The sequence below is a fragment of the Nitrosopumilus sp. S6 genome (genome assembly GCF_054515815.1).
In genome coordinates this window covers 57,672-112,744 of record NZ_JBTNRI010000003.1, presented here as the reverse complement: position 1 = coordinate 112,744, position 55,073 = coordinate 57,672, and the positions used below count along the sequence as shown (strand labels likewise).

Here is a 55,073-nt window from a genome sequence, read left to right as displayed (position 1 = left end):
CAATCATCATAATTGTCGGACCAGAATCATCACATGCAAGTAATGCTTTTCCAACATCAGAATCCAAATCACCTTTCCAAATTTGAGGAATTCTGTACTTTACAGCATCCTTAGGAGCAGGATGATGTTTTACAACCATTCCAAGTACTGCATCAGCTAGAGGTGCTTTTTCAACTAGGTCATCAACCTTTTCATTTTGATAAGCATCAATAACATCTTTGAATGTAATTCCTCGTTCTTTCATTAAATCAACATTGATTGCCCATCTGTCTTTTGCAGAACCAAATGTTACACTTGCATCCTGAATAGAGACTTTCCATTTTTCTTTGTATTCAGGTTCAGCATAAGTATCAATTAATTGGTTAAAGTTAGAGACTACTTCTGCAAGTTGTGCTTGCATTTTTTCAGGGGTTAAACGGAGTTCTTTGATGAGTCTATCTACTTTATTGATAAACAATACAGGTTTTACTCTCTCTTCAAGTGCCATTCTAGTGACAGTTTCAGTCTGAGTCATGATACCTTCAACTGCATCACAAACAACTACTGCACCATCAATTGCTCTAAGACTACGAATTACCCTTCCACTAAAGTCTACGTGTCCAGGAGTATCAATCATGTTAATGACATATTCTTTGTCTTTTTGTTGAAAGAGTAGAGTAACATTTGCTTGATAAATTGTAATTCCTCTTTGTTGTTCTTCTTTATCAAAATCCATAGCAAGTGCTTTACCAGCAGCTGAAGGAGCAATGATTCCAGAATAAGCTAAAAGACTATCACTCATGGTAGTTTTTCCATGGTCAACGTGTGCAATTACACCAAAGTTTCGGATCTGATCCTTATTTTTGATAATTTTCATGACATCAGTTGTTGACTTGAATTTTACCATATTCGCAAACCCTAGGATTCAGCTATTAAACCTTAGCCTTCCAAAAAGATCAATAGATCATTTGGTTACTTGCATTACGAATCTTTTTTGCAGTGACAAAATGACAGTCCTTTTTGCGTTTTCTTTTTGCCTCATTTAGTGCAAGAAACTGGGAGAAAAATGTACAGTAAAGTATCTGAGACAATTTCTCAGAAGGCAAACTAGGATGAACTACATGAAGTCCAATTTTTTTTAGATTTTTGGCCAGTTGTTTATTATGAGCGTTTTTTGCTTCAAAAATTATCACAGTATCTCCTTTTTTTGCAGAAAATAATTCCATATGGGAGAACTGCTCTATCCTAGAATAATGTACATCATATCCCATTACTTCATAAAATTTTGCCGCACAAAACATCGCAAGAGGAAATGTAGTAAGATTTCCTAGAACATAGACTTTTTTTGAGATTTTTACTTTTTTAGAGTCAGACTTTGCTTTTTTAAAAATTACATTTGGTTTTTGAATGCATATGGGTTTGACTAGTGAAATGCACGTAAGCATACTTTCTAGAAAAGAGATACTGCCTGCAGTAAACACATCACTGTTTGGAGAGGTTAATAAAATTACATCATCAGATACTCGGGCCAATCTACTATTAGATTTTGAGGTGATTGCAATTGATTTTTTTGCAAATTTGGCAGCTTTTATGTTAGTAATGGTATTGCCAGAAATTGAAACAAAGTAGACATGTTTTGATTTCATCAAATGAGTGTTTTTGTACAAATCTAAAGGATCCATCACTCGTATCAATCCATCGGAGAAAGATTCAGCAAGCATTGATGAAACAAGTGAATCTCCACTACCTGTAAAAATAGTATTTTTTTGAAGAGTTTTAGAAATAGGTTTTTGTTTTTTAAAAGATTTTAGAAAATCAACTTGTAGATGGATATCTTTTTCAAAAGCATCTATTGTGTTCATCAATCAAAATGGATTTTTCGCATATATTAGAAAATCTGTTTAGAGTATGTTTTGATTTTTATTACGACTGACTTTGGTGAATTTATGGAAATTTCAGTAGGTCATACTCCGGATTCAGATGATGCATTCATGTTTTATGGAATGTTTACAGGGAAAGTTCCATCACCAGATTTCAAAGTAAACCATGTAATTGAAGATATTGAAAAATTAAATCGTAAAGCTACAGATCCGCAATTAGACGTCACAGCAGTTTCAGTTCATGCATGTGCATATATCCCAGGATACACAGTATTGCGTAGTGGCGGAAGTTTTGGAATAGGATACGGTCCAATTGTTACTGCAAGAGAAGAGATGACAATTGATGAGATAAAAAAATGCAAAATTGCAATTCCAGGAAAGATGACATCTGCATTTTTACTATTACAATTAATGATTGGAAAATTTGATTATGTTGAAATGAACTTTAGTGACATTCCAGAGGCAGTAAAATCAGGCAAAGTCGATGCTGGTCTAGTAATTCATGAGACACAGTTATCATATGAACAAGAAGGAAACGTCAAAATCTTAGATGTAGGTGAATGGTGGCATAAAACCACAAACGGGCTACCAGTTCCACTGGGAATTAATGTTATGAGAACAGATTTGGGAATGGAAACAATTCACAAATTTGATCAGTATCTTCAGGCATCAATAGAATACGGATTAGAGAATTTAGAAGATGCATTAGAATATGCAATGCAATACTCTAGAGGAAAACCACAAGACTTGATTGAAAAGTTTGTAAAAATGTATGTAAATCAAGTAACTGTTAACATGGGTGAACCAGGAGAAGAATCAATACGTAGATTATTTGATATGGCAAAAGAGAAAAATCTTGTTCCAGATTTTGAATTAAGTATTGCCATCAAGTAATTATATAACAAAAGAGCAAAAAAATCATGGGAGACGGTATTGGTGGAGCAGTTATTAACATTCTTACAAACAATGCTTTTGAATTACTAATCAGTCACACTAGAAAAGACAATCAAGAAGAATATGGTAAAGTAGAAAAAATAATCATGAGTAAAATTGACGATCCTGACCAACCACAATACGAAGAAAAAACAAGAGAAGACTTAGAAAGAGCATTGAAAGGAAAATTTGTTTCATGTAATGTACAATACAGAGATAAAAAAACAGATGCACTTGTTTGTAATGTATTTGTACAAAAACCACCAGAAGGATTTTAGAAAAATAGGCGTGACAGTTGTCATTTTATTAAATTACAAACGATCTTATATTTAACTCACTAAACCAGAATAATGTTGAGGGGCATTGGTGCAAGTAAGATTATTAGGATTATTGGTATTGGTGGGAACCATACCTATTTCAGGAATAAATTTTGCAGAAGCTCAAACTGAAGAAGTTCCAGAGTGGATAAAGAAGACTTTGGAGTTATGGTCAAGTGGAGAAATATCAAATGAAGAATTTGTAAGGGCAATTGATTACTTGTCTCAAAAAGGAATTGTAAAGATTTCATCTACTACAGATAAAGAACTGAAAAGAGATGTAGAGTATCTAAAGGCAAAAGCAGAGGTATTCCAAGAAGAAGTCAAAGAATTAAGAGATGAGAATGAAGAGTACAGGATACTATTAAAAAGTCAGGAAATGAGTAATTCAAACCAATTTCCAACATCAATGTCATCAATTTTTGATGAATATCAAGCATTAAAAAAAGAAGTTGAGAGATTAAGAGAGACAAACAAAAAAATGTCAACTAATATCGATGCATGGGTAGCAAATCTAGATCCAGAAACAACTGTTTCAGGAAATTCTAATGATGAAGGATTGGTCAAAGTCAAAGCAAATGTAATTGAGGAATTAAATAACTTAAAAATTGAAAATAAAAAATTACAAAATGAAATCACAATGTTAGATGAGAAAAGAGATTACTATGAAGACAATATTGAATTATTAAAAATTGAAAACGAGAATAAGCAGCAACTAATCTCAATTCTTAAAGAAAAGAATCAAGAAAATAGAATGAGTGCTAATGAGTTAATTCAAAGTAAAGAAGCATACGAATCACTAATTACAAAATTAAAAAATGATAACTTTATTCAAAAACAAAAAATGATCGAATATGAAAATAAAATAAAATCATTTGATGAGACAATAAAGCAAATTAGTGGAGAAAAAATACAAACAGACGAAACAGTTGCTAGTTTAAAAAATAAAAATTCAGGATACATTAATGTCATTAATCAATTAGAAAATCTAAACCAAGAACAAAAATTAGAATTAGCCTCAATAACTAATGAACTTGTGAATGCTAATGGGTTAATAGAGAATTTTGTAGTAGAAATTCAAAATTATGAGAGCAAAATAGGCACACTAAAAGACGAAAATAGACAACAAAAAAATAGAATCAAACAACTTGGAATTGAAAATGCAGTATATGAGGATAAGATTTCCGAATTAGAGTTATCAAATATTGAGCAAAGAAAAACATTGATGGGAATAATGAATGATGCAGAAGAGTCAAATGAATTTGCAACAGTATTAAATTCTAGACTATCAGAATTCCAAAAAATAGTTAAAGAATTAGAAGATGAGAATGAACAATACAAAACAACCATACATAAATTAGAAAATGAGAATACTGAAAAGAATACTACATTAATTTTAATGAAAAACGAGTTTGACAAAATGAGTCAACTAGTAAACGAATTAAATTCCAAAGTTGACAAATACAAAAACACTATTCAAATTCTAGAAGACGAGAATAATCTAATCAAAAATGACATGATAACAATAAATGATAAGAGTATATCAGAATATGAATTATTAGTCAGACAACTTCAAGGAGAAAAAAATACTCAACATGAAAACATTACTTTAATGAAAATTGAAATTGATGAATCAAATGAGTTAATCAATTCCCTAAATTCAAAGATTGTAAGTTATGAAAAACAACTTAGTCTAGTTGAAGAAGAAAATTCACAATATAGAAATCAAATTACACATTTGAAAAGTGCCAGTGAATCTCAACAAGATTCCTTGAGTTCATTTAACAATGCAATAGATGAAAATGATGAAATGATCAAACTATTAGCAAATGAAAATAAAATGTACCAAAATACAATAGATAAACTCAAAGAAGAAAACAGAATGCTAGAAAAGAAAGTAAGTACAGTTTCAAATGAAAATACAGATGGTTTAATCACAATATCAGAAATTGAATCAGAAAATAAAGAAATGAGAAAACAAGTAGAATTTTTGCAATCAGAAATCAGAGAAAAGCATGAACAGATTCAAAATCTAAAACATATTCAAGAAGAAAAAGATGCCAAATATGAACAAATTCAGGCACAAATGGCAACAAAACAACCAGTAAATGAACCATTAGTCAATATAACAAATGAAAAAGAAAATGATGCGTTGATTGTTGAGTTGAATTATCTTAAAGCAAAGAATCTAGTCAATGATGAAGAGATAGATACACTTAGGGCAGAAAATGAAGAGTACAGAGTTTTGTTGAACTTGCTAAAGAAAGGTGAGAGTTCATTTACAGGAATTCAAAATGCAGAGTATGATAAAATAGATAATGGTCAGGGAGTTATAGTGTACAACAACGCAAATCCAGAAAAAACATTACCAAGTGATTGGATAGCACGAGTAGATAACTCACAGACATACCCAATTTACATTGAAAAAACTCCTTCATGGTCAAAAGATATGTCAATAGAAGTTCAGGAAGCTTTGAAGTTTTGGGAATTAACTGCAGATGTAAAATTTGAAATTGTTGATGCTCCATCATTTGAAATTACTACAATTAATTGGGAACGAGAGTTAAAGAATGGATATGATGGATATGTAGTTGGACAAACAAATGTTTCAATAGGATTAGGCAGTAGTAATTGTGATGGACAATGGAAAGCATACAGTTCAGAGTCTATAAAGAATATTTTGATTCATGAAATAGGCCACACAGTAGGATTAGGTCATGCAGTGAGTAAATCAAATATAATGTATCCAATGATTCAAGATGCAAAATTTGCACCAATTGAAAAAATAGTAACAATTCCCCAAGACGGATCTGTTTTCATAAAAGGATGTTCATTTAGTGCAGATCCTGTTTACAAATACAATGTTAAAGTTAGCGAATCAAAGACTGCAGATATTTTCTTTGTCCCATCAGTTGATGAAAAATACAAAGTAGACTCAGGAATGACTTTTGACTATTATTCAGACATTAATTGTATAGGATTAGAAAAATCATACAAAAATGGTTCTTGCAAAGTAGCAGATTCTGCAGGCATATTGATAATTAATTCAGGAGATCAAGGCACAATTTCCTTGAAAATACACCTAGAAGAGCAATAAAATAAGAAATTCCCAAATCCAATTTCCTAATATATGATAAATTCAGAATAATATCAGATTGGTGTTAATTGATAAAAAAATTTTTGCAGGAGGTATTGCAATGATTATTGCAGGAGTTGTTATTGGAGTAACAACAGGTGAAGGACCAACCGGTCATGTAGGAATGACTGAAGAAGAAATTATTGATTTAATGATAGCCGAAGATGAAAACCAAGCTTTGCAGTTATTGTATGGATTGTTAATTGGTGTGGGTTTTTTGTTAGTTTTGATAAGTTTTGGGGCAAGACGTAAGAAAGGTAGTGCAAAAAGAACAGAGAAAAAACCGGCAGAGTAATTCAAACTTTTTTATCTCAAATAAATAAAGAAAAGAAATGATTCATGCAGAAATTAGCATTTATCCAATGGCAACAAAAACAACTAGTGCAAGTTTTTACATTGCAAAAGCAATAGAATCAATTCAAAAAATTGAGAATCTCAAATACGAAGTTAACGCCATGGGAACTATTTTAGAATCAAACGATATGGATGTAATCAACAAAGCTACAAAACAAATGACTGAAACAGTACATAATTTAGGGATTAAAAGAGTAGAAGTTGTAATTAAAATAGATTCAAGAAAAGATAAAGAACAAAGCGGAGAAGAAAAATTAGAATCTATTAAAAAACATCTAAATTAAAAATTCTTTAAAATTCCAAAATGAGTATTTCTTTGTGCAGGAGTACGACCAATTTCTTTTACCATAGTTGCAAGTTCATCAACTGAAGAGCTAGTTGCTTTACCTGCAGCACGATAGATTTCTTCAGAAAAGGCAGTACCGACTAAATCACTTCCACCATTAGACAAGGCTACTTGAGCAAGTTTCTTGCCATATGCTACCCAATAAACAGAAATGTTATTGAGATAATTTGCAAGCATGAGTCTAGATAATGCAATCACTCTCAAGTCATATACAGAAGAGCATTCATTATTGACCAAGTGTTTTTGTTCTAGTTCTGTGTTATCTAAGCTGAATTTCAAAGGAATAAGTGTAATGAATCCATTTGTTTTCTTTTGTAAATCACGAATTTTGATTAAATGATCAACAATGTGTTCAGGTTTTTCAATATGTCCATAAAGCATAGTTACATTACTTTGAATTCCCATATTATGTGCCTCTTCAATTACATCTAACCATTCTTGTCCAGTACATTTTCCTCTAACAATCTCTTTTCGAATTTCAGGATGAAACAACTCTGCACCGCCACCAGGCATTGAATCCAATCCCGCGTCTTTTAGACGAGATAAAATTTCTTTAGTAGAATTTTTTGTAAGTTTTGATAAATAAAAAATTTCTGCAGCAGTTAATGCTTTAATGTTTAATTGAGGATGATGTTTCTTTATTGTTTTCATCATGTCTTCATAATATTCAAGAGGAAGTTTTGGGTGAAATCCTCCAACAATATGTACTTCAGTTGCTCCCATTTGTTTTGCAATTCCAACACGTTGTTCAATTTCTTGGGGGGTTAATGTGTAAGCATCTTCAGCACCATCTTTTCTATAAAATGCACACATCTGACAACTTGCAGCGCAGACATTAGTGTAGTTCATGTAATAAGATGCTGCAAAAGTTACAGTATCCCCAACTAGTTCTTTTCTTCTGGCATCAGCTACTGCACCAAGCAAATGTAAATTATCATAATTCATTAATTCTAAACCATCTTTATAGGATAATTCTTGGCCAGCAATTGCGCGATCTAGTGCCTGAGAATCTCCTGCCAGTTGTTCTAACATATCATTAGGTGTCTCCATCATGATATATTCCTTAGTCAGGCTCAAGAAATAAGTACTCAAATGAGAATATCAAAACATGGTACTTCCTTTAGTAGATGAACACAAGCCAAAGTGTTATCTATGCCATGAAGGATTTGAAAATTTAGAAGGTCTTAGAGAACATCAAAATTCAAAGCATAAAGAGTTCTTTGAATCACATGAAAAAGAAATGAACAAAGAACCTGCACCGGGCGATGTTACTGTGTTTTAATTTTATTATCATTAATAGATTTTAGTAAATTTTGAGCCATATCTTTTGAAATACTAGCCAAATCAAATTCTTTGTCAATAGATAACGCTTTTTTGAAATGTTTTATAGCTTCTTGTAATTTCCCAGTTTCTCCTAAAGATAGTCCTTTGTATGCTAATGCCATTGCACATTTTTTATCAATTTTTAAAATACCATCATAGCATTCCATTGCTTTATCATATTTTTGATCAGAATGCAATGCAGTTCCTTTGTTTAATAACGCATCAATATTTGTGGGTGAAATTTGTAACGCCTTATCATATGTTCTAATTGCAAGTTTTATCCGACCCATATTCTGTAAAGTCACTCCTTTATCAATTAAGGCACCAATGTTGGAAGGATCATTCTTCAATACAAGATCATAAAGGTGGATAGCATCATGAAAATTACCATCTTCAACACATTCATAGGCCTCAGCTAACATTCGTTTTGTATCATTCAATAAAGAAGATAATATTTTGTTAATAATATAGATTCACTATTTGTCAACACCAGATCAAGAAGCATTTCTATCACGAGGATCAATATTTAGAGATTTGTTAAAACATTCCATTGCCTCTTCATATCTTCCAAGACTTCGTAATGCTATACCTTTGTAATTCCACAAGTCAGGATCATCTTGATTCAAAAGTAGTGCGTGCTCAAAGAACCCAAGCGCATCATCAAATTTCCCATCTTCAAGTAAAACTTTACCTTGAGATACAAGCTCTTGAATTTTGTCCACAATGAATGTAATTTTGTATTTGTATTAAATTTGAAAGAGTATAGAAAAAAATTGAGCCTATTAAATTAAACAAATTTTTAGTTATTTAGTGAAAATTTAAATAAATTTTTCCATCATGTATAATGTGAATTTAGATAAAACAGATGAGAAGATTTTGAGGAATCTAATGGTAGATGCTCGATTATCAGCAAGACAACTAGCACTAAAACTTGGAATGTCAACTGTGACAGTTTTATCAAGAATTAAAAAAATGGAGAAAGATAATATCATTAACGGATATACTGCAATAATTGATCATGAGAAACTAGGGTATTCACTTACTGCAATAATTGAAATCATTGCAAAAAAGGACATAATAGATATCGAAGAAAAAATTTCAAAGTTTGAAAATGTTTGTGGAGTTTATGACATTACAGGTTCAACAGACACAATAATTATTGCAAAATTCAAAGAGAGAGATGGATTAAGTAAATTTGTCAAAGAACTTGCTTCCATTCCTAATGTGGAAAATACAATCACACATGTAGTATTAAATACAGCAAAAGAAGATTTTAGATTATCATAGTGAAGAAGAATTGAGATTTGTAAGTATTTTTCTAATTTCAGCAGTTTTGTTTTTAGTTCAATCATCACACGGTCAAGAAAAAGAATTAGATATGGATCTTGAAGTGACAGATGAAGAAAAAATCATACTGTTTGGTGGATTTACAATAGCAGTAATTGGTTTGTTTTTATTTTTAGCAAGAGATATCATTCTAAGAAGAAAAACGTCATATGATAAAGAAGAATTAGAATCAAAAAAAGACAAAACACATGAGAAATATCAATCAGATTGGGGAGACGATTATGAAGAGATTGGAAAGAGGAGAAACACGATTAAAGATAAAGAGTTCAGAGAGGCTGTCAGAAATGATACGCTTCCAAACTATTATGAAGTATTAGGAGTATCAAGATATGCAACACAAGAAGAGATAAAGAAAAGCTTTAGAGAACTTGCAAAAAAGACACATCCAGATAAAACAAAAAAAGATTCTGAAGAAGAAATGTCAAAATTAAACAAAGCATATGAAGTTCTTTCTGATGAGGACAGTAGAGAAAGATACGACAGATATTTTGTAGATTAAATAGATTCTAGTTTTACAATAATCATACTAAGTTCTATAGAATCAGGAGTCTGAACACTATTTGTCAGATTTGTAGAAATCTCCAAATTTTTTTGATTTCCTTTAGTATCCATAGTAGCGGTAATTTTTAATTCACCAAATTCAGTGTTGGGCCCAAGCATCTTCTTTGTAAGTAGTGGCACAACAGAAAGATCTTCAACGGTTCCTTTCATTTTATATGCAAATTTTTCTGAAAAATATACCCCTCCACGAGTGGTAGGTTTGTTTACGGGAATTGAAGAATGAGTTACTTGAACATTAGTAAGAGAGTATGAGTTATCTTTTAAATGAAGACTAAATTGTGGCGAGCCTGATTTAGTAAAATCAATTAATGAATTTAAGAGAACTTCATCTACAGCCATTTAAAAATAAAAAAATCATAATTCTATTGAATCTTTCTACAAAAGAAAACTTTTTTTCAGATCATCTTTAAAAAGAACAAAAAGATTGTCTGGTTATGCAATTATTTGCAAATACTCAAGTCATGAGAAATAATATTCTTGATTTGCTAATAGAAAACAGATTAGAAGATGATTGTTATGTTGAAATGTTAGATTACACCATTGATTTGTTTGAAAGTAGAGGTCTTGGAAGAGATTATTATGGATACCACAATATCAATCATGAATTAGAAGTTACATATTTTTCATTATTAGCTACAAAACAAGAAAAAATAAAATTTACACATGAAGATGTAAAATATCTATATGTTGCAGCATTATTTCATGACTTTGATCCAGAAAAAAGTGTTGATAAACCACATGAAGAAAGTGTGTTAAAATTTATTTCAACAGACAGAAAGCTTAGTCAATTAATTAAAACTGCAAATATTGATTTAGAAATTATCAAGGTTTTGATTTTAAGAACAACATATCCTTGGATGGGAGAACTAAAGAAAAATGCTGAAGCACAAATCAAACAATGTTTCCATAATTCAGAATTGACAAGAAACAACATAGAATATCAAAAGCACATTATGAATATTGGGTGGTATTTGACAGTAGTAGATCGAATCAGCGGTTATGCATTAGGGGATTTTTCAAAGGCCATGGAGATGGCAAAAATGAATGCACACGCCCTGGCGTGGAGACCATCATTAATTGTGAGAAGTGCTGTGGCATATTTTGAAGAGTTACTCAACAAAGAAACAGACATGGTAAAACCAGTTCTCAAAGTAATTTCAAATGAAATGAGAAAGAACTTTTTTGATACAGTTTTATCATTTATGAGAATTAGACAACAGGAAATTACCATTCAAGCAGATTGTGCATACAAGAATCTAAGACTAGTTCCAACCATAGAATGCATGAAAACTAGAAATGATCCAGAGTTCATAAACTCATTACATGAGATTTTACTAGAATTGCCAAGACCACTGCAATTCTTGAACAATTTTGAAAAATCAGTAAAAGACCCAGATACAATCATCACCACATTAAGATTAAATGGAAAAAATGGAGAAATTGTTGGATACGCAAAAGGTGGATCACTAGAAAATTACAATCTAAGAGAAGAAATCAGAGATGAAAATTATGGTTTAGGAAACACAGTATTCCTAGAACCAATTGCAGTAAAAATGGGGTATTGGGGATTAAAAGGAGGAAGTGAGATGCGCCACATGTTTGTAATGCAAGCACATTCTAAAAAATTCAAGTATCTCACAAGTTTTGCGTTAAGAGATGTGATTAATGCAAGAATAGAAAAAGAACAAGCAGAATTTGTAGCACAGTTTGATCCTGAACGATGGGATTATTATCGAATCAAAATTTAGATTCATTAAATGAATTCAATAGAAAAACGATTGTCAGACGTTATTGATGGAGAAGTTCATTCAGAAAATGAGTTCAAAAAATTTTATTCAGTTGATGCAAGCTCATATCAGATAATTCCAAAAATAATAGTTATTCCGAAAAATGAAAAAGATGTAATTAACACAATAAAAATTGCAAAAAAATTCAAGACTTCAGTAACTGTGCGTGGTGCAGGCACAGGTCTAGTGGGCAGTGCATTAAACAATGGAATTATTTTAGATATGAAAAACTTTGATTCAATTAAAATTAAAGAAAAATATGTAATAGTTGGTCCAGGTGTAGTCAAAGGAAAGTTAGACAAAGCATTAGAGAAAAATAAAAAATTTTTTCCACCAAATCCTTCAATTGGATCATTTTGTTCAATTGGAGGAATGATTGGAAATAATTCTAGTGGTAGCAGGAGTTTGAAATACGGAAGTGTAATAGACAATGTAATTGAAGTAACAATCATTGATGGAAATGGAAATAAAATTATTCTTCCTAAAGACAAAAATGTTTCAGACAAGATTCAAAAGAAAATAAAAATTAATACCAAAAAAATTCCCAATGTTTCAAAAAACTCATCAGGATATAGAATAGATAAAATTGCATCAATAAAAGACACTCATAAAATTATTATCGGTTCAGAAGGAACATTGGGAGTTGTTACATCTGTAAAATTAAAAATAAAAAATATTCCAAAGAAACGAATTTTATTTGTCATATCATATAATTCCATAAAAAATGCAATTAAAGACTGCATACGTGTAAACAGTACATACCCATCAGCAATAGAATTTGTAGACAAAACAACACTCAAACAAATTGATTTTAAATTTCAAAACAATACAAAATGTTTACTTTTTGTAGAATATGATGAAAAAATCAATCAAAATAATAGAAAAATCGAATCATTAATTTCAGGAAAAATTGTTAAAAAGTTAACAAAAAAACAAGATATTCATCAATGGTGGAAATATCGAGATTCATCACTGTTTTACAGCCTCAAAAGCATAAAAAAAGAAAATAGAATCCCACACGTAATTGAGGATGCAGCAGTCCCCATTGAAAGATTATCAGAATTATTTTCAATACTAGAAAAAATTAGTAAAAAATTCAAAACAAAATCAATTGTGTATGGACACATTGGAAATGGTAATTTGCACGTTAGACTAATTGGAGAAAGAAAAAAACTATCACTAGTCAAAAATATTGCAACATATTATTTTGATGAAATTATCAAAATTGGAGGGACTATAACTGCAGAACATGGAGACGGATTAGCACGTTCAGAATTTATTAAAAAACAATATGGAAAAACAAATTATCAAACATTTCAAGAAATAAAGAGGTTGTTTGATCCAAAAAATGTTTTGAATCCAGGAAAAATAATTAATGACAAAAGTACAATTATCAAAAATTTTGAAAAATTATAACATGTGACAAGTTTTCACAGACAATATTACAAAACTAATGAATAATTCAATTACATTTTTAGTAATAAAATAGAGATATCATCAAAAATAAACACAGTTATGGATCAAAGATGAAAACAAAAATTGAAACAAAAACAATAATTATTTAAAAAATATGTAGAATTTGTTCCTAATTTGATCAAAATAACAGCCAATACGAAAAAAATAGTTCTAAAACACAATAAGTAAGATCGGAGGTTTGCCTATTTGTGAAAAAAGTTCAACAAGTTCTTGCTAATAGAACCTTGAGCCCAGTGAACATATGACAATAGGATATTGCGTAAAGTGCCGAGACAAACGAGAAATCGGTGGCGCTAAACCATACACAATGAAAAATGGTAAACCTGCAATCAAAGGCACTTGCCCAACATGTAGTACAGCCATTTTTAGAATCGGTAGAGGATAAATTTCTAATTTAGGAATTTAATACTGCCATTCGTCAGTAAGGCCATTCCATAGCGAACGCATAGGGGATGGATCTTTTTCTATTTCTTCAGTAATTCTATTTTTTAATACAAAAAAGAAATTTTCCAAGGCATCCACACCACCGTCATCATACAATTCACGGCCGATTTCAGAAATTCGTTTATGTTTTTCAGATATTTCAGAAGAATCAGGGTTTTGCAAACAAAAGGTCATCAAATCAATTAGTTCTTCTTCAAGCATGAAATCCATATAGAAATATCAGATTTTGATCAAATTTAGGTTTTAGGAAAAGAGAAAAAGAGATTATTTGAGGCGCTTGTAAATCTCTTTGAATTCTAGGGACATACTATATGACAAGTTAAGTAAATGAACAAGTTGATTCATTGATGTTTTATCATGTCCAAGTTGTCTTAGGATAGTTAACGCTTTTTGTGGAGAACTAGACAATAATGGATTTTGTCCAGACCAAGTCTTAAATGCCTCCTCCACATCTAGACTAAAGTTCAAAACAAATTCTTTCCAGTTTGGCATTGTTTTGAGAGCTTTTTCAGTTAACAGAACTTGAGATAATTCTCTAAATTCATTTTTTCTATCAATGTATAACATGTCTAAAGCTTGCTTGATTTTTTCTTCTTGATATTCAGGTACATTCAGCATGTACATTCCTGCAATACTCATACGTTATTATTCACATAATTCAAGATAAACAATATAGTTGATTTTCTGAAAATTTGTAAGAATTTTCAAATAAAATTAAACAAATGTAAGAAAATAAAAAAGAAGGTCTATTGGAATGGGTCAATAAATGGACAGTTAACAATATGATCACTGTCCATTGGACGTGCAATACCAATATCGATCAAGCCAGCTTCTCTGTATGCATTCAAATCATCAATGGTTTCTAACAATTGTGCATTTTCTGGACTAGTCCAACCTGTCATGAAGATTCTCCACATAGGAGAATAGTTTTCATCACCAGGAGCCCCTGCAGCAATTCCTGCTTGGAATCCCAAAGGACCAGAACCAGTCAAACCATTTTTGAATTGAAATAGATCAACGGCTGCTGAATTTGCAATTAAACTTGCAGATGTTGGAGAACTAACAACACCCATCATACCTGCAGGGCCACTTGGAGTAGCATCTGTTACAATGTAATAGATGGTTCTACCATCAGGACCCCATCCACGATGAGCTATGAAAGTTACATTCATCTCTTCTGTATCAATATCAAGAACTTGTCCGCCACCATAAGGAGTTTCATCAGTCAAAGTTTTGTCTTCTTTAACCATCATTTGACCATCAGGCCAAACAATTTGAGGCATATTCAAAACCACATCAACAGGTGTCAATGTAATTTCACCGTTATCTGCAGCATCCATTACCATCGCATCAGAAGTTAATACTCTAGGAGTTGCACCTTCATTCCAAGTTACATGTACATGTGAAGTTAGTGCACTGTATACATCAGGTTGTGCAGGAGTGCTAGTAAAAACTTCTCCTTGGAAACCATGTACACCGTCACCTTCTATTCCATTTGTGAACATGTAAGTTTTTGAAAGTGCAGTATCAGGGGCATTCTTCAACAATGGTGCAAGTTCCACTTTCCAATTTTGATTTTTTGTAATCAAATCTGCATGTGTTGGATCACTTGAATCAGTGATGATGAAATAAACATCTCCACCATCATAATATCCTTGATGCATCGGAATAGTTGCAGGAACATTTGCTCTTGATAATCTAAGTACAGATCCCAAGTCTGCTTCAGTTATTTTCTCCATCATGGTTTCTTTTTCCATTTTTTTAGGAGTTTCAGTAACTGGAATTACAGGTTTAGATTTTCCTTGTTCTGCCATCCATGCAGATTTACCACCTGGAATTTCAGAACATAGTTGCAATCCACAGACATCAGTGCTAGAACCATATTTTGAAGTACTAACACCTTTACCTTTCAAGGCTTCAGCGTCTGTGAAAGAACCAGTGGTCATTCCTACTGTAAACAGTGGGAGAATTGCAAGTAATGCAATGTACCTTAGACTCTTGTTCATTAAATGAAAAATCAAATTTTTCTTTAAAAGAATTTGTCCAAATCAGACATTTTAGTCAGAAAGTTCTGAAAAACGATTTTCAACATAATCCCAATTAACAACATTCCACCAATCTTTCACATAATCAGGTCTGCGATTTTGATGTTTTAGGTAGTATGCATGCTCCCATACATCCAATCCTAACAAAGGGGTTTTTTGCAAAGCCCATGGGCTAGTTTGATTTTCAGTAGAGATAATTTCTATTTTGTTGTATGTTGAATTAAAAACCAACCAACACCATCCACTGCCTTGAATTCCAATTGCAATATCAGAAAATACTTGCTTAAAATTTTCAAAATCATTAAAATAAACATCAATAGCATCTTCTATCTTCCCACCAGGAGAACCATCACCATTAGGAGTCATAGTTTCCCAAAACAATCTATGATTCTCAAAACCTCCACCAAAAAAATTAATTTTATTTCGTCCAACCTCAGGAATTGGTGTCAGATCAGATAGAATAGAGGTAATGTATTGTGGGTGGGATGCACTCCCTATCTCTTCAAGAGTCCTATTCAAACCATCAACATATGATTGATGGTGTTTTTGATGATGAATTTTCATTGTTTCAGTATCAATGTAGGGTTCTAATTCATCATAATCATAAGGCAGTCTTGGAAGTTCATATCGAACCATAAATTCATTCATTCTAATCCACATATAATCTTCAAGTAAGAATCAAGTTTTTATTCAAAATTATATCAAAAAAATTATTGATACATCCAGTAATTACAGGAATTTTTTCAGGGAGTAACATAGCAAGTTTATTTTTTAACTGGATTTCAAACCATGTAAAGGAAAGAAAAAAAATACAAGAATTTTTCCATTGGCACATTGAAGTGATTTCAGAGGTAGTTAACGAAATAAACAAAACTCAAAAAATTAATTTTTTAGAAAAAAATGAAACAGAACAATGGGCAAATAGTTTTTTGAAAAATTATGACAAAAAAATAAGAGAAATGAGAAATATCAGTAACCAAGTATTTGAGAGATTTCATGAATTAGAAACAGAATTTAAAGAAATAATTCTAAAAGAGCATCAATATGAAAAAGAATCAAAGGAGGTAATGCAAGTATTTCTGAACAAACAAGAATTACTAGTTGGAAAAATTATTTTTGCATATAGGGAATTATGGTTTTTAGCAAATCACATTACTAATTCTAATTTCAAATTGGGTTCAATTAACAAATACCAAGAATGGATGAAAGAAAATTATCTAAATCTAAAAAGAGTGAAAAAAGAGTTAGAAGACATTAAAAAAGAAATTTTATAGTAGAAAAGATGATAAGAGTTGAAAAACTCAAAAAAAATATGAGAAAATTAGGAACAATTGATTTAGAAATTTTACATTTAGCAGTTAAAGAAAATGGAACCTTTGATGAAACACATATTGAGAATTCAGAATTAAAAAGATTAGGAGTAGGAAAAATTTTAGATTCATTAGGGTCACTAAAAGATAGAAAATTTATTTCACTCAATGACAACGGTTCATTTTCAATAACTCCAGTTGCAAAAGAAATTCTATGGGGAAATGACATTCCAGTTTGGGCTAAAATTTTACGTTTACTACAAATAAAATCATGTAATATGGAACAAATTATAGACATATTACGAATCCCTGAAGATAAAATTCTAAAAGAATTAGAAAAACTAAGACAAAATCAATGTGTTTTAATGTCGCCACAAAGACAAAATGACAAAATCATCAAAGTGTATGAGATATTACCTGAAGGAATAGAAGAAATCGATAAAACAGAAACAGAAGGATTTGATAAAATAAAATTCGGAGAGATAAAACCAGAAATTGAAATTTTAAGTTTAATTGATGAAGTTACAAAAGACATTCAAGACTCTCAAATAGAATTAGAAAAGAAAACAATAATTATTGATAAATTATCAAAACTCAAAACAAAATTGAATGTTTAGTTATTTTGAACGTATTTTGTCTTGAATTTGTGCAAGAATTAGTTCTGCTTTGTCTTTATTTTCAAAGTTCTCAACGCTCTCATCCATAATTTCATCAATTTCATAACTTTTGTCTACAAGAACATTTGCAACATGATCATCAAGAGTGCCATTTCCAATCAAATAATATGCAAATACAGTATTCTTTTGGCCTATTCTATGCAATCTATCTTCAGCTTGTCTATGAATTGCAGGACTCCAGTCAAGTTCTGCAAAAATTACATATTTTGCCCTTGTAAGATTAATTCCAACATTTCCTGCACGAATTCCTGCAATCATTAATTTTGATTCACCTTTTTGGAATTTATCTATCTGATCTTGTCTTAGAGAATCAGACTGACCACCAATAATTGAAACAGGTGAGAATTCTTGAAGACTCTCATGAAGCAATTTGTGGATTACCTTATGATGACAAAAGACTACAACACTTTCTTCAATTTCCATGATGTTTTTTACAAAGTTGATAACATGAGGGAGTTTTGCCAATCCTGCAATTTGTCTTTCACTTTGGATTGCTCTATGATATGAAGCAGATTTTGAGAATTCAGATTCAGCATCCTTTTGTTCTGCTTCTAGACGTTTCCAAATTTTATCTAATTCTTCAAGATAATAGTCAGTATCAGCAGCAATTACTTCTTTGTAACGAACTTTATCTTTAAGCTCTTTTAATACATCAGATTTTTTTCGTCTAAGCATAACATGTTTTTGTAATTCATTTCTCAATGACGCACGTTTATTTTCCAACACTATTGCTTTGCCTTTTTCATTTACATAACAAAAATATTCACAAAATTCTTTGAAACTTCCAAGAAGTCCAGGCTTTAAAATATCAATTATCGGCCAAATTTCAGAACCGCGATTGTAAATAGGAGTTCCAGAAAGCCCAATCCTATAAGATACAGAGGGTAATGCTGCTAATTTTTTTATAGATTTGTATTTCTGAGTAGTTTTTGATCTCAAGTTATGGACTTCGTCACACACAATTGTTTTGATTCCAACATTTGCCAAATCATCATATCGTTTGAAAAGTAATTCATAATTTATTACATAAATGTCAGTTTTAGGGAGTTCTTTTTTCTTTCCAGTTCGGATTAAAGTGACACTGGGAGATTGGGATTCTATTAATCTACCATTCCTGCTTTTCTTTTTGAGGAATTTTTCAATCTCTCGTTCCCAATTGTTTAGTGTAACTAGTGGTGCAACAACTAAAGCTGGAAACGTTTGTTTCTCAGTAGCAACATACGATAGTGTTTGTACAGTTTTTCCAAGTCCCATTTCATCTGCTAATAATGCATTTCCCGAAGATTTCATCAAAAAATCCAATCCCTCTTTTTGGAAATTTAATAATTTTCCTCGGAATTGTTCACCTGCTTTTGCTCGTTTTAGTTTGTGTTTAACTGGAGGCAATGTTGGTTTAGGAGCATATGTTTTGATGATTTTTCTTTGCCAAGTGGTTTTTGATAATATTTCAAGTGGATATCTATCAAGGATCATTTTGATTTGTTTTACACTTTCAGTGCTGTCAGGAATGATGACTTCATTGACGTTCTCACCATACCAGGCTTCAGGCACCAATCTAGAGATCATGCTTACAGCACGCTCACCAGTTATCTTCCAGCACCAGATTTTTGAGTATTTGTCAAGAACATACTCTAATGTACCGATGTTTTCCATGGATGTTTCCATAATTTGTCGATAGAATGTTTTTTTGCCTTATGAATCTTCATGTTTCTCTCGATCATTAAAAAAAGAATCAAAAATCCCCAAGAGTTAAAATATGATAATGTTTTTACATATTAGAAAAATTATGATTTTACGCTCAGGCATAAATTTTGATTACAAAAAATGTTTGAAAAATTTAAAATAAAATATCACCCATACTGAAATCGCATATGTTTAAAGTTGATTAGATTTTTAATGAAACATGGATTTTAAACAAGAACAAGAACCAGATGTTGAAAAACCGATAATTATTGCAGCAATGCAAGATATGGGAAATGTTGGAAGTATTGTAATAAATTTCATCAATGAATCATTAAGAACCAAAACATTCAGAATATCAAAAACCCCGTTCCCAACCTATGTTGTAGATAGAGGAGGTTATATTGATCTTCCAGATGAAAGTTGGGAATACAAATACACAGAAGACTTAATCATTTTTGGTGGAGGTAAAGGACAACCACAAAACACTAGTGAATTAAATGCATTATGTCAAGATGTGATAGATGTAGCAAAAAAATATTCTGCTAAATTTATTTACACATTAGGTGGATTTCATACAAATAGACCATACAAAAACAACCCCAAAACATACATCACGACAACATCAAGAGAGTTAACAAAACAAATGGAAACATTAGGGGTAGACATTACTCCACAAAAATCAATTATCACAGGGTTTAATGGATTAATTTTGGGGTTTGCCAAAAAAAATGAAATCCATGGAATTGGCATGTATGGAGAACTTAATGAGCCTGAAATACCTCAATATCGAGCAGCAATTAGCATAATCAAAACTCTTGAAAAACTGACATATAGAAAATTTGGAGATACAAGCAGATTAGAAGTAATGGCTCAAGAGATTGAAAGAAAGTTCAAAAATTAATTTTAATGAGATTTTCCTACCGGATGAGGTTCAGTGTTTTCATCATGGCAATCACAAGAACATAAGTGAGTTTTGTGGTTATTCATACAATCAATGCATTCAAAGTGTTTTCGAGTTTCACAAGCAGCACAGATCATCTTATTATTGATATTTCAGTAGATGAATTTGAATTTTTTCGTAGTTTTTATGTACTAATACTCTATTTCGCTTCTACCAAGTAGATCATGAGTTAAATCAACGTATCCTTGTGGATCTAATTCTTTTACAAATCCACCATCAATGTTAATCAAGTAGATAGAATGTAAACGAGCATTCAAAATATCATCATATTCTATTGGGGGATTTTTGTAATATCGATCACAAAGATCTTTTACTTTTTGAACATCATCTCTTTTTCTTGCATTAGGTGGAAGCAAGAAAATTTTTGGAATTGGTAAAATTCCAGTTGCAGGACTTGCTAATGAAAACTTGGAGCAATGTAGGCTATACCTTGCAATCTTACTCATTATTCTTGCAGTAAAATAATCTATTGTGTCCATTGCGTGTTCTGGAGGAGTAAACCCTGTTTCAATTTCAATAATTGTATTTCCTCCGCCTTTCTTTGCAAAAATATCACAAACTAAAATTTCTGAAATATCTTTTTCTACTTCTACAACATATCCTCGAGAAATCAAATTACTTGCACAAATTAACTCTAAAATAGAATGATTAATTTTAACCAGATTTTTTTGATACATTTCAATTAATTGTTGCCGTACATAGTTTAATTTTGGAATGTCTTTTTCTTGTAAATTAGTAGATAGTTTTTTAGTCATATCAGATACATCGTTTCGGAATTTCTCTAAATCCATAATTCAAAATTAGATAAATTTGGGGGTTTAAGAATAATCTGAAATCAAACTCATATTCCAAGCACAGAGATTGTCAAAATTAATCAAATAAAATTGAAAGTTAGCGAATTTTTCTTCATACTTTGTCTTAACAACAAAAATCAACACAACATCTAGTGTACAAAAAAGCAGGAATAGTTGGAATATTTTCATTTTTGATGTTATTTTCAGTTGTTCAGACATCTGAGGCTGAATTATGGGAGTTAATTATAGACCTCAATGTAGAGAAAGGAGCAATAGTTTCAGGCGAAACTGTAGTAGTGACTGGTAAAGTGGTAGACCACGCATACAAACCAATTCGAGGGGCAGAAGTATTGATCAGAACAGGTTCTGAAACAACAAAAGCATTTACTGACCCATGGGGAGTTTTCAAAGGGGAATTCAAAGACTTTGAAAGAGTTCCAGGAACTTATACAATTAATGTAATTGCAACATGGTATGGGATGACAGGATTAGAAACTACACAATTCCAAGTAAAGGGAGATGCTTCACCTGTTTCACTATTACAACAAAAACTAGATACAGAAGAAGCAAGAAAGTATCTAAGTTCAGAAGAAAGTAAGTTTGAAAAAGACCCAATAGGCCAAACACTCTTCAAATATTATCATGGGTTATTACAAGAATTAATTTTAGAAAATAAAAAAGCATTACAACCAAATGAAGATGAATTGTATGTAGAAGAACAAAGAGTAATTGCAGAAGACCTTACAGAACAAGCAATTGAAGAATACAATCCTAGTAATGGAGTATTTGAGGGATTGAATTATGAAGATTATGTGAATAATTTACACCCTGAAATAAGAGACATTGTAATTAGCCAATTGAACTTTACCAAGAATTTATTTGAAGAGGCCCAGATAGTAAGAGAGCAAATTATTGCAAATGGTGGAACATATGAAGAAGCTCAACAAGCATATCTTGAAATGCTTTCAGTGCCAAGAGAAAAATTAGAAGAATTTAATGATCAAAAACTTGAAGAATTAGAAAAATCAGAAGAATCATTAGAAGATTCAGAAGAAAAGAACGATTGATAAATTCTACGTGTGCCTTATATTCAAAATTTGCCTAAGTGATTTATGAAAATAGATATTCCAATTCCATGTCCTAATTGTGGCGGAAAAATGTATTCAGTATGTTATGAATCATCATTTTCTCTTCTGAAGAAAAGAAGTTGGCAAGTATGCAAAGAATGTAATTTTGAAAGAAACTCAGAAGATTTCAAAAAAACAATATGCTGTGCATAGCAGCACATCTTTTTTCTAAACGATTCAAAAACATTGAGTTAATTTTTGTGAAATCAGATTCTAAACTCTTTGAGAATAGACAAAACGCTTAAGTTCATATGATATTTAGGTAATATATGAATAAAGGCTATCGATTAGGACTCATTTTTGTCATAATTTCAGGTGTAGGTTTAGGATTAACTGCATCAGCTGAAGAAGGAGGAATTCCTGCATGGATTAAAAATACTGCATTATGGTATGGTGAAGGACAGGTGAGTGATACAGAATTTATCAATGCTTTACAATATTTGATTTCTCAAGATATTCTTTCTGTTCCCATAACAAGTGTGCTTGCTACAAACACAAACTTGAGTGATAATGATAGAGCAATGTCCATTGTAGTGCATTACAATGGAGAAATTTTCACAGCAGGAGAAACAATTTACACCTATTCTGAATTTCAACATCTAAGTTCAGTTGTTAGAACAAGTACTAATGGAATTCAAACAGTTGCTTCATCTACTCCCCAATTCTATCTTTCAGGATTACCCAGTGAAGATAAAAAAACAGTCTATAGATTAGTTGATGAATATGTTAATCCCGGAAGACCTCCGGCTCAATATGATATACAAGTAGATATCTTGACAGGAGACGGTAAAGTCATACAAACATGGGATTATCGTAATTGTGATATTGTAGAGTATGTTACATATCTAGACTCCAACAAAGATAACTATAGGTTTTCAGAAAAAGATGATGTTGAAATTAGAGAAGTGATACTTTGGGAATGTACTGGATTCCGTTTACTTGTGGATTAGATTCTAAACTCTTCCTAAACAATTTTTAAGCATATTTAGGAACAAATCTTAGATTGAAGGTATTTCACAAACCTACTTGCATTACGTGTAAAAAAACAATATCAGAAATTGAAAGAATGAATGCAGACATTGAGAAACGAGATTTTTTCAAGGACCCATTTTCAGAGTCTGAGTTGAAAAAAATCATAAAAATGACAGGAAAAAAACCCTCAGAGTTATTGAGAAAACGAGATAAAATGTACAAAGAATTGGATTTGGAAAATAGTAAGAAAACAGATGCTCAAATAATTAAATTAATGATAAAACATCCAGGTTTAATTTTAAGACCAATAATTATATCAAAAAATAAAGCATATGTTGGAAAAGTTGATGTTTCAAAAATAAAATAATCTCAAGAGTTTTCTTTTTTGAATATCCTAATTGCTTCCAAGTGAGAGCAATTTGCTTTTAATCCCTTACCATGATGAAATTTGTAAAAATTTTTGAATCCAGGGCATTCACATGTATCAGATGTTACAAAATAAGATTTTTCAGGATCAGATGAAGATTTTATTTGAAATAAGTCATCATCGATTTTTGATACACCGCCACTTTCAACTAATTTTTTGGCTTTCCGGATTGTGTTTGCACTCATAGCATTACAAAGAATGTCTTATTTTTTATTCTTTAATTTTTTTAGCATGTTTGTCCATTCAGCATCTTGTGCCATTGCATTCTCATAAAGAAGTTCAAAGGTCCATGCAATAATTTCACTCCATATCGCTTTAAGGGATTCATCATCAGTCCACAAAACACTGGTCTTAACAGCATTCATTGCAAGAATATTTTTTCCATTTTTTGTGGGATTTTTGTTCCATTTTTTTATCACCCTGTCACAAAATTCTAAAATCTCATTTTTTGACAGTATTAATTCATCAGGATCAAACAAATTTTTTGTTTTTGATTTACCAATTTTTACCATATTTTACCAATACAACAAAGAATTAAAATTTTTTAGAGTAATATTTTCATAAATTCTTAAATAACTTTGTTACTATATTATACCGACGAGAGATCTGCTTTTCTGCCCAGAATATGCCTAGAGTTCGTTTCACTCTCGTCAAATTATTTTTGAGCCTATTTTCAAATGATTATAAACTGATTTTCATATTCGAGGTTATTGAGTATGAAGAGATATGTTGCTACAAGGGCTGCAACAATGTTTGGAGTTTTAATGATTACACTACTAATCACAATTTCATTAGTAGGATCAAACATGGATACTATTCTAAAACAAGGAATAGTTTTTCAAGTACGTTCTGAAATAACTGAAAATCCTTCTATTGCAGAAAGTTTTTCATCAGTGGAAGAGTTTGAGGGGTTTATTCAAAGTCAGATTGATCAGAGAATCAAAATTTTAGGTCTAGATGAACCATGGTATTCACCTCAAAGAATTGGTCTAACAATGTACAAAATACTATTGTTAGATTTTGGTCATGCGACTTTTCTTACCAGTGATTCAGGATCATCAGATGTAAAAGATATAATCTTTGAAAAACTTCCAAGAACTATTCTTTTATTCACAACAGCTACAGTGATTATTTCTGTAATTGGTATTTTCTTAGGAGCATTATCTGCAAGTAAGGTTGGATCAATCATAGATAGAATTACCTCGAGTTTTGCAATTATTAGTTCTAGTTTTCCAGTGTGGTGGATTGGAATGTTAATGATATTTTTGTTTGCATTTACATACCAAATATTTCCTGCAAGAGCAACACCAGATATTCCACCATCAGATCCGGGATACATTGGTTCACTGTTATACCATATGGCACTTCCTCTAATCACAATTGTAATGATTGGATTTGGTTCATGGGCATACTTGGTAAGAAACTTCATGGTAGGAATTATGCAAGAAGATTTCATTATGGCAAAAAAAACAATAGGAATCAAACAAAAAAAGATAATCTATACACATGCATTAAAAAATGCGGCACCTCCAATTGTTACAATTTTAGCTCTGAGTTTGTCAGGATCATTAGGAGGAGCAATAATCACAGAAGCGGTGTTTGATTGGCCAGGAATGGGCAGATTATACTTTGAGGCAATTACAGTCATGGATTTGCCTGTAATAATTGGAGCCACATACATCCTAACAGTATTCTTCCTAGTCAGCATATTCATTGCAGATTTGCTTTATGGTTACTTTGATCCAAGGGTGAGAACAGGTCAATGAGCAGTATAACACCACAGGAAATCAAACAAGAATTTCTTAAAAGCAAAATTGGAATTATTGGTATTACAATTCTTGGAATTCTGATTGCCACATCAATAATTGCAATAATTGTAATTCCAGTAGAAACATTTCAAGAGTGGAATAACCCCGGAAATTGGATTCTATATCCCAAAGTAGCAATACCAATCTGGGTAAATCTTTTCATGACAGAAAAAATTCCTGAACACAAGATTCTTGATAAACCAAATATTCAAACAAATTCAGAAGGTGAAATTATGTTATCATCACATAAATTTGGTGTGAATTTTGATTATGAGTCTTTTCCAAATGATTTCATCTATGTTTTCTCATCAGAGTATTCTGAATCAGTATTGTTACAAATGTCAGTAATAAGACCAGATGGCATAAAATTGGAATTGTTATCCACATCATTACCACATTCCAACACTAAAACAATTCATAGTGAAAGAATTTTTTCAACAGATGAAGCAATAAAGAAAAATTTGTTGTTACAATCAGATGTGTTTGATTTTGACTTAGAAAAACTATCATCTGAAGACATTGTTTTTTCAAATACTAAAACAAATGAACCTCTCAAAGGAAATTATATTTTTTCAATTGACATGTACTCTATTAATTCAGAAATCAAAAGTCATGAATCCAAGTTAATCATAGGTGGAAAAGCATTTGGAATGATGGGAACAGACGAGTTGAGACGAGATCTTGCCATAGGACTGTTATGGGGAACACCACTTGCTTTGTTTATTGGTCTAGTCGTATCTATTGCATCAGTAATAATGGGATTATTGTACGGAGTATATGCAGGATTCAAGGGTAAAAAAACAGATGAAACAATGATGAGATTCAATGATGTCATTTATGCATTGCCTGCACTGCCATTTCTCATTATTTTATCAGTTACAATCAGTAACAGCATATTTGTTTTAGTGGGATTTTTAATGATTTTTGGTTGGGTAGGCATTGCAAAAGTAGCCAGAAGTATGTCTCTTCAAATCAAGACTAGGGGATACGTAGATGCTGCAAACATGATGGGGCAAAAAGATTCAAAAATTGTGCTCAAGCACATCTTGCCACAATTATTGCCATATGCATTTGCAAGTATTGCAATATCAGTTCCAGCTGCAATTACAACAGAAGCAGGTTTGAGTTTTCTAGGATTAGGCGATCCATCATTTCCAACATGGGGGCATATCCTTCATGATGCAAATACGTTTGGAGCAGCAGCAAGAGGATTATGGTGGTGGATCATGCCACCGGGAGTAATGATTGCGATTGCAGGACTTGCATTTGTGTTTATAGGAAATGCACTTGACGCAATAGTCAATCCAAAATTAAAACGATGATCAAAAATAACTTCGAATAATGCTTATGGCAGAGTCATTTAGTTTTATTGTATAAGTTTGAGAATTTGGATCAGTGGCTTTTGTTTGAGCTAGAACTTCAGTAAATTTTGTTTTTTCTTCTTCAGTAGCTCCTGCTTCATGAGTGCAAAGATTGAAAGCTTTGAGATTAAGATTATTTTTTAACAAATGTGCTATGAACTGTTTGTATTCCTCAGGATTTGTCCAATCTTTTTTCTGTTCACCACATGCAGAAATCCATACATCAACTGAATTATGAAAGATTACCTTTTGGCGAATTTCATCAAGAGACATTTTTAGAAGTCAGCACGTTGCATTTTAGAGCCACATCGGGGACATGAACCACCTTTGTGTTTATTGTTACATACAAGACATACGTAACGTACGCCTCCAGAGCCACCTTGTGAACCCATTCCAAAGAATCCACCACCGCCAGTACCAGAGTCGCTACCACCATAACCACCTCTCATACGATTCATGTATCGTCTTCTCAAAATTAGTGGAAATGCGATAAATATTGCAAGTGCAGCCCCCAATCCATATGGAAATGGTAAGACCATCTGCAATCCAATGCTGATAGCTAGTGAAGCAAATAAGAATATCAAATAAGTTTTGTAATTAAACAATTCATAGGAAGTACCTTCAAAAAGGTTAAAAACATTGCGAGTCATGCTTTATAATTTTCATTTATATGAAAATTTAGAATTTGCAAGAAGTTTATGCATAAGAAAATATTGAATTTTGACACATGAACTGACGTATAAAAGTCACAGTAAGAACTTTGAAAAAAATAGGAAGAAAATGAGGATGAAAGAGTTTACGATAATAAGTAAAAATAGAATGCCCACCTCCGTTGTGAGTGAAAATAGATGGTAGACTAGGAAATCTCAAGTTTTCATAAAATTAGAAAAATTATGAAATCCTCAAAAATGCAGATAGGTTGAATAGTTGAAGCAGTAATCATTATTGCAATTGTTGGATATTTTGCAAATGTTGGACATTTTGCAAATGAAGAATATCAAAAACAAAAATTAATAGAAAAATTATCCACTGGTCACATTTAATGTCAAATTCTACCTGAGAAATTCAACATGTTTTTAGACGATGTTGTTGCATAGTATCTGTGGAAAAATTTGAAAGATTACTGAATATGTTGATGGATTTTAATTCAGATATTAGATTTACGGCAATTTGTGATAAAAATGGGGAGATTCTCTGGAACAGTAAACGAAACAATGTAAAAAACATGATTCCGTTGGCAGATACAAAAAAGACTCTTCAGAGAGCAGCAAGTGCTTGGGAAGAACGTGCAAAAATTGAAAAAATTGTTGGGAGAGGAATGTATGTAATTGCAGCTTATGAGAAAATAAAGAGAATCACCATTCCATTAGATAACAAACACATTTTATTTATCAGCATAGATAATCCATCTTCCAAAGTATCCAATAAGAAAAGTTATGGACATTTAGTTGAAATGGGTAAAATAATGTCTATTGTGGATTTTGTAAATTCTGCAAACTAAGAGAAAATCATTACCATGTAAAAATCCTCAAAGATCACGGTCATTCAATTTCAGAGAAACATATCAAAATTACAAATGTTGTAAACAGCTTTTAAGAAATGGTATAAAGTTTTGTCAGATTTTTAAAAATTCCACTATAATTATGAAGAGTTATTTTATTGAAAGTGGGATGGCGTTTCCATTACTATCCCAGGCAAAAATAGAATCATCAGAATAAGGGGATTTTACAATCATAGAAACTAAACCAAAGAAATTATTCAAATCAGTAACAGACGGTTCAGCTGAACCACTTGGATGAGAGTGAACAATTCCAACATAACTCATATCAAAAGGCAAGAAGGAATGGGGAAATCCTGCAAACGTAGGTCCAGTGTAATTAAATGGTGGAATTACAAGTCCATCAATGTTAATTTCACCATTTTTTGATTTTCCTTTAAGAATTAAGATTCCTTCATTTGGATGTTTCATTTGGCAATATGATAGGATGCTGTCAAGAACTTCTTTTTGGAGTATGACCTTCCGTTCAAATTTTTTCTTTTTGAACAACATAAAGTATCAAATCTTAAACTAATTTAGTTTTAAGACATCAAAACAGTGTATTTTGTATTTGAGAATAAACGTAATTTTTTCTCTATTTCAGATACAACTTTGGGAATATCAGAGTCAATTTCATCAACTTCACCTTGAAATGTTTCAGATTTTAGTTGTAAATCATCCTTATTTTCAGAAGTTTTAGTAAATTCAGATTCTAGTGAGATCAATTTCTCAGAACGTAAAGATTCTAGTTCATCAGACATTTGTCGATATTTTTTAAAATATTCTGAAACCTGAGAGATGAATCCATCCAATGTCTCTTCAGTTTCAGTAATTTGAGACAATGTTTTATCAACATCTTTTACAGAGATTGAACCTGATGTGATACCTTTTCTAACATTTTCTAAAATCACAATTATAGAATCTTTGTTTTGAGGAATTAATACATCAAATGGGTTTTCGACTAATTTTGTAAGAATATTTTTTTGATCTTTATCTAAAGAAGATGCGTATTCATATCGTCCAAGAGGCCTAGAAATTTTTGTAAATTGAGAATTTATTTCATCTTTAATTTTTAATTTTTCATTTTCAAATAATTCTAAAGATTTTTTTGATTCAAGATATTTTTTATATTCATCAGATGATTTAATTTCTTCAATAGACTTTTCTAAAGAGGAAAGATGTTCTTTTGTAGATTCTAATTCATTGTTTGTATCAGTAATTTTTTGAGTTTTTTCTATCTTTGTAGATTTGAGAGTATTAATTTTTTTTAATGAATCAATGATTTCACTAGAAGTTAATTTTGTACTTTCAAAGTTTTGAAGAATATTATGAATATCAGAATGGTTTTGATTCATCACTTCCAAATTGTCTTTTAGTTGTGTAGCATATTTTTTTGCAAAAATATGAATGACTCTAGTTTGACGTCCCAAAACATCCCCAACTTTTTTTAGAATTAGATTCAAAGTATTATCCAGTTTTTTAGCACTCTCAATTGAAGAGACGTCGGGCAGAGAAACAACTCCTTTCTTAATTACATCAATTACCTGTTTTTTACCCCTAACTACAATAATTGCAAGATGTTTATCAATATCACCAACATTTAGCGTATCTTTTTCAAGCATTTTTCCAACATTAATCAAATCATCAATTAGGGGAGCAGTATTATCTCGAAGGTGTTTTACTTCAGAAATAGTTTGAGATTCACGCAGTTTTTCAAGATCAGTCACAATTTTCTCCACATCATTAAGAGAGATTTCTTTTGTTTGTGGAACCTCTTCAGCAGGTTTTTCTTCTTGCTTCTTTTTTCCCCATCCAAAGACCATTTGATAGTATTTGTCAAAGGGGATTAAAAATGGTTGTACAAAATTTAAAACTCACAAGATTTGATGTCCCATATGGCAAAAACCTTGAAAAAATCATTTCATACAGGTACGGTTAAAAAAACAATAAAGATCAAAGCATCAAAAGACAAAGTCTGGAGAAAAATTAGTAATATTGTTGGCCTTCCAACATGGTTAGTAGATGTAAAAAAGACAGTATATCTTTCTAAAAAGAAAAAAGATGTTGGTGCAATAAGATTAATCACATTTGCAGACGGGAATCAAATTGAAGAACATGTTGTAGCATGGAAGACAGGAGAGTATTTCACATATGTTGCAACTGAAGGATTGCCATTAAGAGCATATGTTGCAACACTATCAATTAAACCAAAATCAAGAAGCCTTGTAGAATTAACATGGCAATCATATATCAACAGTAAAAAAATGTCAGAAAAACAATTTACAGATTTCCTTGTATTTATGGGATCATTTTATGAAGCATCACTTGAAAATCTAAAAGCATTATTAGAAAAATAATACTAGGATATTTTTGGGTCAAAATGTAAATACTGTGAAACTGCAAAATACAACATGACAGATATGCGATTTATCCTAATTGGGGTAGGATTAACTTTTGTAGGATTTTTAATTTTAGGAGTGATGGGAGGACAGTATCAAGCTGCAACATTTGAAGAAAATGAATTTGGAACATGTTACGAATATTTTGATGACAAGCCTCCACAGGAGATTAATTGTTCATTTAAGATAATGGATCAGACGGTATTTTTTGCACTAGTTATAGGATTACTTGGAGCAGGAGTAATTGCATTGGTTAAAGGTGTAAGAGGTGACTGGGATAGCAAAGTAAAACCCGAAGACATCGTCGGTCCAGGAAATTCACAAAACAAGGATTCTGAAGGAAAACAGGACTAGGAATCTTTTTTAGATTTTATTTTTTCAGATATTTCAAGTTCATCTTCTTCTAATCTTTGAAAATATACTTCTTCATATGGCATTTTTATCAATACATTATATCCAAATTTACTTTTAAGGTTAAGGAATGATTTCTATGTATCTAGGCTCAGGAAGATTCTATAATCTGTTTCATGTTATTGACCATTTCTTCAATCTCTTCCATTCTTTGATTGAATTGTTCATCAGTTAATTCATCTGGTTTGTTCAAAGTGATCAAAATTTCAGAATAATCGCCATTTGAAACAACCCTCATAGGAACATCCCATACTGATTCTTCATCTACATATTTGTGGTCTAAAATGCCAAGTGATTTGTTTTCATTGAATTTTAGTTTAGATTTTCCATGAGGCCCAGTAAAAGACCACCATCCATCATCTTGGAATTTTGCATCTGGCATCATTTTAGGAGGAAGTTGTAAAATTGCATCAAATGCATCACCTGTTTTTTTCTTTACAGTAATAGTGATGGTTCTAGATCTTGGCACGATTTCAAACCTAACTAATGATTAAAAAGGATATAGTAGTAATGACATGATTCGATTTAGAATCTATTTGTTAAGAAATTCTTTAATTTTTTTCAGATTTTCAACATTTGATTCATGAAACATTACCATAGATTCTGCAAGAGAATTAGGTAAGATTGTCTTAAGATTGTCAACTAACTCATCACCACTAGTAATCATATTATCAATGAGTTTATCTATCTCGTTTTTATCATCAGCCATCTAAATTAGATTAACATCAATCTAATTATCTTTTTTTATAAGAGTTGCAGTAGAACGGACCTTGTCTAATTTTTGAATATTCCAAGATACAATCTCTCGGATCTTCTCAAAATTTTCTGCCTGTAATTTAACTAGCATATCATGAGTTCCGATAGTTTCAAAGACGTCAACGACTTGTTCAAGTTCTTTGAGTTTTTCAATGATTTCAGCCTCTGCACCTAACTCACAATTTAGCATAATGTAAGCATCAGTCATGAATCTAACAAATATTATTGATTATTTAAATATGGATAATTTTAGGTGCAGCTACCATGTTACATGGACCAAGTCTTTGAGATTTCTTCTTGGTTTTGGGAATTTAGTTTGTTTAGGATATCCAATGCACAGTACAGAAGAAGGCACCAAATCAGTTCCAATAACATCCATTACTTTTTGTTCATCAAACATTCCAATCCAGATAGAACTCAACCCTAAAGCCTGTGCTGCCAATTGAGAATATCCAGCTGCCAATGTAGCATCCTGAATTGCAAATTTCTTTAGTACATATTCAGGAAAATCAAATTTTACTCTAGAAGGATTTTTACAAAATACCAACACTACTGGGGCATCAACATAAGGTTGATTATTACATGCTTTGATTAATTGTTTTTTCTTTTCAGGACTTTTTACATAAAAAATTTCAAACCCCTGATAGTTTCCAGCAGTAGGAGCAGTATCAGCTGCTGCAATAATTTTATCAATTTTTGTAGTCTCAACAGGTTTGTCTAAAAATTTTCGTGTAGAACGTCTCTTTGCCATAACAGCAAACAAATCAGTATCTACAACTTCAGTGGGCCCAGATTTTAAAATAAAATCAATTAATTGATTTCTCACATTAGGATTAGTGGATTCAGGAGTAATTTCAGGTTGATAACCTAGAGGATAGATTTTTTCTTCTTTTACATCAGGGGCCATAAGATAACTAGAGAAAATAAGTATTAAAGAATTTGAAATTATTCTGCTTCAAATTTGTCACAACCAGACGTACAAGGTTTGTTCATAACACCTTCACACTTTCCTAGAGCATCATGCATGATTCTATGATGACCACAGATTTTGCATTTTTCCCTAAAATGTAAAATTAATTCAGCAGTTGAAATATCAGAGTTTTGAATTTTTGATTCTGTATTAGTCATATTGATTCTCTTTTGAGGTACTTTAAAAATTATAAACACGCCGGGAAAGGGATTCGAACCCCTGCACGCTTGCGCGTAGCCGTTTTCGAGACGGCCGCCTTACCGCTTGGCTACCCCGGCAATTAATATGAGATTTTCTCCATAATAAAGCAAATTCGAACTAGGGTTTTTTATCAATTCCAAATAATTCGTCGTTGAATCTTTTTTTGATTTGGTCTTTAGTACGATTCCATTCTTCATCAGAAACCTTATCCGTGAAAATAGAATAAAATCCAGAAAAATCCATATTCAAAATAGAGCGTATCTCTTGTTTTTCAGAATCAGCCAAAGGAAAGTATGAAGTTATTTTGAAGACGGTATCATCAGAGTACTTTATTTCAAATATTTTATCTTCAAGATAAGGGGGAAGAGTCAATTTTTTCATAATACATTACAGATAAAATCAATATTAAAATCGATTTTTCAAAAATCCGATCAAATTAAAAAGACAAACACAAAATAGCATAAAATTTCAACCAACCACATGGGATTAAATCTAAAAGATTTAGTTGTCAGAGATAAAACAACACTAGAAGCATTTTCAAATAAGGTAATTGCAATTGACGCATACAATGCAATCTACCAGTTTTTAGCAAGTATCAGAGGTCCAGATGGATTACAATTATCAGATGCAGAAGGCAGAATAACCAGTCATCTCAGCGGACTATTATACAGAAATGTAAATTTCCTATCATTAGGGATAAAACCTGTTTATGTTTTTGATGGAAAGCCACCATCTCTAAAAACTGCAGAAATTGAGCGTAGAAAACAAATCAAAATGGATGCCACCATAAAATACGAAAAAGCAATTGCAGATGGAAATATGGAAGATGCCAGAAAATATGCTCAACAAACCACAAGTATGAAAGATGGAATGGTAAAAGAATCAAAACAACTTTTGACATATTTTGGCATACCATACATTGAGGCACCATCAGAAGGAGAAGCAACTGCAGCTCATCTTACAAACACAGGTCAAGCACATGCTTCTGCAAGTCAAGATTTTGATTCAATTCTCTGCGGTGCAAAAAGATTAGTTAGAAATTTTACAAACAGTGGTAGAAGAAAAATACCTAACAAGAACACATACATCGATATTGTTCCAGAAATTATTGAAACTCAAAAAACATTAGACTCTTTAGAATTAACACGAGAAGAGCTCATCGACGTAGGAATTTTAATTGGGACTGATTTTAATCCAAATGGTTTTGAACGAATAGGTCCAAAGACAGCATTAAAGATGATCAAACAGCATTCAAGATTAGAAGATATACCTCAAATTCAAGAACAATTACAAGAGATTGACTTTCAGCAAATTCGAAAAATATTTTTGAATCCAGAAGTTGCAGATGTAAAAGAAATTATTTTTAACGACATAGACTATGAAGGAATGACTAATTATCTTGTAAAGGAACGAAGTTTTTCTGAAGACAGAGTCAACTCAACATTAAACAGATTAAAAAAAGCATTAGAAAAGAAAAGTCAAAACTTAGATCAGTGGTTTTGAAAATATTTCAATTTAATAACTAGTTCTTACAATTTTAAAAAATGCCACAAACAGAAGCAAGAAAAACACTCAAAGATGCACCAGTAATGTGGAGAAGGATCAATTCCATTGGAGCAATATTAGACTGTAATTCAACATATGCTGCAAACCTAGGTTATGCAAAATCAGAGATTTTAGGCAAGACAATCTTTGAGCACGTGCCTAAAGAAGAGTGGCAAAACATGAATAATTCTCTTAAAACATGGTTTGAGACAGGAAAAGTAACTGATAGAAAAATCATATTCAAGAGACAAGATGGGAGTACATTCCCAGGAATGTTACATGCAACTAGCCTATATGACGAAAACAAAAATCTTCTAGGAAGCAATACTGTGATTTTTGATCTTACACAAATGACGGATGAAAAAATAAATGAATACAAGCAATTTTTCAAAGATGCAAATAACAGATTAGATGAAATTAAAGAAAAAGAATACAACGAATTAGATGAAGAATCAAAATCAGAATATGACGGACTCAAAGATATGTTTAAGATGTTATCCACAATTGATTTGAAGAAAATTTAAGTTGATTCTTGAATAGATTTTTGAATTTCATCAAAAGCAGTTTGGACTTCGGTAACGGCTGCACCATCTTCTAATGTACTAATATCACCAATTTTTTCATTATTACCAATTGCTTTTAGTAATCGCCTCATAATTTTTCCACTTCTTGTTTTGGGTAATTTTGAGACAAAATAGATTTGTTTAGGAGTAGCAATTGCACCAATATCAGTTCTAATTTTTGCAACAAGTTCTGTTTCCAAAACTTTTGTTTTAGTTGTAACTCCTTCCTTTAGTACAACAAATGCAATTATCACCTCACCTTTTACTTCATCAGGAATACCACATGCAGCTGATTCTGCAACATCATCATGAGAAACAATACAACTTTCAAGTTCTGCAGTACCAATTCTATGTCCTGCAACTTTGAGTACATCATCTGCACGTCCAAGTAACCAAAGATATCCATCAGAGTCTTTTAGAGCATAATCACCAGGATAATAGCAGTTCTCATATTTTGACCAATATACCGTCTTGTATTTTTCATCATCACCCCATAACGTCAAAAGCATTCCAGGCCAAGGATTCTTGATCACAAGGTATCCCTTAGTATTAGGAGCAACATCAATACCATTTTCATCTACAACGGTGATATTTACGCCTGGAATTGGACGAGTTCCAGAGCCAGGTTTTAGAGGAATAGTCTCTATACCAGGCAAAGGTGAGATTAGCATTCCCCCAGTTTCTGTTTGCCACCATGTATCAATTATTGGACATTTTTCTTTACCAATTATTTTGTAATACCATTTCCAAACTTCAGGATTGATTGGTTCACCAACAGTTCCAAGTAATCGTAATGATGAAAGGTCAAATGAATTTGGAATATCATCACCAAATTTCATAAACATTCTAAGTGCAGTTGGAGTGGTGTAGAAGATTGTTGCTTTGTATTTTTGTAAAATATCCCACATTCGTGATGCGTCAGGAAAATCAGGTGCTCCCTCATACATAATTTCTGTTGCGCCATGTAACAAAGGGGCATAAACAACATAACTATGACCTGTAACCCATCCAATATCAGCAGTGCAGAAAAAGACATCAGAATCTTTAATGTCAAATGCCCATTTGAAAGTAGAATAAAGGTGAGTTAGGTATCCACCAGTTCCATGTAAAACGCCTTTTGGTTTTCCAGTAGTTCCCGATGTATACAAAATGTAAAGTGGGTGGGTGCTATCTAATTTTTCTGCAGGACAATTATCAGATGCATCTTTCATTAATTCATTCCAAAACTTGTCTTTTGAAGACATTGAAATTTCATTTTTGGTTCTTTGAACAACTACAACATTTTTAACAAAATCAAAATCTTGGATGGCCTCATCAACTACTTCTTTGAGTTTTACAACTTTTCCACGACGATAACCTCCATCTGCAGTAACTATAATTTTAGATTTTGAATCATCAACTCTATCTCTAATTGATGTCGCACTAAATCCCGAAAAGATAACAGTATGAGTTGCTCCAATTCTAGCACAAGCCAGCATCGCAATTGGTAATTCAGGAATCATTGGAAGATACAAAGTTACACGGTCTCCTTTTTCCACACCAAGAGATTTGAGAACATTTGAGAATTTTTTGACTTGAGATAACATCTCAGAATATGTGAGAATCTTAGAATCACCATTCTCACCTTCCCACAATATGGCAGGTTTTTGGGATTTTGTCTCCTGATGTACATCTAGGGCATTGTATGAGGCATTAATTGTGCCTCCAACAAACCATTTTGCAAAAGGAGGCTGCCAATCTAAGGTCTTACTCCAAGGGGAAAACCAAGAGAGATTTTTTGCTTGATCATCCCAAAATGAGACATAATCAAAATCAGCTTTGTTTCGGATAGTAGTGTCATTATTTCCAAGTCCGATATTGTAGGTCTCAGTCAACAAAAAGTGTATGAACTAAGATCTTTCTAAATGTTAAAAAATAATTAAAAAAATTATTGTGCTTCCATTCTAGCAAGCCAATCATTATCGTTGTCGTCTTTTGGAGTCTCTGCGGTCACCTGTTGGGGTGGTTCTGGAAATGCAAATGTTACTTCAGATTCTGTTGGAGGTTCTGGCATAGGGGTTGCCTCGACTTCAATTGGTTCTGAAGGTGTTGTAACGGGTTCTGTTGGTGCTTCCGGAAGACTTGTTTGAACTACTTGTTGTGGTTCATTTGTCTCCAGATATGAAACGGCTGATTCTTGGATGTCTGGTGTAGGTGGAGCAGTTATCTCTTGCACTTCCAATGACAAGTCTGCAATTCTACTCTTAACATTTTCAATTTCTGCTACTTCGTGAGTTACATGCTCAATTACCTCAGTTGTGCATGCTTTCACAGTTTCAAATGTTTCTTCAGAGATTTCATTGCTCTTGTATTGTACTTTTGCATCAAATGATAACATCTTTGCAGACTTCATTTGTTCATCTAACTCTGTCAATCTTGCCTCAAGTTTGGCTTTGATTTCACTTTCTGTTTCATCTAATGATACAAGTTTTGACTTGTATTTTTCATGAATGATTTCTGCATCTTCTTTCATGTCATCATTTTCTGAAACAATATCAATCAAGGCCTTTAGACGACGTAACGTTAGTTGTTTTTCACGAATGAGTCTTTGTGAGTCAAGTCTCCATTTTGGAATGAAAATAACTACATCGCCTTGAACTACTAGTTGCTCGTATTGGATTTGCTGTAATCCTTGAGAACCGCAGTCAATGCCGACGGATTGAATACTACCGTCAATGTCAGTTATAGTTCCTGCGACTTTGCCCATGAATGTTCCGTACATGTCTTTGACGTTTTTACCGATTATCTCGATATCGTCTTTGGTCATGTGAATAACTTTAGAGATTTGTATAACCAGCAAAGTGTAAGTATTCTTTTTGGTTTTAGTAAGATTATTTTCACTAACTAAAAATCACGGATTTTGTAGAAATTTTAAAATTTAGAGGCCAAATAGTAGGCTCATGATTAAAAGAGAAGAACTTGAACAGATTTTGAATTTTGTATCAAACAGATGGTCAGAAGTTGCTAAAGAAAAAGACAGTAAAGTTATGGAGAATTTGCCAAGCGATTTTTGGATGAATTCTGTCGGAGGTAAAACTGCCAATAACGGTTTCTGGGTCACCACTTTGATGTATACTGAAAATGAAGCTGATGCAGCTGCATTCAAAGAAGTGTTACTTAGATGGCAAGCAAAAGGTCAAGAAGGCAATAAAGACAAAGGACCCGATCTAATTCAAATTGGAAAAAAGAAATAGACTATTAATAATTGAAAAACCTGACATCAATATTGTCAGAATTTTCAGTTAAAGAAAAAAATATTCTATCAGAACATTTTTCAAATACTGATGGCAATGTGTTTGCCATAATTACACCGCAACAAGTTGATCGTGGTGCTTTGATGTCAAGATACAGTAGAACTGACAAAAGTATGCGACGAATTTTTCTTGATGAATTTTTAAAAAATAAAAATAGAGGAGAAGAATTTTACAACAGAGTACTTTTAGAATATGGAGATGATTCAGTTGCAGAACTTGGAGAAGCACAAATTGCAATTGAAGGATTATCAAACATTGCAGTAAAAAAAATTGAAGATAGAAGAATTGGATTATCATATTTAGAAAAATCATCAAGATATGTTGCATGGAACAAAAAAGAAAATGGAAAATACAGATTTTACAGAGACCCAGAAATTATGAAATCTAAATTTGCAGACATGTATGAAGAAACATGTAATTTTTCATTTGAGGTGTACTCAAGAAACATTGAACCAATGATAAATTACGTAAGAGAAAAATATCCAATTGAAAAATACAACTTTAAAGATTCAAGAGATGGAAAAGAAAAATCATTTTCTAAATTAAAAAATGAAAATGATATAAAATCTGCAAACATGATTTACAAAGGTTCAACAAAAGCTAAAGCATTAGATATTTTGAGAGGTCTATTACCGGCATCAACTTTGACAAATGTGGGAATTACAGGTAATGGAAGAGCGTTTGAATATCTCCTCACAGTTTTAGGCTCATCTGACCTCAAAGAAGAGCAAGATTTAGCCTCAAAAATCAAAAAAGAGCTTGATAAAATTATAAAGTCATTTGTTAGAAGAGCAGACGACAAACATGGAAAAGCATTTCAAAAATATCTCAGAGATGTAAAAAATAAATCAAAAACAATCTCGGCAAAACAAATCAAGTCAAATCCAAAAAAAGGAACAAGAACAAAATTAGTAGATTATGAATCAGAAAAAATTGCAATAGATAAAATCATTACAAGTATAATGTATGAACAATCTCCAAGTACATCATATCAAGATATTTTACAACAAGTCAAAAAAATGTCAATGAAAAACAAAACAAAAATTATTGATGAATTTGCTAAATTACGAACAAACAGAAGACATAGACCATCAAGAGCGTTTGAAAATGTCTACTATACATTTGATTTGTATAATAATTTTGGAATGTTTAGAGATTTTCACAGACACAGAGCATTAACACTAGAAAGACAGTTACTTACAACAGACCATGGGTATAGCCTTCCTAATGAAATAAAAATTCTAGGTATTGAAAAGGACTTTAAAGATTGCATGAATAAATCAAAAGAAACATTTGATAAGATTAGAAAAAAATATCCCGAACAAGGACAATATGTGGTAAACTTTGCATATAACTATCCATACTTTATGAAATTTAATTTAAGAGAAGCATGCCATTTGATAGAATTAAGAACAGTTCCTCAAGGACATGTTGACTATAGAAGAGTAGCACAACAAATGTTTCAACAAATAAACAAAGTACATCCAAATCTAAGTAAAATCATGAAATTTGTGGATATGAAAGAGTACGACCTAGAGAGATTCGAGTCAGAAAAAAGAACTGAAGAAAAAAGAAAAAAGTTGAAATAAAAATATTCAAATAATTTCAGAGAGAAGATAAGACATGTCAGAAAAAGTTAGAAAAACACCCGAAGAGTGGAAAGAACACCTTACACCTGATCAATACGAAATTTGTATAAATCACGGAACTGAACCACCATTTTCTGGCAAATATAACAATTCAAAACTTGAAGGGACGTTCAAATGTACGTGTTGTGGGGAAGAACTGTTCTCATCAGATGCAAAATTTGATTCAGGTTCAGGATGGCCAAGTTTCTGGGAACCAGTTTCAGAAGACAAGATCGAATACATTTCAGATACGTCATATGGAATGGTAAGAACTGAAGTTAATTGTAAGAAATGTGGAGCACATTTAGGTCATGTTTTTGATGATGGTCCCCAGCCTACAAATCAGAGGTATTGTATCAACTCGATTTCATTACAACATGAAAAAGATGATGAAGGTCAATAATTTCAAAAATTATTAATAAAACACATTTAATGATAAGAAAATCAAATGAAAAAGAAAATGAGCAACAATCATAGTAAAAGGAATGACGTAATTTGAGAATAATATTATGTGGATTTGGTGTTGTTGGCCAAAGCTTAGTTAAGTTGTTTGATTCTAGAGCAGAGGATCTGTATGCAAAATATGGACTCAAACCTAGAGTAGTAGGAGTTTTTGATAGTAAAGGAAGTGCAGTTAATCCATCAGGATTAGAATTAGATAGACTCATCGAAGTTAAGAAAAAATTTGGAACTGTGAAAAATTATGCAGATACAAAAAATACAATGTCAGGTGTTGACATGCTCAAAAATGTAGAAGCAGATGTTCTCATTGAAACTACTGCAAGTAATTACAAAGATGCGGAACCAGGAATGACACACATTACAACAGCAATGAAGAAAGGCATGCATGTAATTTCAGTAAATAAAGGGCCACTTGCACTTGCATTTCCTTCACTAATGGAACTTGCAACATACAATCAAGTTATGTTCAAATTTAGCGGAACAGTAGGTGGAGGAACACCCATTCTAGATTATGCAAAAAACAGCCTAAGTGGAGAAAGAATCACATCATTTGCAGGCATCCTCAATGGAACTACAAATTACATTCTAACAAACATGGCAACAGGAGTTTCATATGAAGACGCACTCAAAGATGCTCAAGACAAGGGATACGTAGAAGCAGATGAGGCTTTAGATTTAGACGGACTTGATGCAGCAGCCAAACTAGTAATTCTTGCAAATTTTGTTATGGGAATGAAAGTAACAATGCCAGACATTAATTGTACTGGAATTCGCAAGGTGACAACTGAAGATATCAAAAAAGCAGCCAAAAACAATTGTTCAGTAAAACTAATCGCATCATGTAACAAAGAGCTGATAGTTGCACCAAAAGAAGTTTCAAATGATGATCCACTTTGTGTAAATGGAACACTAAATGCAATTGCATTTACATCAGAGCATTCAGGCACACAAACAATAATTGGAAGAGGGGCAGGAGGCATGGAAACTGCCAGTTCCATTCTAAGAGATTTGTTAGACATTAGACAAGAGATTGCAAGAACTTGAAGTCAAATCTAATTTCAAAGAGTGAGACATCTACACTCTTAAAAACAGTTTCAGAAGAATGGGGAATTGAATTTCCTAAAATCAAAAATCTCAAAGTACATCAAATTTTAGATGATGCACAAATCATCACAGGAAAGGGAATTAAAATTCTAAAAATTAATGATGATTATTTGCCATTTTTATCAGAAACAGACATGCTGGAAAAATTTCCAAGTGTTACAGTAGATATGGGTGCAGTCAAATTCATGTGCAAGGGTGCAAATTTGATGAGACCAGGAATTAAATCATTTACAGAATTTGAAAAAGATAAACTAGTTTGTATTGTTGAAGAGTCACAACACAAATTCTTAGCTGTTGGAAAATCAGTTGTATCAAGTGAAGAATTAGAAAAAATGGACAAAGGTGAAGTTCTAAAAAACCTTCATTATATTTCAGACAAATTCTGGGAAACTGGAAAAACGATTTACGATTAAAATTTTATTTTATGTCTTCTGTAAATTCTTCAGTACCATCTTTGGTAATTACAAGAACATCCAAACCATCACCACTTGCAGAATCTCTAAGGGCTGCTGCACGTACTGCACGTTTTGCCAAATCAATTGCTTCATCTTTTGTCATGTTTGGTTTGAATTGAGGGTCAAGTACACCTAATGCCATTTCAGCACCAGTTCCAACTGCAGCATATTCATCAGGAAGAACAGAACCTAATGGGTCCAAAGTATACATGATTGGTTTATCAACAACACCGCCTACGATTACCTGAGTCAATAGTGGGAAGTATCTTCTCTCATACATCATATTTGACATCATTTTGGCAACAGTGTTTGGAGGAACGTCTCTTTTGAGTTCCATTTTTCTAATTTTAGCAAGAGCGGCAATTTGTAAAGATAAAATCTGCATATCAGCTACAAGACCTGCACATGTTGCACCGACTTTAGGAGTTATAGGAAATGTCTTTTTTGTGGTTTTGCTTACAAGGAAGTTTCCAAATGCGATCCTTTTTTCACTGGCAAAAACTACGCCACCATCAAAAGTAATTCCAACAGCAGTTGCTCCTGGCATATACATTGACATATTTCAAATAATTTTGCAGCATAATAAAGGGCTTTCTACAATTTACAGAGAGACTGTCAGCAAAATAGTTATACTAAAAAAAACTCTTTGAGTCATGACCACTAGCGAAATTAGCAAACGAAGTTTTGTAGACATTTCGTTTATGGGCCTAAGATCATCAATAGGTGTGATCTTCATTGTTGCAGGCATGTCTAAACTTGGCAATCCAGGGTTTGGAGGATTTTTGAGTAGTTTGGGATTGCCACCAGAAATGCACATACCCATAGCATTAGCAGAATTAATTCCAGGAATTCTATTGATCATAGGAGTTTTGAGCAGAATTTCTGCATCACTAATTTCAATAATTATGATAGGAGCAATTTTTGTTGTAAAAGAAGCACAAAGTCTCACAGGAGATGGAGGATATCGTATTGATTTGATATTGCTTGCAGCATGCTTGGTAATAGTTGCAGGAGGTCCAGGCAGAGTTTCACTATCACACATTGTTAAGAAACTACCTAGATGTCTTCACTGAGATTTTCCAAAATTCTCCATTATCAAACATGCACATTTTGTCATTTTCTTGAGTAAGTCAATTCGTGCAAATTCATTTGGAGAATGAATTCTTGAGAACATGTAAGTACTTCCTATCGAAATACAAGGAGCCTTTAGAATATCAACAAAAGGATACATCGGACCAGTACCTGCATTAGATACATTCAGTATGGATTTTCCAAAGGAATTGTTAGCTGCATCTTTTACTTGAGAAACAAATGGGTCTGAAGAGTTTGTTCTAGCAGCTGCTTCCCCATGAAAGACTTTGATTCCAACATCAGAGAATCCCTTTGATTTTAGATGTTTTTTCAAACGCATAACTTGTTTTTTTGGGTCCATTTTAGGAATTAATCGAAAATCAATCTTTACAAGAGATTTAGATGGAAGTACAGTTTTTGCACCATCGCCAGTATATCCAGAGACAAATCCGGCAATATTGCAAGTAGCACCTCCAACTAGAGCCTTTTTTGCGTCAATTCCTTTCTTATTTCCAACAAAAGATTTGATACCAAATTCTTTTTTGAAATCATTTTCATCAAATGGCTCACTTTTGATCAATTTCAAATCTTGTTTTGAGAAAGGAGTCACCTCTTTGTACCAATCTTTGATGAGTATTTTTCCATTAGAATCGCGTAGAGTGTGAACTGCTTCAATCAATCTCCATGCAGGGTTTTTTATCAAAACTGCCAAACTAGAATGAGCATCTCTAACAGACTCTGTAACAGACAATTCAACAAAGAGTAATCCTTTCATTCCAAGTCCAATTATAGGTCTGTTTTTTGCATCAACATATCCAAATTCCCAGATTACACCATCACAAGAGAATTTCTTTTTGTATTTTTTTAGATAATCTTCAATGTGAGCACTGCCAGTCTCCTCCTCACCTTCAATTACAAATTTTATGTTACAAGGAACATCGCCAGTTGTTTTAAGACAAGCCTCAACTGCTTTGATTCTAGTAATCAACTCACCCTTATCATCAGTTGCACCACGTCCAAAGATTTTGTTTCCTTTACGAGTCCCACTAAACGGTGGAGAGTCCCATAATTCAAAAGGCTCAGCTGGTTGCACATCATAATGATTGTAAAACATGAGAGTTTTGTTGGGGTTTTGTTTTGATTTTATTTCCCCATATACGATAGGAGCCACACCTTTTTTCAGTCGTAAAAGTTCAGACTGTACACCAGATTTTTTTAATAATTTTTGAACTAATTTTGCACATTCTTCAATTCCTTCGTTTTTTGCAGAAACACTAGGTTGTCTAATTAGCATTTGAAGATCTGAAATCAGATTTTCCATATGCGTATCAACGTGTTTTAGCGGATTCATGATCTCATACTATTTTATCAAAAGGCTTCATTACAGAAGGAATTTCAGTTAGAAGATCCATTGAAGTCATATGCAATCCTAGTTTCTTTTGAACTGCTTTTCCGGCTAATCCGTTGATAAAGGCGGCAGCTGCTGCAGATTCCAAAGGCTTTCTGTTTTTTGATAACAATCCTGCAACCAATCCAGATAACACATCTCCAGTTCCACCAACAGTCATTGCAGGGATTTTTTTCTCGTAAAGATAAGTGCAACTACCATCAGAAATAATGTCGGTTGCACCTTTTAGTAAAATGGTAATTCCAAATTTTTTTGCTTTTTCTTCTACTAGTTTTATTCTTTCATTTTTAGAATTAGAAGGAGTCTGTCCAAATAATCTTTTAAACTCTCCTGCATGAGGAGTAACTACAACATTCTTGTTTGCCAAAAGAGGTAATACTTCTGGAATTAATGCACTGGCATCAAGGGACAAACGAACGTCTCTATCTAAAAGGGATTTAACAAGATGCAAAAGTGAGTTTTTTTCTTGGATGGCAAGGCCCATTCCAATTGTTGCAGAATCCAGTTTTCGTGGTAACGCACCTAAGAGTTTGTTTACAGCGCCACGGGTTAGTTTTTGATCAACTAGAGGAATTACAATCAAGTTTGGAGATACAGCACGAGTAGATGAGACATTAATTTTGGGAACAGAAGTGTAAACTAAGTCAGTGCCAGTTCTTAATGCTGCAACTGAAGATAGAATTGGGGCGCCATGGTAAATGTAACTTCCACCAACAACTAGAACAATACCATTTTCACCTTTTCGAGATTTTGCTTTTCTAGCAGGAATGAATTTTTTTACTAGTGCAGTTGTTAGTGTTTTTCGAACCAATATGATACCTCTAAAGAATAGATGAATAAATCTTGTTTTGAAATTTAGGATGTTTTCTTGCTTGTTTTCTTGGTGGTTTTTTTGTTTGGTTTAGAAGCAGATTTGGATTTTGAGGATGATTTCTTGGATTCTCTTCCAAAAAAGGCCTTTCTTGCAAAGCAGAGATAGGTAGTATGACCTATTCCTTGAAATGAATGTCTTGTTTTTCCTTCACGAGCTTCGATTGTTCTCAAAATATGTTCAGTAGATTCAATATCAGTAAATTCATTCTCAACTAAAGCCATTGTTAATTTCTCTAATTGATTCATGGTAGGACATATTGCAAAGATAGAACCACTGCCTTTGAGCATCTTTCGAACTTGAGGAATCACTATCCATGGGTCACCAAGATCAATTAATGCAACATCCATATCTTCAAGAGGCATCTTCTTTGCAGTTTTCAAATCTTGGTTATGTTGTGTAACATATTTTGAAACTCCAGCCTTTTTGATATTTTTTTCAGCAATCTTCATAAAATTTTCATCAACATCAAAAGTGTAAACATGTCCACGTGGTTTTACAATACTTGCAATACAAGAAGTAAGCGAACCACTACCAGTTCCAATTTCTAAAATTTTCTGACCACTTTCAATTCCAGCCCTCGCAATAATGTAACCAATATCTTTTGGGTAAACTATCTGAGTACCATGCTGTATTTTCATTACATAATCATACATTGTAGGTTTGAGCAAATAGACATACTTGTCCTTGTTCGTAACAAGTCTAGAACCATACTCTTTTCCTATAGCATCAGAATGTTTAATGACTCCAATATGAGTATGAAGGGAATCCTTTTTTGAAATTTTTACAAGCCATTTTTTTGAATGGTTAAAGTAGAATAATACAGAAGAATTTTGTTTTATTTTATCCATAAATTTTGCTGAAAAATTTTAGATAAGAATCTATGGTTTTAGAAATCAAGCACTACGCTTAAGTCTACAACTAGTTCACAAAAACTATGGATCTTAATGAGTTACATCAAAGGGAAATAGATTCACTGCGGGACGAAAATATAGAATTACGAAAAAAAGTTCAAGAACTTGAGGCTAAAATTAAAGAATTAGAGAGTAAAAATTGAATTTCAATTGTGTATTTCCAGATTGCAACTACAAAGAAAATAACATCAAAGAAGAAGAATTTCTAAAACATTTGAGAGACAATCATCATAATGAAATTACATCCATTTCAGAGAAAGAAGGAATTTCAATAAGCATGGCAGAGATGATAACAGTATCAAATTCCAAAGTGTTCATCAATTCATAAGATGCAAGGTTAGCATTAGGTGAGAATCAAGATCAATGTTAAATATCATTTTAACGTATAGTATGTAACGAGAAAACCTTGGTTCTGCGTCGTAGAATGAAGGTATGGAAAGCGTTTCATGTTAGGTCAACGTCCTAGGAAAAAATACGCTTTCCGTGTGTCTCGTTGTTTTGAGAAATTATCATTTTAGCACAAATAGTATTTTAATAACTAAAAAAAGAACAATGTGAAATGGCAGAATTAAAAGTTCAAGGTTCTGGAGGATATGTAATTGCAGATCTTACTGACGAACAAGCAAAAAAAGCAGATTTAGGAGTAGGAAAATTATTTCTAGCCCCTATAGGAAAAATTGAAACTGAAAAAATGTTAAAACATTATTGCAATAATTGCGAAACAGAATTTGATAATCCGCCAAAAATTAACCTAGAAGAAAGTCCAAATGAAGAAGTTGCAGACAATTTGATCTTAATTGAGAGAGGTCAATATGTTTGTGAAAAATGCAATGGAGTCATAGGAGAATACAGAGAATTCCAAAAGAAAGGCGAAGTTGGTAACGCAAGACCATCAGAATAAGACACAGGCGTACAAATAACCCGTATTCAATAAATACAGTAGTTTTTGACAAGTAACATGGCAAATCAAAAATGCGTTTCTTGCGGCATAGGATTTTTCTCACCAACAGGTTCAGACAAATGTTCTAGATGTGCAGGAAAAGAAACAGAGGGTCATGGAGGACATGATTCCTGCGGTTGTGGACACAGCCATTAACTCTTTTTTCTATAACATGCATATATTGCACAGATTGTGAGTGGTTTTATGGGAAAGACATCTGATGAAATGAAAAATCTTGTTGAAGAATTCATCAAAGTAACTAACATCAATTATGAAGATCAAACAGACAAAGTCAAAGAGAAAAGCAATCTAATTGAATGGCAGTTTCGAGTAGGAACAAATGTCATTGTAAGTAAGAATGCAAACAGAGCAGATAGAATTCATTTGAATGTTAATATGAGATTCCCACAAGAGGATGCACAATTATTGGTAATGAAAAATCCATCATTTTCAAAGGCTGTGATGGATATTAGTGAAATATGTACAATTTGCAATGTAGGACATCAATGGGTAAAAGACAAAGAAAACATTGCAGGTCTAGCAATATTTTCACATGTTGATGAACAGGTTTTAGATAGAATATCATTTCATGACACTTGGGATAATGTTGCAAGAGTAACTGCACATATTCAAAAAATACTCCGTTCTAATTTTAGTGGTTTTTCAGGACAGGCAAATTCTGATGAAACTACTGAGAAATCAATGTATGGGTAATATCAAAAAATGTTTGTTGACTTAGAATTACTTTATTTTCTTAATTAATTTGCACGCCCAATACTGTTTACAGAGTATTGGCTCATGACGATTCATATATCATTTTGAAGTTAAAAATGGACGCATACAAAATTGAAACTATGATTCCTTATGTTGAACAACCCAGTCTTCAATTGCCATATCTGTGCGATGTTCTTGACATCTAACATGAGGACAGGGAATTAATCTAGTACATTCTGTTTCTTCACATTTTCGATATGATCCTGGAATGTTAGTTCCTTTAGGAGAAATCAAAGTCATGTTAATTTTTTGATTTACTAGTATTTGTCAAATGACTCTTTTCGTGTAAAAATAATTGTTGGATATTATCTTCAGAGGCATCCCATTTAAAATTGCAATGTTTGCAATGATATGTCATTATTTGTCGGTACTCTCTGATTTCTTTTTTTCAGAATTTATGGATGGGTTTGCATCACTAGTTGTTTTGATTTTACAAGAACCAAATCTTAGTTTTTCAATTATTTTTTTGAACATACCTCAGATAGTTGGTCTATGATATATACCGACGCAATTCAACAAAAATATCAAAAATACCTCTTATTCTTATAGTAGAAGAAAAGATAAGAGCATGAAAATAACAAATACAATCAATCATGTTAGTATTTTAAATTTTAATGGACTTTGTTTGATGTAATATGGATTATAGAAAATCAATTCTTTATTATCTCAACATATTGGATTCAGAATATGAAGAAGATGATGAAACAATATCTGAAGATTAAGAGAAAATTTAAGAAATGAGACATTACACGATAAACTCGAAAATCCAGGACCAAGAAATTACTAGGGATTTTAATAGTACGTATGAAATAATTGTAGAATAAGCCAGTTATTATAGAACGAACGACACATAATTGCGGTATGGTTTTTTGGTTTTAGAAGTTATCAAGAGTGACTCTTTCTGTAATCGTTGTGGTAAAAACAGTGTAATTTCAGATAATGAGACAGGAGAAAGATTTTGTAACAAATGTGGTTTTGTAATTATAGAAACATTACAAGAGTCAGGTCCAGAATGGAGATCATTTACAAAAGACGGGGGGACAGATCCAACCAGGACAGGAGCGCCAACATCACTTGCGATGCACGATAGAGGACTATCCACAGTTATCAGTCAAGCAAACAGAGATGCAACAGGTAAGCCTCTTTCCACTTCTATGAAAAGTACCATTGAAAGACTGCGAACATGGGATAGTAGAAGCAAAGCAACTTCATCTGTAGATAGGAATCTCAGACAAGCACTTGGGCAATTATCAATACTCAAAGACAAATTATCCCTTTCTGATGCAGTTAATGAAAAAGCATCTTACATTTACAGAAAAGCATTAGAAAAAGGTCTAGTAAAAGGACGCTCAATTTCTGCAATAATTGCAGCATCAATTTATGCGGCATGTAGAGATACCGAAACACCTAGAACTCTAAAAGATGTTGCAGATGCAGGCAACATTAACAAAAAGGATATTTCCAGATGTTATAGAATATTGCATTATGAATTAGAATTAAAGATGCCTGTTGTAAATCCAATTCAATGTATTGCAAGAATTTCAAGCAAATTAAGAATTACAGAAAAATCAAAACGTTATGCAATCAAAGTACTGCAAGTTGCTCAAGAACATGATGAATGTGCAGGAAAAGATCCTATGGGACTTGCTGCAGCTGCATTATACTTGGCATGTGTTAAAAATGGAGAAGACAGAACTCAACGAGATGTTGCAGAAGCCTCAAATGTTACTGAAGTTACAATAAGAAATCGATACAAAGGTCTCAGACAGAGTCAGGATATAGGTTTGTAAATAAAACAGATATGGTACAAACTAAACCCATAATTGCAATAGTCAATGTAGTTGCATCAGCAGCAATAAATCAAAAATTAAATCTATTAGAAATAACAAAAAAATTTCCTCATGTAGAATATCATCCAGAACAATTTCCAGGGGCAGTATTTAGACTTCAAGAACCAAAAACTGCAACATTACTTTTTAGTTCAGGAAATATGGTGTGTACTGGTGGAAAATCAGAAAAGATGGCAATCAAAGCTGTAAACGCCGTAGTTAGAAAACTCAAAAAAGAAAAAGTCAAAATTAAAAATGAACCAAAAATAACAATACAAAATATCGTATCATCAATTAATCTCGGAGGCAAAGTTAACTTGGAACAAGCAGCCAGAACACTTCCTAGAAGTATGTATGAACCAGAACAATTTCCAGGACTAATTCATAGAATGCTAGATCCAAAAACGGTAATTCTAATTTTTGCTTCAGGGAAATTAGTATGTGTAGGAGCTAAACTTGAAAAAGAGATATATCGTTCCGTAAATCAAATACACAATTTGTTGGAAGAGAAAAATTTGATGGTATATGATTAATCTACGTTCTAAGTTTGAAGATTAAGTGGTTTATTGAACGTCATAACACATTTTTCAGATTTTTGCTTAAATAGATAGAAATGCACAATATAGTATGGTTCAACTATACATTTCAAATGAAACAAAACGCAGAATGGAAAATATTGTAGGCATAACAAATACTAGAGATGGAGATTATTTTGTGAATAATCTAATCGATATTTTAGAAAAAAAAGCTAGACAAAGGTAAAACTATTCCTTATAGTGAACTAGTAAAGAATTTCCCATGACAGGCATCACTGCGATTATGTTTTCACCTTTTTCAGATAGAAAGTCATTTACCACATCTTGAAGATATACTCCTTCAGAAAGAGTCTTTGTTTCAAAGTATCGTATTTTATGAATCATTGTTGATAAAAAATACATTTACAAGTATATTACACTTTGAAAATAAACAAAACTTGCATGAAAACATTGCAAAGTAGATAAATTATATTTTATTTATTGTCCAATTTCTTTTGCACAGATTGATGAACAAGTAGAATCATCACTCAAACTTTCATATTCTCGTCCACAATGAACACATTTTCTAAAAGACATGTCTTAGTTGTGCATTCATGCTATAAAAGAAAACAAAGTTCAGTGTAAAATATGTAAAAAATACTAGTGATTTTATAGATAAACGCCAGTTTATAGGTAAGAGTAGACTGTATAATGCAGAATGATTTTTTGGAATTTAATTCAATTTAGAGTTATGAAAACTCGAGTCTGTCTAGGCTCAATTAATGAATGATTACGCTTGCATCTGTAACTATTCAGAATCAGAGAAAAATATTATCAAGATAGATTCTCTAAGAAATTTTTCAAATATTGTAGAAATGGTGTTTTCATAATTGTTTAGATCAAAACTTTGGAATCGTGATCAATCATCCAATATTATTATAATTATGACATTGTTAGGATTATCCATATTGTTTGTTTATTTCGGATTGGAGCGATAAACATTCTAGTAGAAATTGAGAAATAATTTATGGCTAAGAAAAAATGTGACAGATGTGGTTCTATCTTAGGTGTTGAAAGTAAAAAAACAAAACAAAAGTTTTGTGGTAAATGCAAGAAAAAGTTTCAATTACACAGATACTAGATAATCATTCATTATCTTGTAAGTTGTTATAATCCAACATAATTTTTGGGAGTTTGTCATCAGGATTAAGATGAATTTTGTGTTTTTCACAATATTGGAAATAATTTGGCCAGTTTTTTTTGGCAGTGTCTAGAAAATCCTCTCCAACCATATCATCATACCAATTAATAATGTTCAAACCATAAGCAAAAAATCGTTCAAGATAGGTAGCAATTCCTTTTGGGATTTTTCCAGCATCATCTAAGAAGGCTATTTCATCTACAGTATTCAGATAATCATTTGCATATCTCTTACAATCATCCGTAGTTTTAAGAATAGAGTTTTTGTTAAGACGATTTGTCAAATCTTCATGAAATCCTCGAAGTAATTGAGAGTAGGTTGTGTTGGTACTTTCATGAATGTTTTTCCAAGTAATTACAACCATTACGGCAAGTATAGTTGCAGTAACAGAACTTACAATAATTGCAATTACTGATAAATCAAGAATTTGAAGAAATGTATTTTCAAAATTAAACAACATAATTTTATCTGTTAATCTACCTGATTGAAAATACAATCATTATGAGTTTGAGCCATATTTATGGCTCCCAATGACAATCACAATTACATCCTTTTTGGCAATTAACTCTCTTACAATCAGAGCATGTTTTTTGAAAATTGGACGGCATTGTGTTCATAGTATTGATAGTTGTTTCATCCTAATTAACCTGTGATTTGGCAAATCTCTTTAAACAAAATTAACGTAATGTTAGTATCGTAGTGGTGTGAGTTTGCATATCTGTAAAGAAGGACTGAATTGACTACTCAGCTACGTGTAAATTGCTATCAAAAATCATCTGTATCTTATATGTTAGTATGACCAATTAATGTATGATAAAAAATACATTACTAAAACAAGAAAGTAAATGCAACTATCAATCAACCAATAATTCTTTGTGTGGGAGAAATTAAATTTGTACTGTGCAAATTGCGGAAATCAGGCAAGTTGGAGAGATCCTGCGTGTAACAAATGTAAAAAACCATTACATCAAGTGAATTGTAAAACAAAGGCATCTGATTGTAAATGTCATCAAATCAATGAACTAGCATGGACACAAAAAAAGACTCCAGAAACAATTTAAAAATAATTTTATCCGGATATTTTTTAATTAATTTACTGTGAACACTTGCCACATGATGATTCACCAATCATGCTGTTTACAGGCTTGAAGGTATTGTGACATATTGCACAGATGTTTAGCAAAGTTATTCCATTAATGACGTTTTGATCTTTTTGTTTTTCTGTCAATTAATCAGTCTCCGTTAGTTGATTGTTGAAAACAACCCCAACTTTATTTTGAATTCACGGATTCTATTTCTTATTGAAACCGTACTAGTGTTTGCAGCTTTTGCAACTTCTGTTTGGGATTTCAGTTCTCCTGTAATCACACATGCTGCATAAATTACAGATGCTGCCAAGATTTCGGGGTTTTTACCAAAGGTAATTCCTGCATCTTGGGCTGCAGTTAAAATTTGTGTTGCTTTACGACTCGTTTTTTCAGATAATTCAAGTTTACTGATAATCTTGGAGATTGATTTTATTGGATTTGCTATATTTACTACAAATCCCAATTCTTGAAACAACATCCGATAAGCCCGTGAGATTTCTTTTCTTTTAATCATAAATTGACTGGCTATTTCTGTCAGAGATCTATCATGACCCAAATCCCTACATGCGGCATACAAACATGCTGCTGCAACAGATTTTACGGTTCTTCCACGAATAAGATTTCTCTTTATAGCTTTTCGATAAAACAGTGATGCCCGTTCAACGATGGTATCAGACAGTCCTAATTTTGATTGTACCTTATCAAATTCAACAAGTGCAAACCTGAGATTCTTGTCTGCAGAATTTTTTGTCTTAGATCTGCTATCCCATTTTCGTAATCTTCCAAATGCCTGAACAGTTTTTACAGGTAGAGGCTTGCCGACTGAATCTCGATTCTGTACACCTATTACGGTATTTAGTCCCTTATCATGCATTTTAAGTGTCAATCCAGGACCAGTTCTAGCATTATCAGATGGACTTGAAATGAATCGACGACCCATTCCTCTATATTCAGCATTTTCTGAAATTACAAAGCCGCAACTTGAACAAATAGTCTCTCCAAGGATTTCATCAGTTACAAATCTAGAGGCATGACAGTAATTACAAAATATTTTTGTTTTTTTAATTGTCGTAGTTACTGTCAAAGATTTTCGCTTAAGCCGTTATAGGAATTCTTTTAGCAATACAATCAGAATGAATTTCTTTGTCTGTGTTAATACTGCAGTTGTGGCAAATAAACTCTATTGGCTTTTTACATTCAGGACAGTTTTGATATACTTCAAGTCTGTATCCGCATTTTCTACAAGAGGTTACTTTCATAATTTCATTATATTGTCGTTTGTATTAAAGGTGTGTAAAATTAGCACACACTAATGTTCAATTACTTCATTAAAATTTTCAATTTCATAATTAATTTTTTCTAAAATGTGATTTTCATCAGGTAGTGCATCATGAAATTTTTGAAACATAGAGTTATCCATTTTAGATCTAAAAAATAGAAATTCCAATTCTAGTCTTTTCAAACGATTCATTTCTGATAATTCTTTTTCTATTGTTATTGATGTAATTAATTGCTGATTCATTATAATTTGATGATTAGTAACCCATGTAAAAGATGGGAAAGTTCTAAATTCTATTTGTCTTTTTTAGAAGTGTCGTCTTTCTTTGGCTCTTCTTTTTTCTCGTCGTTGCCGACTACTATTGTTGGGTTAGTTTCTTTATTTTCCATACTATATAGAATGTTATGATCAATATATACCTGCGTATTAAATTTATAGTTAATAAAAAAGTATATAGAAATTTAGGCGTGAATTAAAAAATTACGCCAGTATATATCATGGAGAAACAAGATAAAGTATGTTCAAAAAAATAATTGAAAAACTAAGGTTTGGATCTTGTAAGACAACACACTCTGAAGATGTAAATGGATTCAAAGAAACTCAGAAAAATAATAAAAAGGATTTAAAAAAATAAATGAAATATCAATGCAAAACATGTAGTTTTCATTGGGAAGGGACCTCACATACTTTTGACAAAGTACGTGATCATGAAAAAACTCATTTAAAAAACATAGTCACTCGTTGTAAGGTCTGTAACGCATTAAAGAATATGGTCAATGTTAAAAATAATTTAGATGAAAAATGGGAGTGT

76 protein-coding genes and 1 tRNA gene (1 of these 77 only partly in view) are annotated in these 55,073 nt (G+C 32.2%); 39 read left to right on the top strand and 38 right to left on the bottom strand.

Annotation, left to right across the window (positions count from 1 at the left end; all coding sequences use genetic code 11):
* Both ACX12B_RS03345 and ACX12B_RS03340 read right to left on the bottom strand, forming a co-directional pair.
* Positions 1-886, bottom strand: partial view of an elongation factor EF-2 gene (locus ACX12B_RS03345; protein ID WP_459352635.1) — the beginning only. Its footprint begins 1,307 nt before the window's first position; 886 of the gene's 2,193 nt are visible here — the first part of the coding sequence; the start codon lies at positions 884-886; its stop codon lies off the left edge, out of view.
* A 49-nt stretch (positions 887-935) separates the two neighbouring features.
* Positions 936-1,841: a phosphoheptose isomerase family protein gene (locus ACX12B_RS03340; protein ID WP_459352634.1), complete on the bottom strand. Its 906-nt coding sequence runs from the start codon at positions 1,839-1,841 to the stop codon at positions 936-938.
* A gap of 84 nt (positions 1,842-1,925) precedes the next feature.
* Between ACX12B_RS03340 and ACX12B_RS03335 the strand changes: the two genes are divergently transcribed.
* The 5 genes from ACX12B_RS03335 (at position 1,926) to ACX12B_RS03315 (ending at position 6,883) form a co-directional block, all read left to right on the top strand.
* Positions 1,926-2,753, top strand: coding sequence for an MqnA/MqnD/SBP family protein (locus ACX12B_RS03335; RefSeq protein WP_459352633.1), 828 nt, complete (start codon positions 1,926-1,928; stop codon positions 2,751-2,753).
* Positions 2,754-2,779: 26 nt separating this feature from the next.
* On the top strand, positions 2,780-3,070 hold the full coding sequence (locus ACX12B_RS03330; protein ID WP_459352632.1) for a hypothetical protein: 291 nt from the start codon (positions 2,780-2,782) through the stop codon (positions 3,068-3,070).
* Positions 3,071-3,158: 88 nt separating this feature from the next.
* Positions 3,159-6,206, top strand: coding sequence for a matrixin family metalloprotease (locus ACX12B_RS03325; protein WP_459352631.1), 3,048 nt, complete (start codon positions 3,159-3,161; stop codon positions 6,204-6,206).
* A 40-nt stretch (positions 6,207-6,246) separates the two neighbouring features.
* Entirely contained in the window at positions 6,247-6,540 is a 294-nt protein-coding gene (locus ACX12B_RS03320; RefSeq protein WP_459352732.1) for a hypothetical protein, read from the top strand.
* Between the two features lie 37 nt (positions 6,541-6,577).
* Positions 6,578-6,883, top strand: coding sequence for an MTH1187 family thiamine-binding protein (locus ACX12B_RS03315; RefSeq protein ID WP_459352630.1), 306 nt, complete (start codon positions 6,578-6,580; stop codon positions 6,881-6,883).
* On the opposite strand, the gene ACX12B_RS03310 is transcribed toward ACX12B_RS03315, so the two are convergent.
* Positions 6,880-7,977 carry a CofH family radical SAM protein gene (locus tag ACX12B_RS03310; RefSeq protein WP_459352629.1) on the bottom strand — a complete coding sequence of 366 codons (1,098 nt, stop codon included), beginning with the start codon at positions 7,975-7,977 and terminating at the stop codon, positions 6,880-6,882. The genes ACX12B_RS03315 and ACX12B_RS03310 overlap by 4 nt on opposite strands.
* Before the next feature lie 76 nt (positions 7,978-8,053).
* Here ACX12B_RS03310 and ACX12B_RS03305 point away from each other — a divergent pair, with 76 nt between their 5' ends.
* A complete protein-coding gene (locus ACX12B_RS03305; protein ID WP_459352628.1) occupies positions 8,054-8,227 on the top strand; it encodes a hypothetical protein in 174 nt (57 codons plus the stop codon).
* Here ACX12B_RS03305 and ACX12B_RS03300 read toward each other — a convergent pair.
* Both ACX12B_RS03300 and ACX12B_RS03295 read right to left on the bottom strand, forming a co-directional pair.
* The gene (locus ACX12B_RS03300; protein ID WP_459352627.1) at positions 8,214-8,708 is read right to left on the bottom strand and encodes a tetratricopeptide repeat protein; all 495 of its coding nucleotides are present in this window, start codon (positions 8,706-8,708) and stop codon (positions 8,214-8,216) included. The two genes, ACX12B_RS03305 and ACX12B_RS03300, sit on opposite strands and share 14 nt — an antisense overlap.
* Before the next feature lie 54 nt (positions 8,709-8,762).
* A complete protein-coding gene (locus ACX12B_RS03295; protein ID WP_459352626.1) occupies positions 8,763-8,990 on the bottom strand; it encodes a tetratricopeptide repeat protein in 228 nt (75 codons plus the stop codon).
* Between the two features lie 124 nt (positions 8,991-9,114).
* On the opposite strand from ACX12B_RS03295, the gene ACX12B_RS03290 reads away from it, so the two are divergent.
* On the top strand, positions 9,115-9,555 hold the full coding sequence (locus ACX12B_RS03290) for an Lrp/AsnC family transcriptional regulator (protein WP_459352625.1): 441 nt from the start codon (positions 9,115-9,117) through the stop codon (positions 9,553-9,555).
* 10 nt (positions 9,556-9,565) lie between these two features.
* Positions 9,566-10,114 carry a DnaJ domain-containing protein gene (locus ACX12B_RS03285; protein WP_459352624.1) on the top strand — a complete coding sequence of 183 codons (549 nt, stop codon included), beginning with the start codon at positions 9,566-9,568 and terminating at the stop codon, positions 10,112-10,114.
* Here the strand turns inward: ACX12B_RS03285 and ACX12B_RS03280 are convergent.
* Positions 10,111-10,515 (bottom strand): hypothetical protein, encoded by a 405-nt coding sequence (locus tag ACX12B_RS03280; protein ID WP_459352623.1) that lies wholly within the window; start codon positions 10,513-10,515, stop codon positions 10,111-10,113. The genes ACX12B_RS03285 and ACX12B_RS03280 overlap by 4 nt on opposite strands.
* Before the next feature lie 95 nt (positions 10,516-10,610).
* Between ACX12B_RS03280 and ACX12B_RS03275 the strand changes: the two genes are divergently transcribed.
* The 3 genes from ACX12B_RS03275 to ACX12B_RS03265 all read left to right on the top strand — a co-directional run bounded on the left by ACX12B_RS03275 (position 10,611) and on the right by ACX12B_RS03265 (position 13,824).
* On the top strand, positions 10,611-11,924 hold the full coding sequence (locus ACX12B_RS03275; protein WP_459352622.1) for an HD domain-containing protein: 1,314 nt from the start codon (positions 10,611-10,613) through the stop codon (positions 11,922-11,924).
* Positions 11,925-11,933: 9 nt separating this feature from the next.
* On the top strand, positions 11,934-13,379 hold the full coding sequence (locus ACX12B_RS03270) for an FAD-binding oxidoreductase (protein ID WP_459352621.1): 1,446 nt from the start codon (positions 11,934-11,936) through the stop codon (positions 13,377-13,379).
* Positions 13,380-13,680: 301 nt separating this feature from the next.
* On the top strand, positions 13,681-13,824 hold the full coding sequence (locus ACX12B_RS03265; RefSeq protein ID WP_012215116.1) for a DUF5679 domain-containing protein: 144 nt from the start codon (positions 13,681-13,683) through the stop codon (positions 13,822-13,824).
* A gap of 17 nt (positions 13,825-13,841) precedes the next feature.
* Here ACX12B_RS03265 and ACX12B_RS03260 read toward each other — a convergent pair whose 3' ends face one another.
* The 4 genes from ACX12B_RS03260 to ACX12B_RS03245 form a co-directional block, all read right to left on the bottom strand.
* Positions 13,842-14,093, bottom strand: coding sequence for a hypothetical protein (locus ACX12B_RS03260; protein WP_141975763.1), 252 nt, complete (start codon positions 14,091-14,093; stop codon positions 13,842-13,844).
* A 54-nt stretch (positions 14,094-14,147) separates the two neighbouring features.
* Positions 14,148-14,522 carry a hypothetical protein gene (locus ACX12B_RS03255; RefSeq protein WP_459352620.1) on the bottom strand — a complete coding sequence of 125 codons (375 nt, stop codon included), beginning with the start codon at positions 14,520-14,522 and terminating at the stop codon, positions 14,148-14,150.
* Positions 14,523-14,629: 107 nt separating this feature from the next.
* Positions 14,630-15,889: a DUF7482 domain-containing protein gene (locus tag ACX12B_RS03250; RefSeq protein WP_459352619.1), complete on the bottom strand. Its 1,260-nt coding sequence runs from the start codon at positions 15,887-15,889 to the stop codon at positions 14,630-14,632.
* Between the two features lie 51 nt (positions 15,890-15,940).
* Positions 15,941-16,564 carry a superoxide dismutase gene (locus tag ACX12B_RS03245; protein ID WP_459352618.1) on the bottom strand — a complete coding sequence of 208 codons (624 nt, stop codon included), beginning with the start codon at positions 16,562-16,564 and terminating at the stop codon, positions 15,941-15,943.
* Positions 16,565-16,641: 77 nt separating this feature from the next.
* Between ACX12B_RS03245 and ACX12B_RS03240 the strand changes: the two genes are divergently transcribed.
* Positions 16,642-17,202 (top strand): hypothetical protein, encoded by a 561-nt coding sequence (locus tag ACX12B_RS03240; RefSeq protein ID WP_459352617.1) that lies wholly within the window; start codon positions 16,642-16,644, stop codon positions 17,200-17,202.
* 38 nt (positions 17,203-17,240) lie between these two features.
* A complete protein-coding gene (locus ACX12B_RS03235) occupies positions 17,241-17,855 on the top strand; it encodes a hypothetical protein (protein ID WP_459352731.1) in 615 nt (204 codons plus the stop codon).
* On the opposite strand, the gene ACX12B_RS03230 is transcribed toward ACX12B_RS03235, so the two are convergent.
* Positions 17,856-19,580 (bottom strand): DEAD/DEAH box helicase, encoded by a 1,725-nt coding sequence (locus ACX12B_RS03230; RefSeq protein ID WP_459352616.1) that lies wholly within the window; start codon positions 19,578-19,580, stop codon positions 17,856-17,858.
* A gap of 238 nt (positions 19,581-19,818) precedes the next feature.
* Between ACX12B_RS03230 and ACX12B_RS03225 the strand changes: the two genes are divergently transcribed.
* Complete coding sequence (locus tag ACX12B_RS03225) at positions 19,819-20,499, top strand: PAC2 family protein (protein WP_459352615.1); 681 nt, start codon at positions 19,819-19,821, stop codon at positions 20,497-20,499.
* A gap of 191 nt (positions 20,500-20,690) precedes the next feature.
* Here the strand turns inward: ACX12B_RS03225 and ACX12B_RS03220 are convergent, their stop codons facing one another.
* Positions 20,691-21,350 (bottom strand): hypothetical protein, encoded by a 660-nt coding sequence (locus ACX12B_RS03220; RefSeq protein WP_459352614.1) that lies wholly within the window; start codon positions 21,348-21,350, stop codon positions 20,691-20,693.
* Between the two features lie 155 nt (positions 21,351-21,505).
* Here ACX12B_RS03220 and ACX12B_RS03215 point away from each other — a divergent pair, with 155 nt between their 5' ends.
* From ACX12B_RS03215 to ACX12B_RS03200, 4 genes are all read left to right on the top strand, one after another.
* Positions 21,506-22,420 (top strand): peptidase associated/transthyretin-like domain-containing protein, encoded by a 915-nt coding sequence (locus tag ACX12B_RS03215; RefSeq protein ID WP_459352613.1) that lies wholly within the window; start codon positions 21,506-21,508, stop codon positions 22,418-22,420.
* A gap of 45 nt (positions 22,421-22,465) precedes the next feature.
* A complete protein-coding gene (locus ACX12B_RS03210) occupies positions 22,466-22,633 on the top strand; it encodes a hypothetical protein (RefSeq protein ID WP_459352612.1) in 168 nt (55 codons plus the stop codon).
* Between the two features lie 116 nt (positions 22,634-22,749).
* Positions 22,750-23,430, top strand: coding sequence for a hypothetical protein (locus tag ACX12B_RS03205; RefSeq protein WP_459352611.1), 681 nt, complete (start codon positions 22,750-22,752; stop codon positions 23,428-23,430).
* A gap of 53 nt (positions 23,431-23,483) precedes the next feature.
* Entirely contained in the window at positions 23,484-23,819 is a 336-nt protein-coding gene (locus ACX12B_RS03200; protein WP_459352610.1) for an arsenate reductase family protein, read from the top strand.
* Positions 23,820-23,821: 2 nt separating this feature from the next.
* Here the strand turns inward: ACX12B_RS03200 and ACX12B_RS03195 are convergent, their stop codons facing one another.
* Positions 23,822-24,064: a hypothetical protein gene (locus ACX12B_RS03195; protein ID WP_048069797.1), complete on the bottom strand. Its 243-nt coding sequence runs from the start codon at positions 24,062-24,064 to the stop codon at positions 23,822-23,824.
* 18 nt (positions 24,065-24,082) lie between these two features.
* On the bottom strand, positions 24,083-24,391 hold the full coding sequence (locus ACX12B_RS03190) for a hypothetical protein (protein WP_459352609.1): 309 nt from the start codon (positions 24,389-24,391) through the stop codon (positions 24,083-24,085).
* Between the two features lie 204 nt (positions 24,392-24,595).
* Between ACX12B_RS03190 and ACX12B_RS03185 the strand changes: the two genes are divergently transcribed.
* Positions 24,596-25,645: an ABC transporter permease gene (locus ACX12B_RS03185; protein WP_459352608.1), complete on the top strand. Its 1,050-nt coding sequence runs from the start codon at positions 24,596-24,598 to the stop codon at positions 25,643-25,645.
* Entirely contained in the window at positions 25,642-27,009 is a 1,368-nt protein-coding gene (locus ACX12B_RS03180; RefSeq protein WP_459352607.1) for an ABC transporter permease, read from the top strand. The genes ACX12B_RS03185 and ACX12B_RS03180 overlap by 4 nt, the downstream gene beginning before the upstream one ends.
* On the opposite strand, the gene ACX12B_RS03175 is transcribed toward ACX12B_RS03180, so the two are convergent.
* The gene (locus ACX12B_RS03175) at positions 27,010-27,321 is read right to left on the bottom strand and encodes a hypothetical protein (RefSeq protein ID WP_459352606.1); all 312 of its coding nucleotides are present in this window, start codon (positions 27,319-27,321) and stop codon (positions 27,010-27,012) included.
* 2 nt (positions 27,322-27,323) lie between these two features.
* Positions 27,324-27,698 (bottom strand): hypothetical protein, encoded by a 375-nt coding sequence (locus ACX12B_RS03170; protein WP_459352605.1) that lies wholly within the window; start codon positions 27,696-27,698, stop codon positions 27,324-27,326.
* A gap of 452 nt (positions 27,699-28,150) precedes the next feature.
* Here ACX12B_RS03170 and ACX12B_RS03165 point away from each other — a divergent pair, with 452 nt between their 5' ends.
* Positions 28,151-28,549, top strand: coding sequence for a hypothetical protein (locus tag ACX12B_RS03165; protein ID WP_459352604.1), 399 nt, complete (start codon positions 28,151-28,153; stop codon positions 28,547-28,549).
* A 150-nt stretch (positions 28,550-28,699) separates the two neighbouring features.
* Here ACX12B_RS03165 and ACX12B_RS03160 read toward each other — a convergent pair whose 3' ends face one another.
* Positions 28,700-29,098, bottom strand: coding sequence for a Mov34/MPN/PAD-1 family protein (locus ACX12B_RS03160; RefSeq protein WP_459352603.1), 399 nt, complete (start codon positions 29,096-29,098; stop codon positions 28,700-28,702).
* Between the two features lie 29 nt (positions 29,099-29,127).
* Positions 29,128-30,408, bottom strand: coding sequence for an exonuclease SbcC (locus tag ACX12B_RS03155; protein ID WP_459352602.1), 1,281 nt, complete (start codon positions 30,406-30,408; stop codon positions 29,128-29,130).
* A 72-nt stretch (positions 30,409-30,480) separates the two neighbouring features.
* On the opposite strand from ACX12B_RS03155, the gene ACX12B_RS03150 reads away from it, so the two are divergent.
* Both ACX12B_RS03150 and ACX12B_RS03145 read left to right on the top strand, forming a co-directional pair.
* On the top strand, positions 30,481-30,942 hold the full coding sequence (locus ACX12B_RS03150) for an SRPBCC family protein (RefSeq protein WP_459352601.1): 462 nt from the start codon (positions 30,481-30,483) through the stop codon (positions 30,940-30,942).
* Between the two features lie 63 nt (positions 30,943-31,005).
* The gene (locus ACX12B_RS03145) at positions 31,006-31,338 is read left to right on the top strand and encodes a hypothetical protein (protein WP_459352730.1); all 333 of its coding nucleotides are present in this window, start codon (positions 31,006-31,008) and stop codon (positions 31,336-31,338) included.
* A gap of 148 nt (positions 31,339-31,486) precedes the next feature.
* On the opposite strand, the gene ACX12B_RS03140 is transcribed toward ACX12B_RS03145, so the two are convergent.
* From ACX12B_RS03140 to ACX12B_RS03110, 7 genes are all read right to left on the bottom strand, one after another.
* On the bottom strand, positions 31,487-31,864 hold the full coding sequence (locus tag ACX12B_RS03140; protein WP_459352600.1) for a hypothetical protein: 378 nt from the start codon (positions 31,862-31,864) through the stop codon (positions 31,487-31,489).
* A 63-nt stretch (positions 31,865-31,927) separates the two neighbouring features.
* Positions 31,928-32,104: a hypothetical protein gene (locus ACX12B_RS03135; RefSeq protein ID WP_459352599.1), complete on the bottom strand. Its 177-nt coding sequence runs from the start codon at positions 32,102-32,104 to the stop codon at positions 31,928-31,930.
* A gap of 21 nt (positions 32,105-32,125) precedes the next feature.
* The gene (locus ACX12B_RS03130) at positions 32,126-32,359 is read right to left on the bottom strand and encodes an Lrp/AsnC ligand binding domain-containing protein (RefSeq protein ID WP_459352598.1); all 234 of its coding nucleotides are present in this window, start codon (positions 32,357-32,359) and stop codon (positions 32,126-32,128) included.
* A 51-nt stretch (positions 32,360-32,410) separates the two neighbouring features.
* Positions 32,411-33,058 (bottom strand): nitroreductase family protein, encoded by a 648-nt coding sequence (locus tag ACX12B_RS03125; protein ID WP_459352597.1) that lies wholly within the window; start codon positions 33,056-33,058, stop codon positions 32,411-32,413.
* A gap of 38 nt (positions 33,059-33,096) precedes the next feature.
* A complete protein-coding gene (locus ACX12B_RS03120; RefSeq protein WP_459352596.1) occupies positions 33,097-33,279 on the bottom strand; it encodes a hypothetical protein in 183 nt (60 codons plus the stop codon).
* A 38-nt stretch (positions 33,280-33,317) separates the two neighbouring features.
* Positions 33,318-33,399 (bottom strand) — tRNA-Ser (locus ACX12B_RS03115).
* A 40-nt stretch (positions 33,400-33,439) separates the two neighbouring features.
* On the bottom strand, positions 33,440-33,703 hold the full coding sequence (locus tag ACX12B_RS03110) for a hypothetical protein (RefSeq protein ID WP_459352595.1): 264 nt from the start codon (positions 33,701-33,703) through the stop codon (positions 33,440-33,442).
* A gap of 99 nt (positions 33,704-33,802) precedes the next feature.
* Between ACX12B_RS03110 and fen the strand changes: the two genes are divergently transcribed.
* Together fen and ACX12B_RS03100 are read left to right on the top strand one after the other, a co-directional pair.
* Positions 33,803-34,825 (top strand): flap endonuclease-1, encoded by a 1,023-nt coding sequence (fen, locus tag ACX12B_RS03105; RefSeq protein ID WP_459352594.1) that lies wholly within the window; start codon positions 33,803-33,805, stop codon positions 34,823-34,825.
* 41 nt (positions 34,826-34,866) lie between these two features.
* Positions 34,867-35,391, top strand: a complete 525-nt coding sequence (locus ACX12B_RS03100) for a PAS domain S-box protein (protein WP_459352593.1) — start codon at positions 34,867-34,869, stop codon at positions 35,389-35,391.
* On the opposite strand, the gene acs is transcribed toward ACX12B_RS03100, so the two are convergent.
* Positions 35,388-37,304 carry an acetate--CoA ligase gene (gene acs / locus ACX12B_RS03095; RefSeq protein WP_459352592.1) on the bottom strand — a complete coding sequence of 639 codons (1,917 nt, stop codon included), beginning with the start codon at positions 37,302-37,304 and terminating at the stop codon, positions 35,388-35,390. The two genes, ACX12B_RS03100 and acs, sit on opposite strands and share 4 nt — an antisense overlap.
* Before the next feature lie 53 nt (positions 37,305-37,357).
* Positions 37,358-38,236, bottom strand: a complete 879-nt coding sequence (locus ACX12B_RS03090) for a CdvA-like protein (protein ID WP_459352591.1) — start codon at positions 38,234-38,236, stop codon at positions 37,358-37,360.
* A gap of 133 nt (positions 38,237-38,369) precedes the next feature.
* On the opposite strand from ACX12B_RS03090, the gene ACX12B_RS03085 reads away from it, so the two are divergent.
* From ACX12B_RS03085 to ACX12B_RS03065, 5 genes are all read left to right on the top strand, one after another.
* A complete protein-coding gene (locus tag ACX12B_RS03085) occupies positions 38,370-38,663 on the top strand; it encodes a hypothetical protein (protein ID WP_459352590.1) in 294 nt (97 codons plus the stop codon).
* Between the two features lie 32 nt (positions 38,664-38,695).
* Positions 38,696-40,312 carry an FAD-dependent thymidylate synthase gene (locus tag ACX12B_RS03080; RefSeq protein WP_459352589.1) on the top strand — a complete coding sequence of 539 codons (1,617 nt, stop codon included), beginning with the start codon at positions 38,696-38,698 and terminating at the stop codon, positions 40,310-40,312.
* A gap of 34 nt (positions 40,313-40,346) precedes the next feature.
* On the top strand, positions 40,347-40,754 hold the full coding sequence (gene msrB / locus ACX12B_RS03075; protein WP_459352588.1) for a peptide-methionine (R)-S-oxide reductase MsrB: 408 nt from the start codon (positions 40,347-40,349) through the stop codon (positions 40,752-40,754).
* A gap of 92 nt (positions 40,755-40,846) precedes the next feature.
* Positions 40,847-41,857 (top strand): homoserine dehydrogenase, encoded by a 1,011-nt coding sequence (locus ACX12B_RS03070; protein WP_459352587.1) that lies wholly within the window; start codon positions 40,847-40,849, stop codon positions 41,855-41,857.
* Positions 41,854-42,330, top strand: coding sequence for a PUA domain-containing protein (locus ACX12B_RS03065; protein ID WP_459352586.1), 477 nt, complete (start codon positions 41,854-41,856; stop codon positions 42,328-42,330). Before ACX12B_RS03070 ends, ACX12B_RS03065 begins: the two co-directional genes overlap by 4 nt.
* Before the next feature lie 4 nt (positions 42,331-42,334).
* On the opposite strand, the gene ACX12B_RS03060 is transcribed toward ACX12B_RS03065, so the two are convergent.
* A complete protein-coding gene (locus ACX12B_RS03060; protein ID WP_459352585.1) occupies positions 42,335-42,931 on the bottom strand; it encodes an Ntn hydrolase family protein in 597 nt (198 codons plus the stop codon).
* A 94-nt stretch (positions 42,932-43,025) separates the two neighbouring features.
* On the opposite strand from ACX12B_RS03060, the gene ACX12B_RS03055 reads away from it, so the two are divergent.
* Positions 43,026-43,445, top strand: coding sequence for a DoxX family protein (locus ACX12B_RS03055; RefSeq protein WP_459352584.1), 420 nt, complete (start codon positions 43,026-43,028; stop codon positions 43,443-43,445).
* Here ACX12B_RS03055 and ACX12B_RS03050 read toward each other — a convergent pair.
* Genes ACX12B_RS03050 through ACX12B_RS03040 form a run of 3 tightly spaced genes read right to left on the bottom strand, consistent with a single transcriptional unit; the run spans position 43,439 to position 46,573 of the window.
* Positions 43,439-44,794 carry a M20/M25/M40 family metallo-hydrolase gene (locus ACX12B_RS03050; protein WP_459352583.1) on the bottom strand — a complete coding sequence of 452 codons (1,356 nt, stop codon included), beginning with the start codon at positions 44,792-44,794 and terminating at the stop codon, positions 43,439-43,441. The two genes, ACX12B_RS03055 and ACX12B_RS03050, sit on opposite strands and share 7 nt — an antisense overlap.
* Before the next feature lie 4 nt (positions 44,795-44,798).
* Entirely contained in the window at positions 44,799-45,662 is an 864-nt protein-coding gene (locus ACX12B_RS03045; RefSeq protein WP_459352582.1) for an NAD(P)H-hydrate dehydratase, read from the bottom strand.
* 44 nt (positions 45,663-45,706) lie between these two features.
* Positions 45,707-46,573, bottom strand: a complete 867-nt coding sequence (locus ACX12B_RS03040; protein ID WP_459352581.1) for a tRNA (adenine-N1)-methyltransferase — start codon at positions 46,571-46,573, stop codon at positions 45,707-45,709.
* 202 nt (positions 46,574-46,775) lie between these two features.
* Between ACX12B_RS03040 and ACX12B_RS03035 the strand changes: the two genes are divergently transcribed.
* The 4 genes from ACX12B_RS03035 (at position 46,776) to ACX12B_RS03020 (ending at position 48,290) form a co-directional block, all read left to right on the top strand.
* The gene (locus tag ACX12B_RS03035) at positions 46,776-46,964 is read left to right on the top strand and encodes a hypothetical protein (protein ID WP_459352580.1); all 189 of its coding nucleotides are present in this window, start codon (positions 46,776-46,778) and stop codon (positions 46,962-46,964) included.
* Between the two features lie 231 nt (positions 46,965-47,195).
* Positions 47,196-47,537 (top strand): hypothetical protein, encoded by a 342-nt coding sequence (locus ACX12B_RS03030; protein ID WP_459352579.1) that lies wholly within the window; start codon positions 47,196-47,198, stop codon positions 47,535-47,537.
* A gap of 57 nt (positions 47,538-47,594) precedes the next feature.
* Entirely contained in the window at positions 47,595-47,732 is a 138-nt protein-coding gene (locus ACX12B_RS03025) for a hypothetical protein (protein ID WP_182126749.1), read from the top strand.
* A 48-nt stretch (positions 47,733-47,780) separates the two neighbouring features.
* Positions 47,781-48,290 (top strand): hypothetical protein, encoded by a 510-nt coding sequence (locus tag ACX12B_RS03020; RefSeq protein ID WP_459352578.1) that lies wholly within the window; start codon positions 47,781-47,783, stop codon positions 48,288-48,290.
* Positions 48,291-48,428: 138 nt separating this feature from the next.
* On the opposite strand, the gene ACX12B_RS03015 is transcribed toward ACX12B_RS03020, so the two are convergent.
* Entirely contained in the window at positions 48,429-48,590 is a 162-nt protein-coding gene (locus tag ACX12B_RS03015) for a hypothetical protein (protein WP_459352577.1), read from the bottom strand.
* A 629-nt stretch (positions 48,591-49,219) separates the two neighbouring features.
* Between ACX12B_RS03015 and ACX12B_RS03010 the strand changes: the two genes are divergently transcribed.
* The 3 genes from ACX12B_RS03010 (at position 49,220) to ACX12B_RS03000 (ending at position 50,941) form a co-directional block, all read left to right on the top strand.
* Complete coding sequence (locus tag ACX12B_RS03010; protein ID WP_459352576.1) at positions 49,220-50,140, top strand: transcription initiation factor IIB; 921 nt, start codon at positions 49,220-49,222, stop codon at positions 50,138-50,140.
* Positions 50,141-50,151: 11 nt separating this feature from the next.
* Entirely contained in the window at positions 50,152-50,712 is a 561-nt protein-coding gene (locus ACX12B_RS03005) for a TATA-box-binding protein (RefSeq protein ID WP_459352575.1), read from the top strand.
* A gap of 94 nt (positions 50,713-50,806) precedes the next feature.
* Positions 50,807-50,941 carry a hypothetical protein gene (locus tag ACX12B_RS03000; RefSeq protein WP_459352574.1) on the top strand — a complete coding sequence of 45 codons (135 nt, stop codon included), beginning with the start codon at positions 50,807-50,809 and terminating at the stop codon, positions 50,939-50,941.
* A 2-nt stretch (positions 50,942-50,943) separates the two neighbouring features.
* Here the strand turns inward: ACX12B_RS03000 and ACX12B_RS02995 are convergent, their stop codons facing one another.
* Positions 50,944-51,117, bottom strand: coding sequence for a hypothetical protein (locus ACX12B_RS02995; protein ID WP_459352573.1), 174 nt, complete (start codon positions 51,115-51,117; stop codon positions 50,944-50,946).
* A gap of 722 nt (positions 51,118-51,839) precedes the next feature.
* Positions 51,840-52,391, bottom strand: a complete 552-nt coding sequence (locus ACX12B_RS02990) for a hypothetical protein (protein ID WP_459352572.1) — start codon at positions 52,389-52,391, stop codon at positions 51,840-51,842.
* Positions 52,392-52,788: 397 nt separating this feature from the next.
* Between ACX12B_RS02990 and ACX12B_RS02985 the strand changes: the two genes are divergently transcribed.
* Complete coding sequence (locus ACX12B_RS02985; RefSeq protein WP_459352571.1) at positions 52,789-52,956, top strand: hypothetical protein; 168 nt, start codon at positions 52,789-52,791, stop codon at positions 52,954-52,956.
* A 32-nt stretch (positions 52,957-52,988) separates the two neighbouring features.
* On the opposite strand, the gene ACX12B_RS02980 is transcribed toward ACX12B_RS02985, so the two are convergent.
* Genes ACX12B_RS02980 through ACX12B_RS02965 form a run of 4 tightly spaced genes read right to left on the bottom strand, consistent with a single transcriptional unit; the run spans position 52,989 to position 54,505 of the window.
* Entirely contained in the window at positions 52,989-53,123 is a 135-nt protein-coding gene (locus tag ACX12B_RS02980; RefSeq protein WP_459352570.1) for a hypothetical protein, read from the bottom strand.
* A 14-nt stretch (positions 53,124-53,137) separates the two neighbouring features.
* Entirely contained in the window at positions 53,138-54,067 is a 930-nt protein-coding gene (locus ACX12B_RS02975; protein ID WP_459352569.1) for a transcription initiation factor IIB, read from the bottom strand.
* Positions 54,068-54,077: 10 nt separating this feature from the next.
* Positions 54,078-54,242 carry a hypothetical protein gene (locus ACX12B_RS02970; protein ID WP_459352568.1) on the bottom strand — a complete coding sequence of 55 codons (165 nt, stop codon included), beginning with the start codon at positions 54,240-54,242 and terminating at the stop codon, positions 54,078-54,080.
* A gap of 50 nt (positions 54,243-54,292) precedes the next feature.
* Positions 54,293-54,505, bottom strand: a complete 213-nt coding sequence (locus ACX12B_RS02965; RefSeq protein ID WP_459352567.1) for a hypothetical protein — start codon at positions 54,503-54,505, stop codon at positions 54,293-54,295.
* Between the last annotated feature and the right edge of the window lie 568 nt (positions 54,506-55,073).

Bases quoted from the DNA above. Each gene is read 5' to 3' on its own strand.
- ACX12B_RS03180 (WP_459352607.1), top strand. From the start codon at position 25,642: ATGAGCAGTATAACACCACAGGAAATCAAACAAGAATTTCTTAAAAGC.
- ACX12B_RS03225 (WP_459352615.1), top strand. From the start codon at position 19,819: ATGGATTTTAAACAAGAACAAGAACCAGATGTTGAAAAACCGATAATT.
- ACX12B_RS03055 (WP_459352584.1), top strand. From the start codon at position 43,026: ATGACCACTAGCGAAATTAGCAAACGAAGTTTTGTAGACATTTCGTTT.
- ACX12B_RS02970 (WP_459352568.1), bottom strand. From the start codon at position 54,242: ATGAAAGTAACCTCTTGTAGAAAATGCGGATACAGACTTGAAGTATAT.
- ACX12B_RS02995 (WP_459352573.1), bottom strand. From the start codon at position 51,117: ATGTATTTTTTATCAACAATGATTCATAAAATACGATACTTTGAAACA.
- ACX12B_RS03085 (WP_459352590.1), top strand. From the start codon at position 38,370: ATGATTAAAAGAGAAGAACTTGAACAGATTTTGAATTTTGTATCAAAC.
- ACX12B_RS03160 (WP_459352603.1), bottom strand. From the start codon at position 29,098: ATGTTGTTCAAAAAGAAAAAATTTGAACGGAAGGTCATACTCCAAAAA.
- ACX12B_RS03230 (WP_459352616.1), bottom strand. From the start codon at position 19,580: ATGGAAACATCCATGGAAAACATCGGTACATTAGAGTATGTTCTTGAC.
- ACX12B_RS03210 (WP_459352612.1), top strand. From the start codon at position 22,466: ATGAAAATAGATATTCCAATTCCATGTCCTAATTGTGGCGGAAAAATG.
- ACX12B_RS03020 (WP_459352578.1), top strand. From the start codon at position 47,781: ATGGGAAAGACATCTGATGAAATGAAAAATCTTGTTGAAGAATTCATC.
- ACX12B_RS03145 (WP_459352730.1), top strand. From the start codon at position 31,006: ATGCGATTTATCCTAATTGGGGTAGGATTAACTTTTGTAGGATTTTTA.
- ACX12B_RS03185 (WP_459352608.1), top strand. From the start codon at position 24,596: ATGAAGAGATATGTTGCTACAAGGGCTGCAACAATGTTTGGAGTTTTA.
- ACX12B_RS03090 (WP_459352591.1), bottom strand. From the start codon at position 38,236: ATGACCAAAGACGATATCGAGATAATCGGTAAAAACGTCAAAGACATG.
- ACX12B_RS03335 (WP_459352633.1), top strand. From the start codon at position 1,926: ATGGAAATTTCAGTAGGTCATACTCCGGATTCAGATGATGCATTCATG.
- ACX12B_RS03280 (WP_459352623.1), bottom strand. From the start codon at position 10,515: ATGGCTGTAGATGAAGTTCTCTTAAATTCATTAATTGATTTTACTAAA.
- ACX12B_RS03125 (WP_459352597.1), bottom strand. From the start codon at position 33,058: ATGGCCCCTGATGTAAAAGAAGAAAAAATCTATCCTCTAGGTTATCAA.
- ACX12B_RS03025 (WP_182126749.1), top strand. From the start codon at position 47,595: ATGGCAAATCAAAAATGCGTTTCTTGCGGCATAGGATTTTTCTCACCA.
- ACX12B_RS03255 (WP_459352620.1), bottom strand. From the start codon at position 14,522: ATGAGTATTGCAGGAATGTACATGCTGAATGTACCTGAATATCAAGAA.
- ACX12B_RS03030 (WP_459352579.1), top strand. From the start codon at position 47,196: ATGGCAGAATTAAAAGTTCAAGGTTCTGGAGGATATGTAATTGCAGAT.
- ACX12B_RS03120 (WP_459352596.1), bottom strand. From the start codon at position 33,279: ATGACTAATACAGAATCAAAAATTCAAAACTCTGATATTTCAACTGCT.
- ACX12B_RS03135 (WP_459352599.1), bottom strand. From the start codon at position 32,104: ATGGCTGATGATAAAAACGAGATAGATAAACTCATTGATAATATGATT.
- fen (WP_459352594.1), top strand. From the start codon at position 33,803: ATGGGATTAAATCTAAAAGATTTAGTTGTCAGAGATAAAACAACACTA.
- ACX12B_RS03330 (WP_459352632.1), top strand. From the start codon at position 2,780: ATGGGAGACGGTATTGGTGGAGCAGTTATTAACATTCTTACAAACAAT.
- ACX12B_RS03270 (WP_459352621.1), top strand. From the start codon at position 11,934: ATGAATTCAATAGAAAAACGATTGTCAGACGTTATTGATGGAGAAGTT.
- ACX12B_RS03150 (WP_459352601.1), top strand. From the start codon at position 30,481: ATGGCAAAAACCTTGAAAAAATCATTTCATACAGGTACGGTTAAAAAA.
- ACX12B_RS03245 (WP_459352618.1), bottom strand. From the start codon at position 16,564: ATGGTTCGATATGAACTTCCAAGACTGCCTTATGATTATGATGAATTA.
- ACX12B_RS03315 (WP_459352630.1), top strand. From the start codon at position 6,578: ATGATTCATGCAGAAATTAGCATTTATCCAATGGCAACAAAAACAACT.
- ACX12B_RS03170 (WP_459352605.1), bottom strand. From the start codon at position 27,698: ATGACTCGCAATGTTTTTAACCTTTTTGAAGGTACTTCCTATGAATTG.
- ACX12B_RS03235 (WP_459352731.1), top strand. From the start codon at position 17,241: ATGAGAAAATTAGGAACAATTGATTTAGAAATTTTACATTTAGCAGTT.
- ACX12B_RS03175 (WP_459352606.1), bottom strand. From the start codon at position 27,321: ATGTCTCTTGATGAAATTCGCCAAAAGGTAATCTTTCATAATTCAGTT.
- ACX12B_RS03250 (WP_459352619.1), bottom strand. From the start codon at position 15,889: ATGAACAAGAGTCTAAGGTACATTGCATTACTTGCAATTCTCCCACTG.
- ACX12B_RS03340 (WP_459352634.1), bottom strand. From the start codon at position 1,841: ATGAACACAATAGATGCTTTTGAAAAAGATATCCATCTACAAGTTGAT.
- ACX12B_RS03220 (WP_459352614.1), bottom strand. From the start codon at position 21,350: ATGGATTTAGAGAAATTCCGAAACGATGTATCTGATATGACTAAAAAA.
- ACX12B_RS03205 (WP_459352611.1), top strand. From the start codon at position 22,750: ATGAATAAAGGCTATCGATTAGGACTCATTTTTGTCATAATTTCAGGT.
- ACX12B_RS03265 (WP_012215116.1), top strand. From the start codon at position 13,681: ATGACAATAGGATATTGCGTAAAGTGCCGAGACAAACGAGAAATCGGT.
- ACX12B_RS03155 (WP_459352602.1), bottom strand. From the start codon at position 30,408: ATGGTCTTTGGATGGGGAAAAAAGAAGCAAGAAGAAAAACCTGCTGAA.
- ACX12B_RS03060 (WP_459352585.1), bottom strand. From the start codon at position 42,931: ATGTCAATGTATATGCCAGGAGCAACTGCTGTTGGAATTACTTTTGAT.
- ACX12B_RS03190 (WP_459352609.1), bottom strand. From the start codon at position 24,391: ATGGTAAAAATTGGTAAATCAAAAACAAAAAATTTGTTTGATCCTGAT.
- ACX12B_RS03275 (WP_459352622.1), top strand. From the start codon at position 10,611: ATGCAATTATTTGCAAATACTCAAGTCATGAGAAATAATATTCTTGAT.
- ACX12B_RS03005 (WP_459352575.1), top strand. From the start codon at position 50,152: ATGGTACAAACTAAACCCATAATTGCAATAGTCAATGTAGTTGCATCA.
- msrB (WP_459352588.1), top strand. From the start codon at position 40,347: ATGTCAGAAAAAGTTAGAAAAACACCCGAAGAGTGGAAAGAACACCTT.
- ACX12B_RS03195 (WP_048069797.1), bottom strand. From the start codon at position 24,064: ATGAGTGCAAACACAATCCGGAAAGCCAAAAAATTAGTTGAAAGTGGC.
- ACX12B_RS03100 (WP_459352593.1), top strand. From the start codon at position 34,867: ATGCCACAAACAGAAGCAAGAAAAACACTCAAAGATGCACCAGTAATG.
- ACX12B_RS03050 (WP_459352583.1), bottom strand. From the start codon at position 44,794: ATGAATCCGCTAAAACACGTTGATACGCATATGGAAAATCTGATTTCA.
- ACX12B_RS03110 (WP_459352595.1), bottom strand. From the start codon at position 33,703: ATGAAAAAATTGACTCTTCCCCCTTATCTTGAAGATAAAATATTTGAA.
- ACX12B_RS03000 (WP_459352574.1), top strand. From the start codon at position 50,807: ATGGTTCAACTATACATTTCAAATGAAACAAAACGCAGAATGGAAAAT.
- ACX12B_RS03015 (WP_459352577.1), bottom strand. From the start codon at position 48,590: ATGACTTTGATTTCTCCTAAAGGAACTAACATTCCAGGATCATATCGA.
- ACX12B_RS02965 (WP_459352567.1), bottom strand. From the start codon at position 54,505: ATGAATCAGCAATTAATTACATCAATAACAATAGAAAAAGAATTATCA.
- ACX12B_RS03310 (WP_459352629.1), bottom strand. From the start codon at position 7,977: ATGTTAGAACAACTGGCAGGAGATTCTCAGGCACTAGATCGCGCAATT.
- ACX12B_RS03130 (WP_459352598.1), bottom strand. From the start codon at position 32,359: ATGACTGATGCTTACATTATGCTAAATTGTGAGTTAGGTGCAGAGGCT.
- ACX12B_RS03040 (WP_459352581.1), bottom strand. From the start codon at position 46,573: ATGGATAAAATAAAACAAAATTCTTCTGTATTATTCTACTTTAACCAT.
- ACX12B_RS03260 (WP_141975763.1), bottom strand. From the start codon at position 14,093: ATGGATTTCATGCTTGAAGAAGAACTAATTGATTTGATGACCTTTTGT.
- ACX12B_RS03305 (WP_459352628.1), top strand. From the start codon at position 8,054: ATGGTACTTCCTTTAGTAGATGAACACAAGCCAAAGTGTTATCTATGC.